The sequence below is a fragment of the Bradyrhizobium sp. USDA3516 genome, from assembly GCF_057651995.1.
The window spans coordinates 487,281-541,714 of the sequence record NZ_JBYGYN010000002.1 but is presented as its reverse complement, the minus strand read 5'-3'; the positions used below and the strand labels follow the sequence as shown (position 1 = coordinate 541,714).

Sequence of the window (54,434 nt, the reverse complement as noted above, 5' to 3'; positions counted from 1 at the left end):
TCTTCACCGGCGGCAAGACGTCGTCGGTGCTGTGCCTTGCGATCTACGCCCTCGCATCACTGGTCTATGTCACTCCAAGTTTGTGGCTGAAGCGGCTCATCTGCTTCGTGCCGCTAATTGCGATGAACCTGTTGACCGTCGGCAGTGTCGTCAGCCCGGCGCTGGCGACGATGACGCGGCTGCTTCCGCTCGATCCGACCTTCACCGGACGTTCCGCGATCTGGGACTTCGCGCTCGCGGCTCTCGCGGAGAAGCCGATCATCGGCCACGGCTATTCTGCGTTCTGGGACGACGCGAGCGCGCGGGCCACCGCCCAGGGGGCAGAATGGGCGACATCGGCGGCGCACAGCCACAATAGCTACCTCGATCTCGCGGTCACGATCGGTCTGCCCGGGCTGCTGCTGGTGATCGCAGTCTTCGTGCTCGCCCCGCTTGGCAATTTCCAGGCGGCGCAGGCTCACAGCCGCAGTGGCGCACTGGCCAAGCTGTTTCTGACCGTGTGGCTGTTCGGCCTGTACTACGGTGCCACCGAGACCTTCCTGCTCGAACGCCAGAATCCGATCTGGTTCATGTTCGCGCTGGCCGTCGCCGGCCTGCACTTCCTGGCAAGGTTCCAATGCATCGAGCAGACCGAGCCGAAACGCGGACAGCTTGTCGCAGGTGGCAATGATGGTGCGATCGGTTAACGGGCCGTCAGCTGTGCTCGGCAATAAGCATCGGCTATCTGGAGCCTTTCAGCAATCGTATGCCCCACCGATGACCTTCCTCAGCGTCGAGCAGCCCGATGACCTTGTGCCCAGCGCGTCGGCCATCGCGGTCGATTTCCTGCGTGACTGGCGGCACGCGGCCTCACGCCTGAACGCCGGGCACCGCACCGCTTTCCAGCATGCTGACTGGCTCGGCGCCTGGTACGAGGCGTTTCACGACGTCGCTCCGCTGATCGCCGTGATCTCCGATGCTGCCACCGGCAAGGACATCGCAATCGTGCCGATGATCAGCCATGTCAGGCGCGGCATCCGCATCGTCGAGTTCGCGGATCTCGGCGTTTCCGACAACAACGCACCGATCCTGGCGTTCGATGCCGCCTTGGACGCGGCGGCGAGGGACGCGATCAACACGGCGCTGATCGGCGCGTTGCGCGCGCTGCCGGACCGTCTCGATCTACTTCGCCTGAAGAAGATGCCGGCAGAGGTCGGCGGCAAGCCGAACCCGCTGGCATCGCTCGGCCGGTTCGGATCCTCTTCGCTCAACGGCAATCTCGTGTTGATGGGCGACGACTATGATGCCCATCAGTCCGCGATCAAGCGCCTGCAGATGCCGCGCTGCTGGCGGGTCTTCAGCCGTCATGCCGGTGCGCGGTTCGAGATCGCCGCGGATGTCGCGCGTGCGCACGAACTGCTCGACGTGATGGATGTCCAGCAGCAGGCACGCATGCAAAAGCTCGGCTCGCGGTTCGTTCTCAACGACGAGACCCATGCGCGGTTCTATCGCGAGGTCGTCCGAGAGGGCCTCGCCGAAGGTTATGCCATGGTCTCGGCGCTGGTGTGCGACGAAGGCGTTGTCGCCACCGCGCTCGGCGTCAAGCATGGCGCGACCTATGTCCTGCTGCGCATCAGCCATGCCGGTGATCAATGGTCGAGCTGCTCGCCGGGTCTGCTCGTCATCGAGCGCACCATGGCCGCGCTGCATGCACTGGGCGTGCGCCGTTTCGACCTCAGCGTCGGCAATCAGGAGTACAAGCGGCGCCTCGGCGCCGGGAGGGTGCCGCTGACCGACGTCAGCGTCGCGCTGTCATGGCGCGGCCTGCCCTTCGCCTGGCGCGATCACGCCGCGCAGGGTCTGCACCGTCACCCCAGGCTGGCTGCCTTGGCAGCGCGGGCGATGGGCAAGGGCGCGCGGTGACGGGCGCCGCCTGTTTCGCCATCACCTCGGAAGGCCGGCGCGGAAGGCGTCCAGCAACGCGCGTCCTTGCGGCCAGTCGCCGAGCCCGCTCGCGGCATTGATGTGGCCGAGCGCGCCCGGCACGATCAGGCCGGACTGCCAGTCCTGGGCCCGCCGCGCTGTCACCTCGAGCGCTCCGTAGGGATCATTCGTGCTCGCGATGACCAGCGCAGGAAAGCGCAACGCGCGGCCGGGGACCGGCTTGAACGCCACGGCTTCCGCGGGAAAATGGCCGCCATCCGGATCGGGCACGGCGACCAAAAAGGCGCCCGCAATCGCAGAAGGGAAGCGCGCGGCCCAGTGCGCCACCAATAGGCAGGCGAGGCTGTGTGCGACCAGGACGGGCGGCCTGACGCAGCGCGCGACCGCGTGCTCCAGGGCTTGCTCCCAGTCGTCGAGCTCCGGCTGGTCCCAGCTTGCCGGCTGGAATCGCGCAAAGCGCGCATCAGCGCGCTCCCAGAGCGTCTGCCAGTGGGTATCTCCGGAGCCGCCGAGCCCGGGCAATGTGATGATGTCGTGCATGAACGTCTCGTGATATCTGAGGTGACGCCGCAGTGTGACCGATCGCGGTCCTGCATCACATGGCAAGTCATCGGCGGAATCGACCATCTGCCGATGATCTCAAGGTGGAACGGAGGATTGAGTTGGATCGCTTCGGGAGCATCGATGCCACGGATTTGAAGATCCTCGAGGCGCTGCAGGCCAACGCGCGCGTGCCGCTGTCCGAGCTCGGCCGTTCCGTCGGGCTGTCCCAGCCGGCCGTGTCCGAACGCGTCAAGCGGCTCGAGGAAGCCGGCATCATCGAGGGCTACGGCGCCCGCATCAACCCGCGCGCCCTCGGGCTCGGCCTGATGGCGCTGGTGCGCCTGCGCACCTCGCACGAGCACATCAAGACCTGCCTCAAGCGGTTCAGCGAGATCCCTCACATCGTCGAAGTCCATCGCGTCACGGGCGATGACTGTTTCGTGCTCAAGGTGCTCGTTCCGGCGCCGGAGGATCTCGAGACCATCGTGGATCGCATTGCCGGTTTTGGCGCTGTGACGACCTCGCTGGTGCTGCGGAGCGAACCCGTGCGGCCGATCGGCAAGGACCTCGTCAGGAGGAAAACAGAACGCAGTTGAGGCGTGGCCACGTCGCCGCGCCATCGCAAAGGCCTACGATTGCGCACGCCTTCCGATAATCGTCCTCGTTGTGTTATCGTCGCTTCCGTTCCCCGGAGGCGACATGGAAGACCGTTCGGCAAAATATCGTGCATTCTATGCGCAGTTGATTTGCGCGGCGGCCAAGGCTGCGGACCCTCGCCTCGAGCAGGCCTTTCGGACCGTCAGGCGCGAACCGTTCGCCGGGCCCGGGCCGTGGTCGATCTGTTTCGGCGGTCATCCCTATGTGGTCACGCCTGACGATGACCCCGCCTTCCTCTATCAGAACGCGCTGTTGGCGCTGGACCCGGCGCGCGGTCTCAACATCGGCATGCCCGGTGCGCACGCTGTTTGGCTCAACGGGTGCGCCGTGAAGGAAGGCGAGACCGTGGTCCAGATCGGCGCCGGCAGCGGCTATTACACCGCGATTCTCGCGCATCTCGTCGGTCCGGGCGGTCGCGTTCACGCCTATGAGATTGACGAGCGCCTGGCGCGACTTGCGCGCGACAATCTGCAGGACATCGCGCATGTGGACGTGCGCGGACGCTCGGGCATCGCTTCCGATCTGCCGGCGGCCGACGTGATCTATGTCTGCGCGGGCGCGGCGCAGCCGGCGGCGGAATGGCTCGATGCGCTGCGGCCCGGCGGGCGGCTGGTGTTTCCGCTCGCGCCCGAAGGCATGCTCGGCGGCATGTTGATGATCACCCGGCCGGATGACGGTGCGATCTGGCCGGCGAAATTCCTCAGCCGCGCCCAGTTCATCGGCTGCGCGGGATTGCAGGATGCCGAGGCCGGCCGGCGATTGGGCGAGGCGTTCGCGAAAGGTTGGGAAGGGGTGCAGTCGCTGCGGAGAGAGGGCACCCCCGACGAGACATGCTGGTTTGCCGGTGAGGGCTGGTGGCTTTCGACGGCGCCCGCACCTGTGCCGACGGAGCCGGTTCGGCATTGAAGCGGCATTCCCGACTGAGAACGCCGCCCCTGACCGCATCAGCCATGCAGCTTTTTGGCGGTCTCCGCGATCTGGCGGCCCTGATAGCGCGCGCCGGCGAGCTCGTTGGCGCTGGGCTGGCGGCTGCCGTCGCCGCCGGTGATCGTGGTGGCCCCGTAGGGCGCACCGCCCGTGACCTCGTCGAGCTTCATCTGGCCGGCAAAGCCATAGTTCATGCCGACCACCACCATGCCGAAATGCAGCAAGTTGGTGATGATCGAGAACAGCGTGGTCTCCTGGCCGCCGTGCTGGGTCGCGGTGGCGGTGAAGGCGCCGCCGACCTTGCCGTGCAGCGCGCCCTTGGCCCAGAGGCCGCCGGCCTGGTCGAGGAAATTCGCCATCTGCGAGGCCATGCGGCCGAAGCGGGTGCCGGTGCCGACGATGATTGCGTCGTATTCGGCGAGGTCCTCGATTTTGGCGACCGGCGCGGCCTGGTCGAGCTTGTAATAGGAGGCTTTCGCGACCTCGGCCGGCACCAGTTCGGGCACGCGCTTGATGTCGACGGTCGCGCCGGCTTCGCGCGCGCCTTCGGCGACGGCATTGGCCATCGCCTCGATGTGGCCATAGGCGGAATAATAGAGGACGAGAACTTTGGTCATGATGGTCTCCGTTGGGGATGAAGCGAGTTCTTCTGTTCGGTGTCGTTGCCGGGCTTGACCCGGCAACCCATCGTTCTTTGAAGAGCTCCTTGCGAAGGCGATGGATGCCCGGCTCAAGGCCGGGCATGACGAGTTCACGTGGATGCAGCTTATGCCGCGTCGACGAGCACGAGCTCGGAATCTTCCAGCGCCGTGATCTTCAGCCTGGCCTCGTCGCGGATCGCGGCGCCGTCGCGGGCATTGACGCGGACGCCGTTGATTTCGACGGCGCCTGCCGCCGGCACCAGATAGAGATGCCGCGATGTCTGCGGCTCATACTCCGCGCTCTCGCCCGCCTTCAGTGTGGTGGCGAGCACCCGGGCATCGGCGCGGATCGGCAGTGCGTCCGTGTCGCCGGCAAAGCCGCTGGCGATGGTGACGAGCCTGCCGGAGCGGTCCGCCTTCGGAAACGGCTTCGAGCCCCAGGTCGGCTGTCCGCCGCGCATCGTCGGCTCGATCCAGATCTGGAAGATCCGCGTCCTGGTCGGCTCGAGATTGTACTCGGAATGGCGGATGCCGCTGCCGGCACTCATCACCTGCACGTCGCCCGCTTCGGTGCGGCCCTCGTTGCCGAGGCTGTCCTGATGGGTGATCGCGCCCTCGCGCACATAGGTGATGATTTCCATGTTGGCGTGGGGATGTGCGGGAAAGCCGGTGTTCGGCGCGATCTCGTCATCATTCCACACCCGCAAGGCGCCGTGGCCCATGTTGCTCGGGTCGTAATGGCTCGCGAAGGAGAAATGATGTTTTGCTTTGAGCCAGCCGTGGTCTGCGCCGCCGAGCTTATTGAAGGGTCTGAGTTCGATCATCTTCGTGATTCCTTGGTTGGACGAGCGGCGCCTTGATCAGGCGCCGAACCCGCCATCGACGTTGAGCACGGTGCCGGTGACGAAGGATGCTTGTGGGCTTGCGAGGAACACGATTCCGGCCGCGACTTCCTCGGGTCGGCCGAAGCGCTGCAGGGCGTGCTCTTTGCGCTGCGTCTCGGCGAACTCGCCGCCGTCCTTTGGATTCATGTCGGTGTCGATCGAGCCGGGCTGCACCACGTTCACGGTGATGCCGCGCGGCCCGAGGTCACGCGCTGCACCTTTGGTGTAGCCGACGACGGCCGCCTTGGTGGCGACGTAGTCGGCAAGGCCCGGGAACGAGGCGCGGTCAGCGAGCATCGACCCGACGGTGACGATGCGACCGCCGTCGCCCATTAATTGCGAGGCGGCGCGAATCGCCGCGATCACGCCATGCACGTTGATGGCGTCCTGGCGGGCAAACGCGTCCGCGTCGGCCTTGGGGTCGTCGATCGCGCCGCCGGCGGCGACGCCGGCATTGTTGACGAGGATGTCGAGACGGCCGAATTCCGCGGCGACGTCGTTGACGAGCTGTGTCACGTCCTTCGCGGACGCCTGGTCGGCCTTGAACGCACGCGCCTTGACGCCCTTCGCCTTCAATTCGGCGACGACGGCCTCCGCCTTGTCGGGCGAGGCGACGTAGCTGACGGCGACGTCCGCGCCTTCATCGGCGAGTGCGCGGGCAGCGGCCGCACCGATGCCGCGCGAACCGCCGGTGACGAGGGCAACCTTGCCGGAGAGCTTCTTGGTCATTGGATTTCTCCATGTCCTGAATGTCTGATGACCCTTGGATAAGCCTTCGCCTGTGGTATAGAAATAGAAACTGTTGAAACGCATTGTTTCCTTAAATGCCCCACCAGGACCGGCTGCCATGGCAAAACTCCCGGACTTCGAAGCGCTCGCGATCTTCGCCAAGGTCGTGGAGCTGCGATCATTTGCGGGGGCTGCGAGCGAGCTCGGGATGTCCAAGGCCACGGTGTCCAAGGCGGTCACGCGGCTCGAGGAGCGGCTCGGCGCCCGGCTGTTCAACCGCACCTCGCGCCGGCTCGCGCTGACCGATGCCGGCCACAAGCTGGCCGAACGCGCGACGCGCCTCTTGGCCGACGGCGAGGCCGCCGAGAACGAGGCGTTGGCGCAGTCGGTGGCGCCGCGCGGCCTGGTGCGGCTCGCCGTCCCCATGACGTTCGGCATCAAGGCCGTGGCGCCGCTGCTGCCGGAATTTTTCGAGACCTATCCGGAAGTCTCGGTCGACCTGCATTTGAGCGATGCGACCGTCGACCTGATCGGCGAAGGTTTCGACATGGCGGTGCGGATCGCGCGGCTGCCGGACTCGTCGCTGATCGCGCGGCGGCTCTTCACCATGCCGCGCTACACGGTCGCCGCGCCGTCCTACCTCAAGCGACATGGCCGGCCGACCCATCCGATGCATCTCGCCGCGCACAAATGCTTCGCTTACGCCTATCTCTCCACGCCCAACGCCTGGCACTACACCAATTCGGCCGGCGAGCAGGCCAGCGTGCGTCCGGGCGGCCAGCTTCGCGTCAACAACGGTGAAGCCGTGATGCCGGCGTTGATCGCGGGCCTCGGCATCGCCGAGCTGCCGGAGTTCATCGTCGGTGAGGCGATCGCGTCGGGCGAGGTCGAAGTCATCCTGAAGGACTGGAAGCAGGCCGAAGGCGCCGTGCACCTCGTGACCCCGCCCGGCGGCCCCCGCCCCGCGCGCGTCGAAGCACTCGCCGACTTCCTCGCAGCCAAGCTGCCGGGCACGTGCAAGCGGCGACCGCGCGGGAAAAGCAAAGCGTCGTAGGAGCGCGCGCGGCTTCAACGCTCTCCGTCATTGCGAGCGCAGCGAAGCAATCCAGAATGTCTCCCCGGAGGGATTCTGGATTGCTTCGTCGCAAGGGCTCCTCGCAATGACGGTGTTTGACTACGACACCTTCACGCCATGGATCGCGACAATGCGCAGGCTCGGCTTCAGCGCCCCATCCAATTGCGCCTTCAGCTCGTGAACGCGCGGGTCGCTCGACCGCGCCGCGCACACGCCATATTGATGGACGGATCGCGCCAGTGCGCGCCGCGCTTCCGGCGTTCGCGTCAATTCGGGCGTCGAAAGCCGCAACACGATCGCTGCCAGATTCACCAGCATCTCGTCCAGGGCGACGTCGATGGTTCCAAGATTGCGCATCACCTCACTCCCTGAAGGCCAACGGCGGCTCCGCGTCGGCGTTCCTCGCCACCCCAGACGTGGCTAACGCTTGGTAAACGACTTGTCCTTGCCCGTCGCCGCGTTAGGCTGGCCGCGAAACAAGAAAATCAAGGGAGGGACCTCCATGGATCGACGCGACCTGTTGCGCGCCGCTGCGGCATTGCCGCTGCTGCGGACTGCTTGGCCGGACCAGGCCTTCGCGCAAGCCTACCCCTCGCGCACCATCACCATGATCGTGCCGTTCCCGGCCGGCGGACAGGCCGATCTCGCGGCGCGACCGGTCGCGATGGCGTTGGAGCGAATTCTCGGCAAGCCCGTGATCGTCGACAACCGGGCGGGAGGCGGCGGCGGATCGGTCGGCAATGCCGCGGCCGCGCGTGCCGAGCCCGATGGTTACACGCTGCTGATGACGCTGTCCTCGCTCGCGGTGTTGCCCGAGGCCGACCGGCTGTTCGACCGACCCGTCGCCTATGAGGTCTCGCAGTTCATGCCGATCGCGCGCGTGCTCGCCGATCCGACGCTGCTCGCGGTGCCGGCCTCGGCGCCGTGGAAAACCGCGCAGGATTTTGTCGAGGATGCATCGAGGCGCCCGGGACAGATCGCCTATGGCTCGTCCGGGCCATACGGCACGCTGCATGTGGCCATGGAGATGTTCGCGAACAGCGCAGGCATCAAGCTGCTGCACGTGCCGTTCCGCGGGGCAGGCCCCGCGCTGACTGCGATCCTCGGCGGCACCGTGCAGGCGATCGCCGCCGCACCCGGCACGCTGAAGCCGCAGGTCGACGACGGCAGGCTGCGCGTGCTCGGCAATTGCGGTGCGCAGCGGATCGCCAGCTTCCCCGACCTGCCGACCTTCCAGGAGCTCGGCTACAAGGATGTCGAGTTTTACATCTGGGCCGGGCTGTTCGCGCGGAGCGCTCTTCCTGCGCCGATCGCGACCCGTCTGCGCGAGGCGATGGCGCAGGTGATGACGAGCCCTGATGTCCTCAAGGCGTTCGAGACCTCGGGCAGCCTCGTCGCCTATCAGGACGCGCCGGCCTTCTCTGAGTTCGTCGCGACCGACAGCAAGCGGCTGATCGCGGCGGTGAAGAAGATCGGCAAGGTGGAGTAGGGCGGTTCAGAATTCGCTGCGGACCAGGCCGCGCAGCGTGTGACGGTCGTATCCCGGCGCGAACGCTCCCTCGTACGAGGCCTTGAACGACGTCGCGGTCGTCAGGTCCCACCGGATTTCGGCGCCGGCGAGCGCCACCGTGCGCGCGCGTTCGACGCCGGTGATCGCGAACGGAATGCCGGGCGCGCCTTCCAGAGCCGCCGTCGTGGTTGCGGCGCTGCCGGTAAACTCATGCCGAACGGCGATGGTCGCGCCGAACTGTGCCGGATGGCCGTTCGGCATCATCATGCGCTGGCTGCCGCGCAGGCCGACCGTGCCATAGCCGAGGTCGAAACTGCCGCCTCGCACCAGCTGATTCACGCCCGGCGCACCGGCCTCTGACAGACTTCCCTGGCGCGTCGTGTACCAGTCGGCCTTGGCAAAGGGCTCGGCGACGAGGCCCCATCCTGTCTGGAAGGGCCGCGAGATGCCCAGCGAAGCGGCAAAGGTGTTTGCGCGCGAGGCGGCAGTTGCCGTCTCGCCGAGGAACGCGATCGTGCGTGAGGAGTCGAGCGCCGCAAAGGAATAGCTGATCGCCGATGCGAGATTGAAGCCGCCGGCTTCGCCGCGTGCGTAGACGCCGGCATGCCCGGCATTGGCTTCGATGCGGTCGGCGCGGCCCGCCATGCGCAGCTGGCCGGTCGATGCGCCGACCGCGAGGCCTGCTGCGAAGCCCGGCATGTGCCAGAGGTCGGCGCCGAGCGCGGCGCCGGCGACGGTTGTGCTGGTTCCGAAGGCAATGTCGCTCGCGGCCACCTTGTCCCAATTGCCATAGCCGCCAAACCAGACGCTCTGCATCGGTGCCGCGGGGCGACGATTCAGCGCCTTGCCAATCGGGTCCGTGGGCTCCGGCGCATAGGTGGACGCGGTCATCCGAACGGTCTCGCCGCGCGACTGCGTCCCGGCATTCCACATGAAGCTCTGGAACATATCGGCCTGATCCGCGACGAAGCGGCGTCCGTCGGCGTGGATTTGACCGGCGAGATCGTCGAGGCCGGCCTTGATGCCCGGCGTATTGAGCGCGGCGAGCGTGTTGATCGCAGCGGCCAGCGGTCCCGATGCGCCGCCGAGCTGTGCCTGGTCGAGTGCGCCGGCCACCGCGGCCTGATTCGGCGACAGCCCCGACAAGGTTCCGAAGCCGCCGATCTGCTGCAGCAGGAAGTAGACGTTGTTGGCATCGTAGCTGAGTTGCCCCGTGACCAGCGGGCTGCCGGAGCTCGTGAGCGCCGCGAACGTGCCGCTGACGCCGCCCGCCGCCGTGAGGATGGTGTACTGCGTGTTGGCGATGAAGCCTGCCCCGAGCGGCACGATCTGCACCGTGCCGCCGTTGAGCGTCGCGGTGCCCGTTGCCGCGATTCTGTCGGACTGGCCGGCGGGATTGATCTCGACCTGGAAGGTCGAGCCGGCGTTGAAGACGGCGTTGCCATTGACGTTGAGCGTCCCGATTGAGTTGCCGGGTGCTACCATGCCGCCATTGTTGACGGCGATGCCGCCGACGGTGCCGGTGCCGCCGAGATAGCCGCCATTGATCGAGACGACCGAGGGTAATGTGCCGTTCACGACCAGGCCGCCAGCATCGACGGTGGTCACGCCGTTGAAGGCGGTGGTGCCTGTCAGCGTCCACACCGAGGAGCCGGTCTTGGCCAGCTGCTCGAATTCGTCATATTGCAGGCCGGCGCCAACGGTCCCAAGGTCGAAGATCCCGTTCCCCGTGCCTGCGAAGCTCAGGGTATCGATACCGGTTCCGCCGCGGACATTCCCGGTGACCGTTGATCCGGGGCCGAGACCGAGCACGTCGTCGCCGCCGGACAGATCGATCGCTCCGCTGCCGCCTCCCGAGATGGTCCCGCCGTTGAAAACGGTGTCGGTGCCTGAAGATCCCTGGATGGCGATGAAGAAGCCGCCGGAGATCGTGCCGGCGTTGATGAGGGTGTTGCCGCCAGCAATGAATTGCACGCCGGTATGTCCGCCGTCGATCAATCCGCCCTGATGGACATTGATGACGTTCGCGGTCGACGTTCCCATGATTCGCAGCCCGGTCGTGGTGCCTCCGTTACCGACCACGGTCCCGCCCACGTTGACGGCATTGCCGTTCGAATTGTCGATGACGATGGCCGCCTCGGCGTTGCCGGTCCCTTCCGCAACGCCGCCGGCGGCGATGGTGACGGTGTTGTTATTCGATCCGTTGGAGAGGAGCACCGCGCCGCCGTAGGTGGATGTCGTGGATTGATTGTTGAAACTCACGCTGGAATTCGACGTGCCGTCGAACACGATTGCGGGAACGACGGCGCCCGGCAGCAGCGAGGTCATGGTGCCGTCACCGACATTCACCGTGACGTTGCTGCCACCGGTGGCGTTGATATGGTCGGTGTTGCCGAGGCCGGTGCAGGTCGCGACATCGCCCGAATTGAGCGCGCCTATCGTGCCGGTGCCGACCACGGTGCAGGCGGCGCGCGCCGGGCCGGACGTCAGGACCGGGAAGGCCAGCACGAGGGGCGCCAGCGCGGTGGTGACCAGCAGCTTGTGGCGAAAGATTGCGGCCGTGGCGGCGTTTTGCGCACGGACCGGTTTTGCAGTCGGCATCGACGTTCCCCTCATTGCAGCACATTGCTAGCGGGAGCGCCGTCATCCTTCTTGGCGTGAGGCGAAATGCCTTATGGCGAAAGGCGCAAGGCACCGGTTTGCCTCGGCCCTGTTGCTGGGGCGCCACGGACCAAAGCGTCAGCGGGAGCTGCCATGGTTCCTGGCCAATTTTCACATTTTGTTGTTGGTCCAGAACCGGCTCCCGCCTCATTGATTGATGAACATCGAGGAGAATCGGGAAGGATCGGACATGCGGACAGAGCGGATTGCGCTGGGTGTCGTGCTCGCGATCGGCGGCATCGTCGCGCCGGGCGCAGCATTCGCCCAAGAATATCGCGGGACCATGGAGCAGCAGATGGCCTGCACGCCGGATGTCTGGCGCCTGTGCAGCGATCAGGTTCCCGATGTGAACCGCATTGTGGCCTGTTTGCAGCAGAACACGCCGCAGCTTTCGAGCGGCTGCCGTGCGGTGTTCCAATCCAGCAACCAGGTGCCGCCGCAGCAGGTGCCGCGCAACCGCGCCGCGCCGCCACCGCGATACAACAATGCGCTGCCGCCACCTCCGCCGGCGCAACCGCGTCCCTATGACGATAACGACGATTAGGCTCTGCCGAGCGCGCGATCCGGAATAATGCGTGGCGGCCGGCACGAGGGTGCGGTCGCGCCGCCTCGTTCAGCGCTCCGTCCTGCTGTCTGATTCGGGGCGCTGTCCAAGCACCATCCGCAACACCACACTGAACAGAATGGCCGCGACCGGCCAATGAAACCAGATCCTGTCGCTGGTGAACAGATTGATCAGGATTAGGAAGGCCGAGACCGTGAGGGCCGCGGCAACCGGGCGGGGCAGCCTCGTGAGCCAATCCGAGACGACATTCGTCGCCGAAGACGGCGCGCGCCGGTCGTCCAATCGCGGAGCCCGCGCTCTCTCTGAGGGCGCTGCCCGTTCCTCGATCGGGACGCTCCCTGGCTCGGCGGCTTGACCGCCCAAGGTCAACCGATAGCTGGTCAGGGGAGCAATGTTCTTCAGCGGACGCTGGCCGAGGCAGTCGAAGCCAACGGATAATTTGTTGTGCACCTGATCGTAGACGGAGCTCGAGATCACGACGCCGCCGGGCTCGGCGAGTTCTTGCAGCCGCGAAGCGATATTGACGCCATCGCCGTAGATGTCGGTGCCGTCCACCATCACGTCGCCGAGGTTGATGCCGATGCGAAACTGCATCGGGCTCGCCGGGGGCGCGTTCGAGGCCTGACTGGAGATTTCCTGCTGGATCTCGACCGCGCATTGCACGGCCTCGACGACGCTGGCGAACTCGGCGATCACGGCATCGCCCCAGGTGTTCACGATGCGGCCGTCATGGCGCTCGACCAACCGAGCAATGGCCGTGCGGTAGCGGCGGAGCGTCTCCAACGTTCCGGTCTCGTCCGCTTCCATCAGGCGAGAATAGCCGTACACGTCAGCGCACAGCACGGTGGTCAGTCGTCGCTTTACCTTGTCGTCGGTCATCGCCGCCATGCTAGCCTGCCTGACCGGCAATGCAACCAGCCACCGTATCCGGTGCCGCCGTTACGGCCTGTGCTCGCAGACATCGACCCATTCCGCCGCGGTCAGCTCGGCCAGCCGCTCCGGCGTGATGCGCACCGCGCTGTGGGTCGAGCCGGCGGCCGGCACCACGACGTCGAACGCCCTCAGCGATACGTCGCAATAGATCGGCAGCGGCGACTTCAGGCCGAAAGGGCAGACGCCACCGACCTCGTGTCCGGTGATGTCGGCGACTTCCTCCAGACCCAGCATCTTCGGCTTGCCGCCGAACTGCGCCTTGACTTTCTTGTTGTCCATGCGCGAGGTGCCGGCCGCGACGATCAGGATCACGCGCTCGCCGATCCGCAAGGACAGCGTCTTGGCGATCCGGCCGGGCTCGACGCCATAGGCTTCGGCCGCCAGCGCCACGGTCGCGGAGCTGATCGGGGATTCGATGACGGAGATGTCGGGGGCATTCTCGGCGAAGAAGGCGCGAACGGATTCCAGGCTCATTCCGGGCAGCTCATTCCAATCTCATAGGCGGGCGACCTCTTAAGCGATTCCTGGCAGCTCGGAGAGCGCGCGGACGCGGTGGTCCGGCGCGAAGCCGAGCTCATCCATCTGGGTACGGATCGCCCTGAACATGGTGAGCGGTGCCACGAGTTCGGTCTCGACGCAAGCCAGCGCCATGGCTTCCGGCGTCACCCGCTCGATCCAGGCGACCTTCAGCCCGAACGATTTCGCCCCGGCGGCGTCCCAGGGATTGGAGGAGACGAACAGAACCTCACCAGGCGCGGTGCCGAGCACCTCGCCGATCAGCTCGTAGGCCTGCGGGCTCGGCTTGAAGATCTTCTTCGCGTCGACGCTGATGGTGGCATCGAGCAGGGCATCGAGGCCGGAATTGCGCACCAGCGCATTGAGCATGTCCGGGCTGCCGTTGGAGAGGATGGCGAGCTTGCGCGGTCTTAAGGCCACAAGCGTTTCCGCCACATCCGGATAGAGATCGAGATGCAGATACTTTTCGATCACGCGCTCGAACGTCTCGCTCTCGTAGGCCAGCCCGAGCACACGCAGCGTATAGGCGAGGGAATCGCGGGTGACCGCGTCAAAATCCTGGTAAGCTTGCATCAGCGAGCGCAGCCAGGTGTATTCGAGCTGCTTGATGCGCCAGACCTGCGTGATGATCTCGCCATAGCCCGGAAACGCATCCTCGGTGATTTCAGCAACCGACTGGATGTCGTAGAGGGTGCCGTAGGCGTCGAAGACGACGGCTTTGATGCTCATGGATCGGTTCCTCGGGATCGGTGCGGGAACAGAATTGCCGGGAGTGTATCTCATCCATGTCGGCTTGCCGACTCAAAGCGAGCTACTCCGATCGAGCCATAAACGGCCCTAGACCTTTCGCACATAGCGCCAAAGCACGTCGGCGATCTCGCTCCGCCGCTGGGCTTTCGCCGTGGGCGAGGACATGTCCCAGGCGAACTGCGCCTCAAAAGTGTGGCGGTTGGCGACCGAGAAGAAGCTCAATGCGTTCAGCGTCATGTGCAGCTCGATTGGATCGATGCCGGCACGAATCGCGCCGCTTGCGACGCCACGCGCGAGCAATTTTGCGATCTGGCTGATGCTCGGCTGTGTCATCTCCTTCAGCCTCTGGCTGACGCCGACATGCCGCCCGCGATGGATGTTCTCGATCGAGACGAGACGAACAAATTCCGGATTCGCTTGGTGGAAATCGAAGGTGAATTCAGCAAGCCTGCGGATCGCGGCCTCCGGCTCCAGCGCTTCGAGATGAAGGTCCTCCTCGGCGGCGCGCATCTTGGCGTAGGCCATTTCGAGCACCGCGGTGAACAAATCTTCCTTGGAGTTGAAGTAGTAGAAGATCAGCCGCTTGGTGACGTTGGCGCGCGCGGCGATGGCGTCGGTATTGCCGCCGGACAGGCCGTTCTCGGCAAATTCCGCGAAGGCGATATCGAGGATCTCCTGCCGCGTTCGTTCGCGGTCGCGCCGCTTGATCGGCGCGGGTCTTGCGGCCCGCGCGGGCTGCTTTTTCACGCTGGGCATCTGGCCGTTCGGTCCCTCATAGCGGCCGCAAGCCGCCTCCTCCCTTAATAGACCATTCGGAAGCTCTTGACATCAATTATCCCGTTGGGTAATTAGTAATTAACCCATAGATTAATTAGCGGCGACAATGATCCGGCTTGGCCTTGCCCATCTCACCGCATTGCAGCTCGCGCCGGCGGCGCTGGTCGTGGAAGCCGCGCGTGCCGGCTTTGCCGCAGTCGGATTGCGGTACATCCCCGCCACCCCCGATGGGCCCGCCTATCCGACAGCCGTCGGCACCGAGGCCCACCGTGCGCTCAAACATGTGCTGGCCGGCGAAGGCATGCGGGTCAGCGAGATCGAGATCATCCAGCTCACGCCCGACATCGACATCGCCGCGTTCGCCGGCCGTCTCGAGGCCGGTGCCGATCTCGGCGCCGCGTCCGTCATTGCCTCGGGCGACGACCCGGTTCAGCCGCGGCTCACCGCTCGTTTCGCAGAACTCTGTCAGCTCGCCGCATCCTTCGGACTGCGTGTCGATCTCGAATTCATGCGGTGGCGCACGGTCGGCAATTTGCAGCAGGCTGCAGCCATCGTTCGCGGCGCAAGCCAGACGAACGGCGCAATCCTGGTCGATGCATTGCACCTTGCGCGTTCGGGCGGCCAGGCCGCCGATCTGACGTCGCTTCCGGACCAATGGCTGCGCAATGCGCAACTCTGCGACGCCAGCGCAAAGCCGCCTGCGACGGAGCACGCGATCATCGCCGAGGCCCGAGAGGGACGGCTGCCGCCGGGCGAGGGCGCTCTGCCGCTCGGCGCGCTCGTCGACGCGCTTCCCGCCGACGCCGCGCTCAGTGTCGAAATGCCGACGCCGACGCCGGATGCGAGGGAGCGGATCACAACGGCCTTCAGCGCAACGAGGAACCTGCTCGAAGGACGACCTCGCGGCACAAGGCGTCGCGGCTGTCAGGGCTGGGCCTGACCTACGGGAACGCATGGCATGACGAAAATCAGGATTGGCGTGATCGGCGCCGGATTGATCGGGCGCAAGCATCTGCGCAAGCTCGCCGAGCACAACGACTACGAACTGGTCGGCATTGCCGACGTGAACGCCGAACAGGTCGCAGCCGAGCAGCCGGGCGCGCGCGTCTTCAAGAATTATCGCGAGCTGCTTGCCGACGCGCGACCCGAGGCCGTGATCATCGCCTCGCCCAATCAGCTCCATGCCGAGAACGGCATCGCCTGCGCCCGCGCCGGCATCCATATCCTGATCGAAAAACCGGTTACCGATACGCTGCAGACCGCCGCCAGCCTGATCGCGGAAATCCGCAAGACCGGCGTCAAATCGCTGGTCGGGCATCACCGCCGCCATCATATGCAGGTGAAGACGCTGAAGGCGTTGCTGGCCGAGGGCCGCATCGGCGACGTCGTCGGCGTCTCGGCCATCTGGGCCACGCACAAGCCGGCGGCCTATTTCGAGATCGCGCCCTGGCGGTCGCAGGCCGGCGGCGGGCCTATCCTGATCAACCTGATCCACGAGATCGATTTCCTGCGCTTCACGCTCGGCGAGATCATTGCCGTGGAAGCCATCGCGGCCAATCGCCAGCGCGGCTTCGCGGTGGAGGACACCGCCGTTGCGCTGATCGCGTTCGAAAGCGGTGCTCTCGGCACGTTCTTCCTCAGCGACTGCGCGGTGACGCCATGGACGACCGAGCAGGGTCTCGGCGAGGCGCCCGAGTTCCCCTTCAGCGGACAGAGCAGCTACCGCCTGATGGGTCGGCGCGGTGCGATAGAGTTTCCGAGCCTCGTTCAGTGGACGCAGGAGGGCGGCGCGCAGGACTGGAACGGGCCGATCCAGGCCCAGGCCAACCACGCCGCCTCGATCGACCCGTACGTCGCCCAGCTCGATCATTTTCGCGACGTCATTCGCGGGGTCGCGCCTTCGCTGCAGCCGGTCGAGGACGGTGCACGCAGCCTTCTTGCGACGCTCGCGATCGCCGAGGCCGCAACTGCCGGACGGCGCATCGATTTGCGCGAACGCTATGCGGCGCTCGCGACGGGACAAGCCGCAGGCCTCGCTCGGGGGGCGACATAGAGACGCTTTCACAAACGTCGACCAGACGTGATCGGGCCAAGCCACACCAAGAGGGCGCCCGGAGGGAGGAGCCAAATGAACTACCGGTTCGATTTCGGGCCCGTATTCGACGGTCTGCCGGAACTGCTCTGGGGCTGTGCCGGCACGCTCGCGCTGGCGCTGTCGGGTATGTCGCTGGCGCTCGTCATCGGCATCGGCGGCGTCCTGCTGCGCGATTCCCGGCTGTCCCCGCTGCGCTGGCTCGTCATCTCGTTCGTCGAGGCCATCCGGAACACGCCCTTCCTCGGCCAGATCTACTTCATCTTCTTTGCGTTGCCGATGGTGGGCATTCGCCTCGATCCGACCATGACCGCGATCATCGCGCTCGGCATCAACGGCGGGGCTTATGCGATCGAGATCATCCGCGGCGGCGTGCAGTCGATCAACAAGGGACAGATCGAGGCGGGACTGGCGCTCGGTCTCAGCCGGTCGCTGATCTTTCGCCTGATCGTCCTGAAGCCGGCCTTGCGCGCGATCTACCCGTCGCTGACCAGTCAATTCATCATGCTGACCCTGACGACGAGCATCGCCTCCGCGATCTCGGCCTATGAGCTGACCTCGGTCGGACAGGCCATCGAGACCAACACATTCCGCAGCTTCGAGGTCTACGGCGTCGTCACGCTGCTCTATCTCGCGATGTCCTGGATGCTGATGCAGATGTTCGCGCGGATCAATGCACGCTTCCTGCTCTATCCCGTGAAGTGAGCAGCAACCATGGACAACAATCAGCTCCTGTTCCTGCTCAGCGGCCTCAAATGGACGCTTGCGCTGTCTGCGATCGGCTTCGTGCTCGGATCGGTCGCAGGTCTTGCCGTCGCGCTGGCGCGCACCTCGCCATGGCGCTGGCTTGAACGGGCCGCCGCCGCCTATATCGCCCTGTTCCAGGGCACGCCGCTCTTGATGCAGCTCTTCGTCGTCTATTACGGTCTGGCGCTCGCCGGGCTTAAGCTCGATCCCTGGGCCTCCGTTTCGATCGGCTTCACCCTGCATGCCGGCGCCTTCCTCGGCGAAATCTGGCGCGGCTCGATCGAAGCCGTGCCGCGTGGCCAGATCGAGGCCGCGAAGGCGCTCAGCCTCAACTACATCGACCGGATGAGAGACGTCGTGCTGCCGCAGGCCATCCGCATCTCCCTGCCCGCGACGATCGGCTTCCTGGTGCAGTTGATCAAGGGCACCTCGCTTGCCGCAATTATCGGCTTCACCGAGCTGATGCGCGCGGGGACCATCGTCTCGAACCAGAACTTCAAGCCGCTGCTCGTGCTCGGTCTGGTCTGCGCCCTCTACTTCGCGCTGTGCTGGCCGCTTTCGCTGTACGGCACGTGGCTGGAGCGGCGGCTCGCGACCGCATCACGCTGAAAATATCAACACAGGAGAGGAGGAAGACATGACTAACAGCACGACAACGCTAGTTCACCGCCGCCGCTTGCTGGCACTCGGCGCAGGTGCGATCGCCGCGCCCCTGGTGCTGTCGCGGGCCGCCTATGCGGTGACACCGGTGGAGATCAAGGCGCGCGGCAAGGTGCTGATCGGCATTCAGGGCGACAATCCGCCCTGGGGTTTCGTCAATCCGGCCGGCAAGCAGGAAGGGCTCGATGCCGACCTCTCCGAACTGTTCGCGAGGGAGCTCGGCGTGCAGGCCGAGTTCACGCCATTGGCCGTTGCTAATCGTATTCCGGCGCTGACCTCCGGGCGCGTCGACATCCTGTTCGCGACCATGGCGATGCTGCCTGAGCGCGCCAAGGCGGTGCAATTCTCGAAGCCCTATGGCGCCAACATCATTACCTTCATTGCGCCGAAGGAGATGGAGATCAAATCACCCGCCGACATGGGCAAATACGTCATCGGGGTCGCGCGCGGCAGCGTGCAGGACACCGACGTCACCAAGGCCGCGCCTCCCGGCACCACCATCCGCCGCTTCGACGGTGACGCGCCGACGATGCAGGCCCTGCTGTCCGGTCAGGTGCAGGCGGTCGGCGGCAATATCTTCTATGTTCCGCGTCTCAACGAATCCAGGCCGGGCGCCTACGAGAACAAGCTGGAATTCACGAAACTCTACAACGGCGCCTGCACGCGGCTCGGCGAAAAGGACATCAACGCCTTCGTCAACGGCTTTATCGACAGGATCATCGCCAGCGGCGAATGGGGAAAGATCTATCCGAAGTGGATGAACAACCCGCTGCCGGACTTCCCCGACAGCATCCCCGGCATCCCCTTCACCGCCAGTTGATGGAGAGCGCCATGCCGGTCGCGGCCAATGCAGACCCGATGATTGCCATGCGCGGCGTCAACAAATGGTACGGCACCTACCAGGTGCTGACCGACATCCATCTGGAGGTTCGTGCCGGCGAGAAGATCGTGCTGTGCGGGCCGTCCGGATCGGGCAAATCCACCCTGATCCGCTGCATCAATGCGCTCGAGACCTGTCAGAAGGGCGAAATCGTCGTCGATGGCGTCCAGCTCGGCGCGCAAGGCGGGGCGATCGACGCGGTCCGCCGCGAGGTCGGCATGGTGTTCCAGCAATTCAACCTGTTTCCACACATGACGGTGCTTGAGAATTGCACGCTGGCACCGGTCCGGTCGCGCGGCGTACCGCGCGCGCAGGCCGAGGAGACCGCCCGGCGGCTGCTCGAGCGTGTGAAAATCTTCGATCAGGGGGACAAGTACCCGGCGCAACTGTCGGGCGGCCAGCAGCAGCGCGCGGCGATTGCGCGTGCGCTCTGCCTGGAGCCGAAAGTCATGCTGTTCGATGAGCCGACGTCGGCGCTCGACCCGGAAATGGTCAAGGAGGTGCTCGACACCATGATTGGGCTGGCAACCGACGGCATGACGATGATCTGCGTCACTCATGAAATGGGATTCGCCCGCCAGGTTGCCGACCGCGTGATCTTCATGGCCGAGGGCCGGATCATCGAAGAGGCGTACCCGGAGACCTTCTTCAGAGCCCCGCAGCACGAGCGCACGAGGAAGTTTCTGGGCGAGATACTGCCGCATCATTGATGAGCGGCGTCTCGTCCTCGTGCTCGGCCACCAGTCTTTGTCGAAGTCGATTGATGGCGGAAGGCTGCCACTGCAACCATGACCGTCGGTTCCCGGACCCCAGGCGGCATCGGAGTGCCACCTCCAAGTGCCAGCGCAGCCACCGCTATTTACGGCGAAACGCGTCCAGCAATCCCTCAATGATCTTGCGACCGAGGACGCGGGTTTTCTTGGGGTCGGGCGAGGTTGGAAGCTTGATCGACAGCTCGCAAATGACCGCATCAAGCATATGTCCGAGCAGATCGATATCGTCGAAGACCAGCTCACCTTCGCGCTTGAGCGCCCTCAGCGTCGCCTTCAGAAGCGCCATCGGGTACTGCTCTTCGATCTCTGCGAAGCGGGCATTGCCGAGGACGACCGGCGCTTCTTGAACGACAATTCGCGCGTAAGCAGGCTCGATCGAAACATCCAGATAGGCGTCGATGCCGGTGTAGAGCCGCTCCCAAATTTTCGACTTCCGTTTGGAAATCTCCTGCACGCGTGCAGCGGCGTTCGATTGAAGCGAAACGACGACCGCGTCGAACAGAGCCTTCTTGTCCTCGAAGTGATGATAGAAGGCGCCGCGCGTCACTCTCGCGGCTCTTGAAATCGCCTCGATGCCCGCGGCCTGGTAGCCCTCACGGGCGAATATTTCCCGCCCCGCAGCAAGCAGCGCTTGCCGCGTTGCTTCCGCATATTCCTCACGGCGCGTTCGTTGATCATGAGCAGCTTTGTTCATGCCACTTGCATACCGCTTGACATGAAACATGCAAATTGAATATGACATACTCGTAGTATGTTAAATGCTTTTGGTATGTCAGGCGGGAGGAGTTGCCGTGAATGGAGACCGGATGTTCGAGCTGGCCCAGGGTCTGGCTGCGGCCAAGAGCAGGCAGGACGTTGCCGCTGCACTTACCTTTCTCGACGAGGACATGGTGCTCGAAGGACCCGCGTTCGGCACCCGTGCAAGGGGACTTGCGGAAAGCGAGGCGGCGCTGGCGCGGTTCTTCAAGTCCTTCCCGGATTACAACGTCGTGCTGTCCGGCTGCGCCAACGACGCCGAGACGCTGGTCTGCTGGGGAGAGGTGCGCATGACCATGACGGGAGACCGTTTTGGCGTCACCCCAAGCGGAAAGCGCGCGAAGCTTCCGGTCTTTATCCGCTTCACCTTCCGCAATGACCTGATCGCAAGCGAGTACTTCTTCTTCGATCTCTCGGCCCTGTGCGCGCAGTCGGGGGTCTCGACCGATCAGGTCCGCCGGAAGCTCTTCGGCGAAGTTCTCTAGGTCTTATCAGTCGGCATCACACATTTACGCAATGGAGAATGGCACCATGGACCGGCGCATAAAACCTGTTGCCAATATCGAGACGGTGCCGCTGTTCGACATCGTCGTTGATCTCAATCCACGTCTTTCGTTTGGTGAGACGCCGGTTGGCCGGCGGGTGCTGTTCGGCGCCGCCGGCGGATCGTTCGCCGGAGAGCGCGTGCGCGGTGAGGTTCTTGATGGCGGTGGCGACTGGGCCCTGTTCCGCCCCAACGGAGGGATGGCGCTCGACGTGCGTCTGACCTTGCGCACTGACGACAACGAACTGATCTACATGACCTATGGCGGACGCTGGATCACGCCACCAGAACTGAAGGCCGACATGGCCGATCCGGCCAAGCGCTACGCGGTCGATCCCTCACGCTATTATTTCCGGACGCAACCGTTGTTCGAAACAGGTTCGTCCTCCTATGCCTGGATGAACGACATCGTGTGCGTCGGAACTGGATATCTCGTCGAGGGCGCGGTGGCCTACAAGATCTTTCAGGTTGTCTGACGTGACAGCATGCGAGAGCTCGAGATCCGCTTCTCCCGACTTCAATTTGTCGCAGAGGCTCGTGGCGGAGGGAATCGGGACCTGCTTTCTGCTGATGGCCGTGGTCGGCTCGGGCATTCTCGGGGTCCGGCTGGCAAGCGGCAACACGGCTGTCGCGCTCATTGCCAATGCACTCGCGACGGCTGCGGCCCTCTATGCGCTGATCGAATGGTTGGGCCCTGTGTCCGGGGCTCATTTCAATCCCCTGGTGACCGCTGCGCTCGTCATCAGAGGCGATTTGCCGCTTCGAACGGGGGCTTCATACGTTCCTGTTCAACTCGTCGGCGCCTTGGTGGGAGTGGGTGTGGCGAATGCAATGTTTGCAACGCCGGTCTTTTCCGTCTCGGTCAACGACCGAAGCGGCTTTTCCAATTTGTTGAGCGAGTTCGTCGCGACATTCGGACTGCTGGGAGCGGTATGGGTTTGCTCACGGCTTCGTCCGGCATCCATCGCTGGCGTCGTCGCCGCTTACATCGGCGGCGCCTTCTGGTTCACAGCCACCGACTTTGCCAATCCAGCGGTGACCATCGCACGCGCCTTTACCGACTCAATCGCAGGCATCAGGCCCCAGGATGTTCTCGGCTTCATCGCAGCGGAGGTCATTGGCGCGGGTGCCGCGATCGTCGTCTTTCGCTGGCTGCTGCCTGCACGCTGGGTTCATAGGGCGGCTTCGCACGTCTATTCGCCGGAATATTCAACGCCTGCTCATAGCCTGAGGCGGACTCAGGGCGAGTTACACGAACGCGCAGCAGTCCTGGCGGAGCAAACCTCACGCGAGTGCAGCGGAAGCTAACCAGTCGACTGACGTTCCCGCCGCGGCCAGGTCGCTCTTTCGGCAAACACCCGGCTGACCTCCGCCATGTGCTCGGTGCCCCACGTGCAGAGCGGCACGAGGGCCTGGGCGAGGCTGTGGCCCAAGGGTGTGAGACTGTAGTCCACCCGCGGCGGCACCTCCTTGTAGTCGGTCCGCTTCACCAGGCCATCGGCCTCCAGCTCCTTGAGCTGCTGGATCAGCACCTTGTCGCTGACGTCGCGGATGGCGCGCCGGAGCTCGCCGTAACGGGTCGGTCCGTCCTGGGCGACGAAGTACAGGATCAGCGGCTTCCACTTGCCCGAGACGACCCGCAGGGTCGCGTCGAGGCCGCAGGTGAAGCCGGGCAGATTTGGCGTGCAGCTCTGGACCGGTGTGGGCGCCTCTTCAGGCGGCAAAGTCGTGTCTGACATTTTTGGGCACTTACCAAAAGGTGCATACTTGTCGATAGGTGGGTACGCCGCCAGCTCAGTGCAACCTCAATGAAGGGAGCACATCATGAGCAGACTACAAGGAAAGACGGCAGTGGTGACCGGCGGCGGCACCGGCATCGGGTTTGGCGCGGCGAAACGGTTCGTCGACGAAGGCGCGTTCGTCTACATTTTCGGGCGGCGGCAGGAGCCGCTCGACGCCGCACTGGCGAAGCTCGGGTCATCGGCACGCGCGGTCAGGGGCTCGGTGACGGATCTGGCCGACCTCGATCGGCTCTATGAGACGGTCAGGAAAGAACGCGGCGGGCTCGACATTCTGTTCGCCAACGCCGGCACCGGGCTATTTGCACCGCTCGGCGAGATTACGGTCGAGCATTACGATCATATCTTCGACGTCAATGTGAAGGGTCTGGTCTTCACCGTGCAAAAGGCGCTGCCGCTGATGACGAAGGGAGCGTCGATCATTCTCACGGGCTCGAGCACGGGGGTGATGGGGACGCCGCAATTCAGCATCTACAGCGCGACCAAGGCCGCGATCCGCAATCTGGCGCGGAGCTGGGCGCTCGACCTGCGCGGCACCGGCATCCGCGTCAATGTGCTGTCACCCGGCCCGACCAAGACCGAGCTGGCACTGGAGATCGTCGGCGAGGAAGCGTTCGATGCGCTCGGCAGCACGACCCCCATCGGACGTGTCGGCGACCCCAGCGAGACCGGGGCAGTGGCCGCGTTCCTGGCCTCCTCGGACAGCAGCTACATGACCGGTGGCGAGGTCTTCGTCGACGGCGGCTTGGCGCAGGTCTGAGCCGCGCACGTGAGGCTGAGGGCTTCGACCGCTGATCGAAGCCCTCAATGCTCTGATTCAAATGGTTGGTGCGACAGGCGTCAGCGTCCTCTCTCGGCGTCTGTCGGAGCCTTGACCCAGATCAAAGGTCGGACGGTGCGAAAAAATAGCCTTCTGGGGCCTCGCATGCCTGACACAAACCCGTCCCGGACCGATGCCCGCTCCAGCGCGCCCGATGCTCTTGCGAATGCGAAATCGGGTCTCGGGGCCGCGCGTCGGCGCACTGCTCCGGCTCCTCGGATTTGTGCTGTTCTGGACCGCTTCCGGGCAAGCTCAAGCCCTCGAAAGAGTGTCTCTGCAGCTCAAATGGCTGCACCAGTTCCAGTTCGCCGGCTACTACGTTGCTCTGGAGAGGGGCTTCTATCGGGATGCCGGGCTTGACGTCGAGATCAGGCCGGGCGGCCCCGGCATCGATGCGACGATCGACGTCGGCTCGGGCAAGGCCGATTTCGGTGTGTGCATGACGGGCGTTCTGCTGCCCCAGCCGGGCCTTGCAAAACTCACCGTGCTGGGCGTGATCTTCCAGCACTCCGCCGCCAACATCCTCGTCCCCAGCCGCGCGCGCATCAACGCCCCTTCGGAACTCACCGGCCACCGCCTGATGGATGCATCGGGCAGCGAAGACCTTGCCGCCATGCTGAAGCAGCAAGGTGTGGACTATTGGGCGCTGCCGCGCGTCGATCACACCGGCAACCCGCTCGACCTGGTCACGGGCAAGGCGGACGCGATGGTGTCCTATGTCACGAACGAGCCGTTTGTGCTCGAGCAGAACGGCGTCCCATATCGGTCGTTCACGCCGAGGACTTTTGGCTTCGACTTCTACGGCGACAATCTTTGCACCACGGAAGAGCTGCTGCGTCGCAAGCCGGAGATGGTCCAAGCGTTTCTCGCCGCGAGCTTGAGGGGTTGGGAGCACGCTCTCGCCGACAAGCAGGAGGCGGTCGAGCTGATCCTGCGCAAGTATCCGGTGATCAAGTCACGCGAAGCCCTGATGTTCGAGGCCGTGCGGACCGAAGCCTTGATCCAGCCGGGATTGATCAAGCTCGGCAGCCAGACGGCCGAGCGGTGGCGGGCCATTGCAAAGATCTATCAAGATCTCGGCCTGCTTCCAAAAGGCAAATTGCCGCCTCCGCCTTTTCACGAGCCGTTCTCCGACAAGCTCGACCGCTGGCTGAAGCTGTTCGGGATCGCCATGATCCCGATACTGGCAGTCGCCGTGACGCTCGGCGCATATCGGCGCTTTTACCGGACAGATTCGAGACAGTTGCGATTGAGCCTGGTGATGGCCGGGCTGTTCGTTTGCCTCAGCATCCCCATCCTCATCTTCATTCTCGGCTTCAATCATCAGAAGAACAGCGAAGCGATCGTGTCGCTGCTGAAGGAGCAGATCGACAGATCGCGCTTCGCCACCATCGAGAGCATCGAAAACCTGATGCGTGGCGTCAATGGAATGCTCGGCCTGCTCGCCGAAGCAGCGGCGGCCCAGCCCTCGTTCTTCAGGACGGAGGACAGTCGCGATGCGCTCTATCGTGTTCTCACCTCGTCGAGCCAGATTGACGCCGCCTATGTCAGCTTCGAGGACGGCTATCATCGCGTCGTGACGCGAGTCGACGCCGATCGAAAGCGATCCGACAAGCAAATTCCCGTAAGCGCCAATTGGCATTCGAGCTTTGTCGACCCTTTCTCCCGGGGGGGCGATCGCAAACGCTACCGCACCTTCTATGACACCTGGCCGCACGCCATCGCCTCCTATGACACGCCATCCTCCCTCAACGTGCGAGCGCTTCCCGGCTACGGCGCTGCGCGCGAGTCCAGGGCGCTCTACGTCACCGCACCGTCGATCAATCCCGATACCGGCTATCCCATCATTTCGGCGCGCTATCCGATCTACCGCGGCGACGGCGAGTTTCTCGGCTGCGCATCCGTCAACATCACCTTCGACGTCCTGTCGCGCTATCTCGCCAAGCAGCGGCCGAGCGCGAACAGCATGACGATCATCGCGGATCCCAATGACGGCAAGGTGGTGGCTTCCTCGGAGCGCGAGAAGGTGATCAACCTTGCGACGGGCACACTGCAGATCGCGACGCTGGCGAATATCGACGATGCCGACGTCCGCGAAGCTTACCGTCTGCACATCGAAACCAACCGGGATGATTTCGTATTCACCTCGCGGCGGGACGGCCGCGAGATCAGCGCCTCGTTCGCCCGGTTTCCCGAGAGCTTCGGCAGCCCCTGGCAATCGGTCATCCTGACGCCGACGGATGATTTCGTTGGGCAGTTGCGCGAGACGAACCAGAAGATCGTCTTCACGATCGTCCTGTTGACGGCGGTCGAGTTGATGCTCATTTTTCTACTGGCGCGGCGGTTGACCCGTCCGCTGGAGAAGGTCACGCGCGAATTGGAGGCGATCGAGGATCTCTCCTTCGAGAAGCGGAATGCAACCTCCTCCAGGATCAAGGAGATCGCCCAGCTGCAGAGCGCGGCAACGCTGCTGCGCAGCTCACTGCAGTCCTTCTCGTCCTTCGTTCCGGTCGAGGTGGTTAAGGGATTGGTCAAGTCCGGTGTCCCCCTCGCGCTCGGCGTAGAACGACGCTGCCTGACGATATTCTTCTCCGACATCGAGAACTTCTCGACTCTCGCGGAGCAAAAGGACTCGGACGTGCTGCTGCAGCAGATGTCCGCCTATTTCGACGTCGTGTCCCGCGCGATCGGCGAAGAATCAGGCACCGTGGACAAGTTCATCGGCGACGGCGTGATGGCATTCTGGGGCGCCCCCGCCGTGATCGCCGAGCCGGCCTTGAGCGCTTGCCGTGGCGCGCTCCGCTCCTTGCGCCGGATCGAAGGCCTCAACGCAGGCTGGGTCGCGCAGGGGCTCTCGCCCTTCCGTGTCCGGATCGGCCTGAATACCGACGAGGTCTTGGTGGGAAATGTCGGATCGACCGAACGCTTCAGCTATACGGCGATGGGCGATGGCGTGAATGTCGCCTCACGGCTGGAAGGGCTCAACAAGCAGTTCGGCACCAACATCTGCGTGAGCGCGAGTGTCGTGCGTGCAGCCGGTGAAGCCGTCCTCGTGCGGCCGCTTCGTCAAGTGACCGTCAAGGGACGCGAGCGACGCTTCATGATCTACGAATTGCTCGGCATCGCGGGAGCCGACGATCCCGACCTGAGCGCACCGATGGACGCCGCCGAACGGATCCAGTTGACCTCGCAGGCATCCGCGTTGTTCGAGGCTGGCAAGCTCGGCGATGCCCTGACCGCCTATCAAGCGCTACTTAGCCGATTTCCTGACGATCCTGTTGCCAAGGCGATGCTTTCGGCGCCCGAACTGCTTGCCCAGCCCCGGAGCGCTCGGGGAATGCCGAAGACGCAGTATGGAATCAACAATGCGCGATAATCGTCGACGATCTGTCGGTCCATGTTTGCGCATGAGAGCTTCGTTGGTCCGAAGCTCTCGAGGCTGCGGCGATGATGGCTCGCTCAGATCCCGAGCAGCTTCCGCGCGTTCGCCTTCAGCACCTTCGGACGGATCTCGTCGCGGATCTCGATCTTGGCGAAGTCCGACAGCCAGCGGTCTGGCGTGATCACCGGCCAGTCCGAGCCGAACAGCATCTTGTCCTGCAGGATCGAGTTGATGTAGCGCACCAGGATCGGCGGGAAGTATTTCGGCGACCAGCCCGAGAGGTCGATGTAGACGTTCGGCTTGTGGGTCGCGACCGAGAGCGCCTCTTCCTGCCAGGGGAAGGAGGGGTGGGCGAGGATGATCTTGAGGTCGGGGAAATCGGCCGCGACGTCGTCCATGTACATCGGGTTGGAATATTTCAGCCGCATGCCCATGCCGCCGGGCATGCCGGAGCCGACGCCGGTCTGGCCGGTGTGGAACAGCGCGATCGCGCCGCCATTGTTGATCTCTTCATAGAGCGGATAGGCCATGCGGTCGTTGGCGTAGAAGCCCTGCATGGTCGGATGGAATTTGAAGCCGCGCACACCGTATTCCTCGATCAGCTTGCGCGCCTCGCGGGCCCCGAGCTTGCCCTTGTGCGGGTCGATCGAGACGAAGGGGATGAGCACGTCGAGATGCTCGGAGGCGATCTCCAGCATCTCCTCGTTCTTGTAGCGGCGGAAGCCGGTCTCGCGCTCGGCATCGACAGGGAAGATCACCGCGGCGATGTTCTTGGAACGGTAATAGGCCGCGGTCTCCGGCACGGTCGGCGGATGCTTGTGCGGCGACTTGAAATATTCCGCCATTTGCGCCTGGAAATCGTCATAGCCGTCGTCGGGATGGGTGCCGCAGGGCTCCTCGGCATGGGTGTGGATGTCGATCGCGACGACTTTGTCGATATCAGGCAGCTTCAGCTTCGGCATGGGTGTCCTCCCGACGGGTTGCCGAATTGATTATAGGATATAACGAATTTGGCAAGGCGCCTTGGAGACCCCTTGAAGTCATTGCGAGAAAATCGGGCCGATCCGGCCGCTTCTACTGTGCATGGGGTTGTTTTCACGGTTTTGCTTGGTGCCTCCGGGCAGTTAACATTGACATGACCTCCTGCCATGCCTTAAGAACCGCTCCGTCCCGGGCGGCCGGTCCGCCAGCGGGAAAAATCTCATTTTGCCACATTCGCGCGTGCCGAAACGGTAGTGCCGAACACGGCCTTTCGAACGTTCAGGATTCTGCCATGAAGGTCCGTAACTCGCTGAAATCGCTGCGCGGTCGTCATCGCGCCAACCGCCTGGTCCGCCGCAAGGGCCGGGTCTATGTGATCAACAAAGTGCAGCGCCGCTTCAAGGCGCGCCAGGGCTGATCTGAGCGGCCGATCCCGCCGGGCGCCCTTGCGCGCCCCGCAAGACCACGGTCTCACACGAGTTTGACGCCGCCTTTGCTTTGCAAGGGCGGCTTTGCGCGTTTAGACTTTCACCATGGCAGTGAGATTCCGTTTCGCGCGCACCCTGTGTCTGACCCTCGTGCTGGGAACCGCCGGCCTTGCGCCGGCCGCCCTGGCCCAGCAGGTCGAGCCGCCCGGCAAGCAGAAGAAGCTGCCTGAGGCCCCGTCGAAGCTGCCCAAGGTCGACCGCAGCAAGAATCTCGATTTCCTGTTCGGCGCGCTGAAGGCCGCCCCCGACGAGGCCAGCGCCAAGCATGTCGAGGCGCGGATCTGGGCGATCTGGCTGCAGACCCCGAGCGACACCGCCGCGCTCATGATGTCTCGCGCCAAGACCGCGGTCGATGCGAAGAAGATCGACGTCGCAATCAAGCTCCTGGATTCGGTCATCAAGCTCAGGCCCGATTACATCGAGGCCTGGAACCGGCGTGCGACGCTCTATTACATGCAGAATGATTATGGCCGCTCGCTCGCGGACATTCAGCAAGTGCTGATCCGCGAGCCGCGCCATTTCGGCGCGCTCGCCGGCCTCGGCATGATCATGCAGGAGGTCGGGGACGAGAAGCGCGCGCTCGATGCCTACCGCAAGGCGCTCGCCCTCAATCCGCACCTCGAAAAGATTCCCGACCAGGTCAAGACGCTGACCGAGAAGGTCGAAGGCCGCGATATTTAGCCTCAAACTCGATCATGTCTTGAGTGAACGCGGCGGCTTCGGATTAACCACGCTCGCAAGGCGCGGCATCGTGAGCACTATTGCCGGCGCGGCCGCAGGCCTACCTGCATGGCAGGAGCGAAAGCCATGAAGCGTTTGATCTTTGCGGGGTGCCTGCTGCTGGCGTCGGGGACGGTGAGCCTCGCCGACGGCCTGTTCTGGGTGGTTGGCAACCGCGCCACCGGTAAGTGCGCCATCGTGACCAGCAATCCGGTCATCATTGGCGACATCTGGTTCGGCGACGGTCCCTACAAGTCCAGGGCCGATGCCAAGCTTGCCCGCTCGACGATTCGCGTCTGTCCCCCGGTCACGCCCGAGGAAGAAAAGCAGGAGGACGGGACGAACTAGCCGGCCTTCAATGCAGGACGCTGCTGCCGCGCTCGACCAAGCCGCGGTCGGCGGCTGCGGCGTAGGCCTTTGCCAGCTCGGTCTCGAGATGCTCGTTGATCAGGAGCAGCGCCCGCACGGCACCGCGCAGGTCGCCGTTGCAGCTCGCGACGATTTCGTCGATTGCAGTATCGTTCGATCTGAAGCTCATCGAAATTCTCCGGTTCAAACCAGGACAATTCTGCCGGTCTTTCCCGCATCCCCTGACGTTGCGAGGACGATCGGCGCCCACCCGCGCCTAGATGGCGGAACCGACCATGGCGATTATATGGAGGCCGCGATGACGCCCGCATGAAGCTGGTCCGAAGCTTGCGCGCGGCTTATAATGGCCCTGATTTCATTGGGTTTTTTCGATCGGCAATTATGCACATATCCACAGCCCCTGCATTTTCGGTGGAAGCGCGGATCGACGGCGGCGAAACTGCCGGCCGAGCAGACCCGTAACTGCCCCGTGCCCAGGATCACCCGGATTCTCTCCATGTTCGTGATGACAGTCGTGACGGCGCTGGTCCTGCTGGCGCTGCTCACGCAGGCCGGGGTCGTCGCCGTGCAGCGGGCCTTTCCGCCGCAGGGGCGCATGATCGAGGTCGATGGCGCCACGCTTCACGTCGTCGAGATCGGCCCGCGCGAGGCTGGCCCGCCGATCGTGATGCTGCACGGCGCGAGCTCAAACCTCGAAGCGATGCGGCGGCCGCTCGGCGATCTCCTCGCCCGGGATCATCGCGTGATTCTGATCGATCGGCCCGGCCATGGCTGGAGCACGCGCGCCAGCCGCCGGGATTCGACGCCGCAGGTTCAGGCGCGCATGATCGACGAGGCGCTCGGCAAGCTCGGAATCGATCGTGCGGTCTTCGTGGTGCATTCCTGGAGCGGCGCCCTCGGCGCGCGGATCGCGCTCTATCACCCGCGCCGCGTGGCGGGTCTGGTGATGCTCGCGCCCGTCACGCATCCCTGGAGCGGCGGTGTCGGGCGCTACAACGAGATCATCGCAACGCCCGTGATCGGGCCGCTGCTCGCCTATACTATCACGCTGCCGCTCGGCTATTTCATCACCGAAGCCGGGGCCCGCAACGTGTTCCTGCCGCAGACGATGCCGGATGGTTTCGTGCAGGACTCCGCGACGCCGCTCCTGCTGCGCCCGCGCGAGTTCATCGCCAATGCCTATGATCTGGTGACGCTGAAGGAGTCGGTCGCCGCGCAAGTCGCGCGCTATGGCGAGATCACGGCGCCGGTCACGATCATCGCCGGCGAGCCCGACAAGACGGTGAGGACCGCCATCCACGCGCGTCCGTTCGCCGCGGCGGTGTCGAATGCAAAGCTGATCGTGCTGCCCGATCTCGGCCACATGGTGCAGAACGCCGTGCCGGATCTCGTCAAGGCGGAGATCGAGATGATGATTGGAAACATCGCCCCGGCGCAGGCGGTCGCCGACTAAGGCGTTTTCAAGCGACGTAGAGACCGGCTCGCGTGAAGAAAACGCGGCAAAGTAAGAATGCCAGAGCTTCGATTCTGGTCCAATCAAAACCGAAGCTCTCGCGGCCGCCTCGTATGTGCTTACTGCTTGATCTTCCCGTCCTTGTCGTATTGGGCAAGGAAGGCCCAGAGATTGTTGATCTCGGTCTCGTTCTTGATGCCGGCAAACGCCATCTTGGTGCCGGGGATCTTGGCCTTGGGGTCCTTGATGTATTCCTTGAACGTGGCCTCGTCCCAGGTGATGCCCGAATTCTTATTGGCGTCCGTGTAGCTATAGCCTTCAGCCGTGCCCGACTTGCGGCCGTTGAGGCCGTTGAGCTCGGGGCCGACCTTGTTCTTGGCGCCTTCTCCGATCGCGTGGCAGGCCAAGCACTTGTTGAACGATGTCTTGCCGGCCGCGACGTCCTGCGCCATCGCGGCGGGTGCGGTGGCAATGACGGTGAGGATCGTCAGCGCGCCGAAAGTCAGTTTTGTCATAAGTGTGCTCTTCGTCTCTTCCCGGGTCAGATGGAGGGTCGTGGTTTTGGCAGGTCCGATGCAAGGGGACAAGCCGCGAAACTTTGACAGGTTTCCTGCTAGCAGACTTGCCCCAGAGAGAACTTGCGCTGCAACAAAGCAATGCGACCTTCGGAGGACCTACCCAAGGGCGACGAGACATGCTTGATTGCCGAGATAATTCCATCCATCGGACGAAGGCTTCTCAAAATGGCCATCATGATGCCCGCAAGCGACCAGGCCGTGCTGGCGCGTCGCAGCGAAATCGTCGCCGCCTTGCGCGCAATCGTGCCTGGCGAGGGCGTGATCGACAGCCTCGCCGAGATGCGGGCCTATGAATCCGACGGGCTGACCGCCTATCGGCAGCCGCCGATGGTCGTGGTGCTGCCCGACACGACCGAGCAGGTCTCGCTCGTCCTGAAATATTGTGCCGCGCAGAACATCAAGGTGGTGCCGCGCGGCTCCGGCACCTCGCTGTCCGGCGGCGCGCTGCCGCTCGAGGACGGCGTGCTGCTCGGCCTCGGCAAGTTCAAGCGCATCCGCGAGATCGACTTCGACAACCGCGTCGTGGTCACCGAGCCCGGCGTCACCAACCTCGCAATCAGCCAGGCGGTCGCCCATGCGGGCTTCTATTACGCGCCCGATCCGTCCTCGCAGATCGCCTGCTCGATCGGCGGCAACGTGGCGGAGAATTCCGGTGGCGTGCACTGCCTGAAATACGGCATGACCACCAACAACGTGCTCGGCTGCGAGATCGTGCTGATGAGCGGCGAGATCCTGCGCATCGGCGGCAAGGGGTGCGAGAATCCCGGCTACGACCTGATGGGCGTCATCACCGGTTCCGAGGGCCTGCTCGGCGTCATCACGGAGATCACGGTGCGCATTCTGCAGAAGCCGGAGACGGCGCGCGCGCTGATGGTGGGTTTTGCCGAGGTCGAAGCGGCCGGCGAATGCGTGGCCCGCATCATCGGCGCCGGCATCATTCCCGGCGGCATGGAGATGATGGACAAGCCCGCGATCCACGCCGCGGAGGCCTTCGTCCATGCCGGCTATCCGCTCGATGTCGAAGCGCTGCTCATCATCGAGCTCGACGGGCCCAAGATCGAGGTCGACGAGCTGATCACGCGCGTCGAGAGCATCGCGAGAGGCTGCGGCTCGGTGACGCTGCAGATCTCCAATTCCGAGGCCGAGCGCAACCTGTTCTGGGCCGGCCGCAAGGCCGCGTTCCCGGCCGTCGGCCGCATCTCGCCCGATTATCTCTGCATGGACGGCACCATCCCGCGCGGCGCGCTGCCGAAGGCGCTGGCGCGCATCCGCGATCTCTCGGAAAAGTACCAGCTCGGCTGCGCCAACGTGTTCCACGCCGGCGACGGCAATCTGCACCCCCTGATCCTCTACGATGCCAACAAGCCCGGCGAGATCGAGCGCGCCGAAGCCTTCGGCGCCGATATCCTGCGCGCCTGCGTCGAGTTCGGCGGCGTGCTCACCGGCGAGCACGGCGTCGGCATCGAGAAACGCGACCTCATGCCCGACATGTTCAGCGAGATCGACCTCAACCAGCAGCAGCGCCTGAAATGCGCCTTCGATGCCCAGGGACTGCTCAATCCCGGTAAAGTCTTTCCGACCCTGCACCGCTGCGCCGAACTCGGCCGCATGCACGTCCACGCGGGCAAGCTGGCGTTCCCGGATTTGCCGCGGTTCTAGGCTCCGCGGCGACGGGTGCGGGTCGCCTACTGCGCCAGCGCCAGGATGCCGCCGGCAAATACGTGCCAGGCCGCCGTTTCGCTGACCGGCCAGTTGAGCACCTTGACCGCCAGAAGCGCGAGCGTGCCGGTGATATACACCGGATGCACGCGCCCTTCGGTGCGCCAGTCGCGCACCATGGCGACGACGAGCAGAAGGGAGGCGACCACGGCCGGCGCGATCGTCACGGGCACCGGCGGCGGGCCGGGCGGTCCTGATGGTGCAAGGAAGGTCAGGAACCAGCGCGCGATCGCGGCGTCGAGGATCGAGACCGCCGCAAGCAGCATCAGGCGCTTGTGAACCTCGAGCCTGCGCGTGTTCATGATGGCGAGCACGAACACCACGGCAAAGAATGCGATGCCGCTCAGCGGCACGATCGAGAAGGCGATTCCTGCATCGGCCTGTCCGAGCGCCGCGGCGTTCCTCATCGAGGTCACGGACGCGAAGAAGCCAAAAATGACCATCGCGGTCGCAAGCGAGACGCCGACGATGCCGAACGAGCGGTGATTGACCACACGGCCGGAGGCTGCCAGCCAGGTCTGGAGCACGAAATACAGCGACCAGGTGAAGAACAAGAGTCCGTGAAAATGGATCACCGGGCTTGCGGACAATGTCCGGTGAGCGAGCGGCACCCAATAGGTCGGTGCGAAGCCGAGAAAGGCAGTGGCAGCGCAGGCGAGCGCCATATGGAGATAAAAATATCGTGCAGGCGACGCATCACGCGCGCGTACACGACGGTCGTCGATCAGGGTCGTCATCAGGAGTGAGTCCGGGGAGGCGGGGTTTGGTTCAAGCTGCGGGACGCTGTGTGTGACTCGGCGCACATTGCAGAGCGCCCAAACTCTCGTCCGGGACGACAGCGGAGAGGCATCATCCGCCCGCGCTCAATTCTGCGCGATCGAGCTCCTCCTCGAGCCGATGAAACGCATCGTCGCCGATCACCTCGGTGGTGCGCAGATCGAAGATCGCCTTGCGCGCGGCCTCGATGGCGCGACGGCGCAGGGGATCGGCGGGCAGTTCGCCGTTGCTGATGCCGCCGTTCGGATCGGTCTCGGCCTGCATCAGGATGGCGCGATATTCGAGCCGCAGGATTTCCGCCTCCTCCGACGGATCGCTCTCGATCGCATCGAGCGCGGCGCGATAGGCCACGGCGCGGCCGCGGGCGACCTCGATGCCGACGGGATCGTCGTCCTCGAGGTTGAAGGCGAGGATCAGCGGCCGCAGCGTCAGGCCCTGGATCACCAGCGTCCCCAGCACCACCGCGAAGGCGATGAAGACGATGAAGTCGCGATAGGGGAAGTTCTCCGGCAGGGCAAAGGCGGTGGCGAGCGTGACGAGGCCGCGCATGCCGCACCAGGAGATGATGAGCCCGCCCTTGGGCGAGGCCACCTGCTTCGGATCCTTGGGATGATAGAGCCCGCGCGCGATCAGAGCCCGCAGCGTCGTGCGATAGAACGTCACCCAGAACAGGCGCACCAGAATCACCGTGAGCAGGATCCAGGCGGCGGCCACGCAATATTCCCAGCGGACCTCCGCATCCAGCCGCGTCCAGATCGGACGCATCTGCATGCCGATCAGCATGAAGGCGAGCACGTTGAGCACGAACACCATCGTCTCCCACACCGCATAGGACGGCACCCGCAGCCGTGCCGGCATGCGCGCGGGCGCGGTGCGCGCCAGGGTGATGGCGTAGACGACGATGATGAGGATGCCGGAGAGGCCGAGATGCTCGGCGGCGATCCAGACCATGAAGGTGGTGGCGAATTGCACGATGATCGCGCTCGGCGCCTCCGTTATGCGCTCCATGATGGGCGAGATCAGGCGGGCTGCGAGGAGGCCAGCGACGACGCTGCCGACCAGCGCCAGCGCCATGGTCGGCGCGACCTGGCTCCAGGTCAGATGCTCGGTCGCGACCGCGCCGACCGCGATGCGATAGATCAGCAGCGCGCTCGCATCGTTGAGCAGGCTTTCGCCCTCCAACACCTTGACCATGCGGTGTGGCAGCTTGACCTGGCTCAGGATCGCAACCGCAGCGGCCGCATCCGGCGGCGCCACGATGGCGCCGAGCGCGATCGCGGCGGCCCAGGGCATGTCGGGCATCAGCCGGTGCGCGACATAGGCGACGGCCGCCGTGGTCAGGCCGACCGCGGCGACGACCAGGGTCGAGACCGGAACCCAGTTCTTGCGAAGGTCGCGCAGCGACGTGTCGAAGGCGGCATCGAGCAGGACCGGTGCGACAAAAAGGGCAAGGGCGAGGTCCGGCTCCAGCGTCCAGGACGGGCTCGACGGCACGAAGGCGATCAGCGCGCCGCCGATGGCGAGAAAGGTCGGGTAGGGGACCTTGATCCGCCGCGCCAGCGCCGATAAGCCGACGGCGCCGAGCAGCAGCACAATGATCCATTCGAATGTCGACACGATGATCCCCGAAGCCGATTTCAGCGGCGCCACAAGCTAGCACCAATCCGGCCGTATGGTGGATAGTGCGGCTTCAAGGCAAGAGCTTAACCAAGAGCTTAACATCGACGACAAGGCTTCGACTGCAACGCATGCGTTTTCTCATTCAGCTGATCGGCGCCGGACTGCTCTACGCGCTCTCGCTCGCTCCGGCCGATGCCGCGACTGGCGGCGAGCCGGTGGCCGTGACGCAGGCCGATGTCGCGCCTTGCCTCGCGGCGGCCGCAGCCGATGACATGGACAAGGCGGCCACGGCCTGCGCCGAAGTGATCGACAACGAGAAAACGGCGAAGGGCGATCTGATCAAGGCTCTGATCGCGCGCGGTGCGCTCTATGCGCGGCACGACCAAGTCGACCGCGCCATCGCCGATGACAGCCGTGCTCTTCTGCTCGATCCCGGCCTCGCGGACATCTTCAATGCGCGCGGTGAGCTCTGGCTGAAGAAGGGTGACAAGCCGAAGGCGGTGCAGGATTTCGGCGCAGCGCTCAGGATCGATCCGAACCACGAGAAGGCCAAGGCCAATCACAAGGCAATGGCGCGCGAGATCGAGCGGATCGGCGCGCAGATGGCGCTCGCCGGCAAGCCCAGCTTCAATTGCGCGCGAGCGCGTCGGGCAGTGAAAAGGGCGATCTGCGGCAATCGCGAACTCGCCGATCTCGATCGCGAGGTCTTCGCCTCCAATGCCCGTGCGATCCGCGAGGCGCGCAATGCGGCCGAGGCCAAAGCGCTCCAGCGCGAGCAGGATGCGTTCATCGCCCGCCGCAATGCGGAATTCGGGCGGCCGGGCTACGACCTGAAGAAGGCGCTGCAGGAACGCCTGCAGCGGCTCAACGGCGTGGACGGGTATTGAGCTCTGCGCCCCCCAAACAGCCCCCTATTGAACCCATCCCCTGCGAGCCGCGACAATGGTGAGAACCCGACGTCACGGAGCCCTATGTCATGTGCGGCACTCGAGCCTCCGCGCAAGCGCTTTCGCCTGCCAAGATCTCTCTTCGCGCCCTCTTCCTCGGCGCGGCGATGAGCATAGCCTTCATCGCTCCGGCCGTTGCCGGAGCTGATTGCGTTCCGGGCAGCAAGGCTGCTCCCGCAGACCTGGTCTCCGCGTGCAGCGCTATCATCGACCAGACGGCAAACCCGGTATCGGAGCGCTCCTTGGCGCTGGTCGCTCGCGCCGAAGCCAATGCGCGAACCTCCGGGGGCCTGTCGCAAGCGCTGCGCGATCTCGACCGCGCCATCGCGCTCGACGGCAAGAACGCTCATGCCTGGCGCGTGCGCGGCGACCTCTTGCGCACGGCCGGCGGCGACCTCAATCGCGCCGCGGCGGACCTGACCAGGGCGATCGAGCTCGATCCGCAGGATGCGGAAGCATACCAGCTGCGCGGCGTCGTCTACACCAACCAGCATCGCTTCGACCGCGCCATTGCAGATTACGACCAGGCCATCAAGCTGAAGGCGGATTTCGCCCAGGCCTGGTCCGACCGCGGCGCAACCTTCTATCTGCGTGGCGACTACGCCAAGGCCGTGGCCGACCTCAGCGAGGCGCTACGCCTCGATCCGAACCGGCCGCGCAGTTACACCACCCGCGGCGCCGCCTACAAGAAGCTCGGCGAGTTCGACAAGGCGATCGCGGACGACAGCGAGGCGATCCGGCTCGATCCGAAGGTGCCGGAGTATTTCGACAACCGCGGTCTCACCTACGCCGCCATGAAGGAGTACGACAAGGCGATCGCCGATTACGATCAGGCGATCCGCCTCGAGCAGCGGGTCAACTTCCTGACCAACCGCGGCGATTCGTACCAGCTCAAGGGCGAACTCGGTGCTGCGCTGTCGGACTACAACGACGCACTGAAACTCGATCCGAATTTCGCCAAGACCTACAACAACCGCGCCGTGCTCTACAAGAAGATGGGCGAGCGCAAGAAGGCGCTGGCCGACTACGAGGCGACGTTGCGGCTCGATCCCGCCAATGAAAACGCGTTCAACGGCCGCCGCGCGATGATCGCCGAAATCGCGAAATTCGGCGGCGAGCCTGCCCGCGTGCTGAACGCCGCTCCGAGCGACCCGTCGTTCGATTGCGCCACCGCAACGCGCGAAGTCGAAAAAGTGATCTGCGCCGATCCGCAGCTCGGCGTGCTCGATCGGCAGATCGCCGAGGCCTACGAGCGTGTGTTGAAATCCGCGAGCAAGCGCTCCGCGAACAGTCTGCGCAAGTCCCAGCGCGAATTCCTGGCCACGCGCGATGCGAGTTTCCGTCGTCCCGGCTATGACCTGAAGAAGGTCATGCAGGATCGCTTGCAGAGGCTGAATGCGATGGACAGCTGAGAGGCGAAGGAACTGAAGCCTTGCGGCTGGCTCCGTAACCTCTCCCGCATGCGGGAGAGGTCGACGCGCTCGGAGAGCGCGGCGGGTGAGGGCTCTCTCCTCTTGGGGACCTCATGAATCTTGCACAATCCCAATGCGGAGACACCCCCACCCCAACCCTTCCCCGCAAGCAAGCGGGAGAGGGAGCCGACTGCCGATGCCGCGCATGCTTCACACCTCTCCGCCAAAACCCATCCTTTTCAGCTTGAACCGCGGCCCGTTCCCGGGAAAATAGCTCCAAACAAGGCCGGCAATTGATCCTGGTCATGGCGGGGCGCCTGTCCTGCCACAAGGGTCGGAGCCAGGCGAATAAAGGGAACGGGAGCGCGGGAATGAATATCCAGGGCAAAAGCCGTTATCACGAGGTCCATGCGCGCTCGCTGGCCGATCCCGAGGGCTTCTGGGCCGAGGCGGCGAAGGAGATCGACTGGATCGAGCCTGCGACGAAGATCTTCGATCCCTCGCAAGGAACCTACGGCCGCTGGTTCGCCGGCGGCGTCGTCAACACCTGTTACAACGCCCTCGACCGCCACGTCGAACGCGGCCGCGCCGACCAGGTCGCGCTGATCCATGATTCGCCGCTGACGGGTTCGGTCACCAGGCTCACTTATGCCGAACTGCTGAACGAGGTCCAGGCGCTCGCCGCAATCATGCAGGATTTCGGCGTCGGCAAAGGCGACCGTGTCATCCTCTATATGCCGATGGTGCCGGAGGCGGTGGTCGCGATGCTCGCCTGCGCGCGGCTCGGTGCGGTGCACTCGGTGGTGTTCGGCGGCTTTGCCGCGAAGGAGCTCGCCACCCGTATCGACGATGCGCAGCCCAAGCTGATCCTGTCCGCCAGTTGCGGCATCGAGCCCGGCCGTATCGTGCAGTACAAGCCGCTGCTCGACGAGGCGATCAGGCTCGCCGGCAGCAAGCCGAAGGCCTGCATCGTGCTGCAGCGTCCGCAGCTCACCTGCGAGATGACGCCGAGCCGCGATTACGACTGGGGCAGCCTGCGCCGCAAGGCGCTGAACGACGGCAAGAGGGCTCCTTGCGTGCCTGTCGCCGCCACCGATCCGCTCTACATCCTCTATACCTCGGGCACCACAGGCGTGCCGAAGGGCGTCGTGCGCGACAATGGCGGGCATCTCGTCGCCGTGAAATGGTCGATGTTCAACCTCTACGGCGTCAAGCCGGGCGAGGTCTGGTGGTGCGGCTCCGACATCGGCTGGGTGGTCGGCCACAGCTACATCGTCTATGGCCCGCTGCTGCACGGCGCGACCACGATCATGTACGAGGGCAAGCCGGTCGGCACGCCCGACGCCGGCGCGTTCTGGCGCGTGATCTCCGAGCACAAGGCGGTCGCCTTCTTCACCGCACCGACGGCCTTCCGCGCCATCCGGAAGGACGACCCGGAGGGGAAATTCATCCGGCATTACGACCTCTCGAAATTCCGCACCCTGTTCCTCGCCGGCGAGCGTGCCGATCCGCCCACCGTGGAATGGGCCGAGCAGCAGCTGAAGGTGCCGGTGATCGACCATTGGTGGCAGACCGAGACCGGCTGGTGCATCGCCGGCAATCCGGTCGGCCTCGGCATGCTGCCGGTCAAGCATGGCTCGCCGACGGTGCCGATGCCGGGCTACCAGGTCGATGTCGTCGATGAAGCGGCAAAGCCGGTCGGCCCCAACACCATGGGCTCGATCGTCATCAAGCTGCCGATGCCGCCGGGCTGCCTGCCGACGCTGTGGAATCAGGACGCGCGCTTCAAGGAAGCGTATTTGAGCGAATTCCCCGGCTATTACAAAACCTCCGACGCCGGCTACAAGGACGAGGACGGCTATGTCTTCGTGATGGGCCGCACCGACGACATCATCAACGTCGCCGGCCATCGCCTCTCCACCGGCGGCATGGAGGAGATCCTGGCTTCGCATCCCGATGTCGCCGAATGCGCCGTGCTCGGCGTCAAGGACGCGATCAAGGGCGAGGTGCCCTGCGGCTTCCTGGTGCTGAAGGCGGGCGTGAAGCGCCCGCCCGCCGAGATCGAGAAGGAGATCATCGCGCTGGTGCGCGACAAGCTCGGCCCGGTCGCCGCGTTCAAGCTTGCCATCACCGTCGGCCGCCTCCCCAAGACGCGCTCCGGAAAGATCCTGCGCGGCACCATCAAGAAGATCGCCGACGGCGAATCCTGGACCATGCCGGCCACGATCGAGGATCCCAAGGCGCTCGACGAGATCGGCGAGGCGCTGAGGGGACGGGTGTGAATTTGCCCTGCTGTTATGGCCGGGCTTGACCCGGGCATCCATCAATGAGCAAGCACTTGCCATGATTTCGATGGATTGCCGGGTCAAGCCCGGCAATGACGAATGAGACAGGACGATCAAATGTCAGCCAAACTCGCGTATGGGGCAATCTCTCTGCTCGCCATCGCTCTCGCGGCCTGCTCGGCGCGCTACCAGAATCCGGTGGCGGTGGGCGGTGACGACGATGACGCGGTCTGCCAGAGCCGGGGCTATGCGCAGGGCTCGCCGGAATACGTAGCCTGCCGCAAGGACCGCGACGTCCAGCGCAACGCGGCCACCGCGCGCGCCGACCGCCGCCAGCGTGATCTCGGCGAGTACATGCTGAACAACCCCGTGCGGCCGTGATGTGAGCGGCGGCACCATGTTGCCGCGTCGCCCGCTTCGCATTCGCGCTTTCCGTGACACATCTGCAACGCTGAGGCCAAATCGCGTCGCGATAGTCCTGGTTTGATCGGCATCAAATCCTTCACCATCCTCTTTCTGCTCTGACGCTGATGTCGCGCAACGACGCGTGGACATGGTTGAAGGGGATTGAAAATGGATGGAACGATAAGAAACCTGGCGCGGGTCGCGACGCTCGGCGCGATGCTCGTGGGCACTCTTGCATCAGTGCAGGCGGCGGATCTGCCGGTCTACAAGAAGGCGCCGCCGCTGGTGGAGGCGTTCAATCCGTGGATGGTTCGCCTGCGGGTGCTCGGCGTATTGCCGGATGCGGGCGGGAGTACCGTCAATGTGGCGGGCGTGCCGTCGCTGTCGTCGCCGAATTCGGGCCTGTCGATCAGCGACCAGGTCGTGCCCGAGCTCGACATCAGCTATTTTTTCACCAAGAACATCGCGGCCGAATTGATCCTGGGCGTGACCAGGCATTCGATCAGCGGCACCGGCTCGCTCGCGAATCTGCCGATCGGCAAGACCACGCTGCTGCCGCCGACGCTGACGCTGCAATATCACTTCGACCAGTTCGGCGCGTTCAAGCCGTATGTCGGCGCGGGCGTGAACTACACCGTGTTCTTCAACAATTCCGCCGCCAACGTGCCGGCCGCCATCGTCGGACCGCCCGCGATCGTCGCCACCACGACGAACCTGCACGTCAGCAATGCCTGGGGCGGCGCCGTCCAGTTCGGCTTCGACTACATGATCGACCGGCACTGGGGTCTCAACGTCGACGTCAAGAAGCTCTGGCTGCGCCCGGACTACAGCGCGACCGTCTCCGGCCTGCCGGTCACCGGCACCGCGCATATCGATCCATGGCTGGTCGGCGCGGGCGTGACCTACAAGTTCTGAGGCGCCCGCGGCGTCCGTCTCGACGCCCACGATCTCACACGAAAAACGCGGCAGGTTTCCCTGCCGCGATTTTTCGTGCGGTCGATCGTCGAAGGAGGAATTACTCCTCCTCGTGCTCCTGCTTCTTGCCGCCGAGCGTCTTCAGCTTGGCGAACACGGCGTCGACGTTGAGGTCGTCGCTGGACTTCTCCGCGGGTTCGTACTCGTCCTTGCGGGTGGTCTCGGAGGCCGGCAGCAGGGTGGCGCCGCCATAGGCTGCGTCGATCGGCTTCTCCTTCGCCGCGCGCTGCACCTCGAAATCGAGCTCGATCTGCGAGCACAGGCCGAGCGTGACCGGGTCGATCGGGGTCAGCGCCGACGTGTTCCAATGGGTACGGTCGCGGACGCTCGCGATCGTGCTCTTGGTGGTGCCGACCAGGCGCATGATCTGGGCGTCCTTGAGCTCCGCATGGTTGCGCAGCAGCCAGAGGATGGCGCTCGGGCGCTCATGGCGGCGCGAGACCGGGGTATAACGCGGGCCCTTGCGCTTGGGCTGGGGCGGCAGCACCACCTTGCTCTCCTGGAGGCGGAGCCGGTAGTCCGGATTCTTCTCGCCCTTCTCGATCTCCTCGCGGGTCAGCTGGCCATTGGAGAGAGGATCCATGCCCTTGATGCCCTGGGCCGCGTCGCCGTCGGCGATTGCGCGCACCTCGAGGGGGTGCATCTTGGTGAAATCGGCGACCTGATCGAAGGTCAGCGCGGTGTTGTCGAGCAGCCAAACGGCGGTCGCCTTGGGCATCAGAGGTGCGTTGCTCATGGCAAATCTCCTTTGTGCTTCGCCCACCCCTCTGGAGGCGAAACCGGTGGTCATCAGCGATGACAGGGAATTCGCGCTATATAAGCCCGTCAGGGGTAGCCATGCAATGGTTCTGCTATAGATAGTGCCTTGACAGCGCCCGAAAGGGGGCCCAATTCCCTTTGAACCGCTGTAAGGTTCAAGCCGACAGTTTTAAGCCCAATTCCCATCATCGACCGCCCCGGCAGAATGCGATCGGGTGATTCGGTCCCGAGATCGCTCAATGTCAGCCAAACCAGACCTCAAGATCGTGCTTTGTTCTCCCCGCGGCTTCTGCGCCGGGGTGGTCCGGGCGATCGACACCGTGGAACGGGCGCTCGATAAGTATGGCGCCCCCGTCTATGTTCGCCACGAGATTGTGCACAACAAGTACGTCGTCGATGGGTTGAAGAAGAAGGGCGCCATCTTCGTCGAGGAGCTCGCCGAAATCCCGGAAAATACCACCGCCCCGGTGGTATTCTCGGCCCATGGCGTGCCGAAGTCGGTTCCGGCCGACGCCCAGTCCCGCAACCTGTTCTCGCTGGATGCGACCTGCCCGCTGGTGACCAAGGTGCATCGCGAGGCCGCGATCCACTTCAAGCGCGGCCGCGAGATCTTCCTGATCGGCCACTCCCACCATCCCGAGGTGGTCGGCACGCTCGGCCAGCTGCCGCCCGGCGCCGTGACCCTGATCGAGACCGCCGAGGACGCCAAGACCATCACGCCGAAGGACCCCAACAACCTCGCCTTCGTGACCCAGACCACGCTGTCGATCGACGACACCGCGGAGATCGTCGCGCTGCTCAAGGAGCGCTTCCCGAACATCAACGGGCCGCACAAGGAAGACATCTGCTACGCCACCACCAACCGGCAGCTCGCGGTGAAGAAGGTGGCGCCGGTGGTGGATGCGCTCATCGTCGTCGGTGCCCCCAATTCGTCGAACTCGCAGCGCCTGCGCGAGGTCGCCGAGCGCGAGGGCTGCAGGATCGCGGTGCTGGCGCAGCGCGCCACCGACATCGACTGGGGCAAGTTCGGCAACATCGAGAGCCTCGGCATCACCGCGGGCGCGTCCGCGCCGGAGGTGATCGTCGAGGAGATCATGGACGCCTTCGCCGAGCGCTACACGCTGCACGTGGAGACGGTCTCGGCCGCGGAAGAGAACGAGTTCTTCCCGTTGCCGCGTCAGGTGCGCCCCGAAGCCGCCGCCGAGTAGACCTTTATGGCGGTCTACACCGACGTCGCCGCCGACGAGCTTGCGGATTTCCTGAAGCAATACGATCTCGGCGAATTGCTCTCCTACAAGGGCATCGCCGAGGGCGTCGAAAATTCCAACTTCCTGCTGCACACGAGCAAAGGCTCGTTCATCCTCACGCTGTACGAAAAACGCGTGGCGAAGAACGATCTGCCGTTCTTCCTCGGACTGATGACGCACCTCGCCGGGCACGGCGTCAATTGTCCGCTGCCCGTGCGGGGACGCGACGGCGAGGCGTTGCGCGAGCTCGCAGGCCGGCCCGCCGCGATCATCACCTTTCTCGAAGGCATCTGGCCGCGCAAGCCGAACGCGACGCATTGCGCCGGGGTCGGCGAGGGGCTGGCCCGGATGCATCTGGCCGGTGCCAATTTCGCGCTCCGGCGCGCCAATGCACTCTCGGTCGCCGGTTGGCGGCCGCTGTTCGATGCGGCTTCGAATCGTGCGGACGAGGTGCAGCCGGGGCTGCGCGCTTTCCTGGCCGTCGAGCTCGATTATCTCTCGAGCGGGGTCTGGCCGAGCAACCTGCCCGAAGGCGTGATCCATGCCGACCTCTTCAACGACAACGTTTTTTTCCTCGGCGACAAGCTCTCGGGGATCATCGACTTCACCTTCGCCTGCAACGACATGCTGGCCTATGACGTCGCGATCTGCCTCAACGCCTGGTGCTTCGAGCCGGATCATTCCTTCAACGTCACCAAGGCGCGTGGCTTCCTCAACGCCTATGGCCGCGTACGCAAGCTGAGCGAGGCCGAAGAGGCCGCGCTGCCGCTCTTGGCGCGCGGCGCCGCGATCCGCTTCCTGCTGACGCGGCTGGTCGACTGGCTCAACGTGCCGCCGGGCGCGCTGGTCAAGCCGAAGGATCCGCTGGAATATGTCCGCAAGCTGCGCTTCCACCAAAGCGTGACGAGTGTGCGCGATTACGGCTTGACGCCGTCGGGGTTGATGGCGTGAGCGAGCGCCCCGTTGTCACGATCTATACCGACGGCGCCTGCTCGGGAAATCCCGGGCCGGGCGGCTGGGGCGCGATCCTGAGGTTCGGCGACAAGGAGAAAGAGCTCAACGGCGGCCAGCCGCACACCACCAACAACCAGATGGAATTGATGGCGGCGATCTCGGCGCTCGAAGCGCTGAAGCGGCCGTGCACGGTCGATCTCTACACCGACAGCCAATATGTCCGGCAAGGCATCACCGGCTGGATCTTCGGCTGGAAGCGCAACGGCTGGCGTACCGCCGACAAGAAGCCGGTGAAGAATGTCGAGCTATGGCAGCGCCTCGACGCCGCGTTGAAGCAGCACGAGGTCCGCTGGCACTGGGTCAAGGGCCACGCCGGCCACCCCGAGAACGAACGTGCGGATCAGCTGGCACGGGACGGGATCGTGAAGGCACGGCTGCAGCAGCGGGTGGCGGAGTAGCCGACGCGCTGTCCGCGTTGCTCGGTCTCGTAGGGTGGGCAAAGCGAAGCGTGCCCACGTCTTCTTCTCATCATGGAGAGGTGGTGGGCACGGCGCTTGCGCGCCTTTGCCCACCCTACGGCACTTTCGCCGCGGTGAAGGCTTACAGCTGCCCCAGCAGCGTATCGCCGCCGGAGACCTCGACCTTGCCGGGCATCGCCTCGAGGTTCAGCTTCTTGACCACGCCGTCCTCGACCAGCATCGAATAGCGCTTGGAGCGGATGCCGAGGCCGTTGGCGGAGGCGTCCAGCTCCATGCCGATCGCCTTGGTGAAGTCGGCATTGCCGTCGGCGAGGAAGACGGCCTCGTCGCGCTGGTCGGTGTCGCGCTTCCAGGCGTTCATGACGAATGCGTCGTTGACGGAGACGATGGCGATGGTGTCGACGCCCTTGTCCTTCATGGCATAGGCGTTGAGGAAGATGCTCGGCAGATGCATCTTGTGGCAGGTGCCGGTATAGGCGCCGGGCACCGCGAACAGCGCCACCTTCTTGCCCTTGAAGATATCGTCGGTGGTCTTCACCTGCGGGCCTTCCGCCGTCATCACGCGGAATTTCGCCTCGGGCAGCTTGTCGCCAGTCTGGATCGCCATCGTCAGTCTCCCTGAATATCGATCCCGCTTTCTAGACCGGTGCGCCGGCTTGCACAATATTGCGTGCGGGGAAAGCGGCGAAGGCAGCGGCCATTCACCTCGATGTCATCAGCCGGAAAAGCCGCCACTGTCGAGAAAGGCCTGCTCTTCCTCCGTGGTCGAACGCCCGAGCACGCGGTTGCGGTGAGGGAAACGGCCGAACCGGCGGATGATGTCGGCGTGCTCCCGGGCGTATTTCAGGTTCTCGGCATTGTCAGCCTTGTTGGCGTTGCCGGCATTTTGAAACAGCGCGACGCAATGCTCCTGGTCGGGCAAGTGCTCGGAATGCATGAACGGCAGATAGAGGAATTCGACCAGCACGGGATCGATCCTGCGATCGACGCCGCGATCGATGGCCCGGCGGGCGACGTCGCGTGCCAGCGCATCGCTTGAAAACGTCCGGGGATCGCCGCGAAACATGTTGCGGGGGAACTGATCGAGCACGATGACGAGCGCGAGCGCGCCGTCGTCGCTGGTCTCCCATGATGCAAGCTCGCCGGAGGCCGCCTTCTGCCACAGGGCGAGAAAGCGGCGTCGGACCTCCGCGTCGAAAGCGGCGTCGCGCTTGTACCAGCGCTCGCGGCCGGCCTCGCGCCAGAAGGCGAGAATGCCTGACGGCGTCATGTCCCCGGCGTCTGCCATGAGCCAGAAGCGGCCTTACGCCGCCTCCGCCTTCTTCTCGTCGCGGAGCTGCCGGCGCAGGATCTTGCCGACATTGGTCTTGGGCAGGTCGGCGCGGAATTCGATGTGCTTGGGCACCTTGTAGCCGGTGAGCTGCTCGTGACAGAACTTTATCACCGCCTCTGCGGTGAGGTTGGGGTCCTTCTTCACCACGAAAGCCTTCACCGCTTCACCCGACTTGGAATCGGGAATGCCGATCACGGCACATTCGAGCACGCCCGGATGGCTCGCGATCACTTCCTCGACCTCATTCGGATAAACGTTGAAGCCGGAGACCAGGATCATGTCCTTCTTGCGGTCGACGATCTTGGTGTAGCCCCTCTCGTCCATGATGCCGATGTCGCCCGTGCGGAAAAAGCCGTCCGCAGTCATCACCTTCGCGGTCTCTTCCGGCCTGTTCCAGTAGCCCGACATCACCTGCGGGCCCTTGGCGCAGATCTCGCCGGCCTGGCCGAGCGGCACCTCGTTGCCGTCGTCGTCGCGGATCGAGATGTAAGTCGACGGCACCGGGATGCCGATTGTGCCGGTGAACTCGGTGGCGGTCGCGGGATTGCAAGTGAGCGTCGGCGAGGTCTCCGACAGGCCATAGCCCTCGGCGATGAAGCAGCCGGTGATCGCCTGCCATTGGTCGGCGACGGGCCGCTGCACCGCCATGCCGCCGCCGTTGGAGATCTTCAGCTTGGAGAAGTCGAGCTTCTTGAAATCGGGATGGTGCATCAGCCCGTTGTAGAGCGTGTTGACGGCCGGGAAGCTGTTGACCTGGTATTTCGCCAGCTCCTTGATGAAGCCGGGAATGTCGCGCGGATTGGGGATCAGGAGATTGCAGCCGCCGGCGCGTACCGCGAGCAGGTAGCAGGCCGTCAGCGCGAAGATGTGATAGAGCGGCAGTGCGCAGACGATCATGAGCTGATCGACATGAGGCGGTGCGGCCATCGCCGGCTGGAGCCAGGCGTCGTTCTGCAGGACGTTGGCAACGATGTTGCGGTGGAGCAGCGTGGCGCCCTTCGAGACGCCGGTAGTGCCGCCGGTATATTGCAGGAAGGCGACGTCACCGGGCGACAGCTTCGGCTTGTTGAACGCCATGCCGCGTCCGGCGGACAGCGCATCGTTGAAGGAGACCGAGCCCGGCAACGACCAGGCCGGTACCATCTTCTTGACGCGGCGGACGACGAGGTTGACGATCACGCCCTTGAAGCCGAGCAGGTCGCCCATGCTGGCGACGATGACATGCTTCACCGCGGTCTTCCCGATCACCTGCTCGACGGTGTGGGCAAAGTTCTCCAGCACGATGATGGCTTCGGCGCCGGAATCCTTGAGTTGGTGCTCGAGCTCACGCGGGGTGTAGAGCGGGTTGACGTTGACGACCGCAAAGCCGGCCCGCAGCACCGCGGCGGTCGCGACAGGATATTGCAATACGTTCGGCATCATGAGGGCGACGCGGGCGCCGCGCTGCAGGCCGCGGCTCTGCAAATAAGCCGCGAGCGCGACCGACATCTGGTCGAGGTCGCGATAGCTGATCGACTTGTCCATGCAGATGAACGCCTTGCGGTCGGCGAACTTGGTGAAGCTCTCCTCCAGCAGGTCGACCAGCGATGCGTATTGCGTCGGCTCGATATCGGCAGGCACGCCGGGCGGATATTGCTTGAGCCAGATGCGCTCCATGGAAGACTCCCCTCATTGACCAAGGCCCGTTGTTCTCGGGCTTGCCTCGTTGCCGCCAGTATCCAGCTTGCCGGAACGGGTGGCAAGCCGTCGTGGCTTAGGGCAAAGGTCGGGGCGTCGCTACTGGAATCGTCGCAATATGGCGCTGCCGCAGGTGCGAAGCGCGGGTGCGATCAGCTCCGAAGGGACGTCAGCTGTTGTTGGCCGGCTTGGCAGGGGGCTTGGCGGCCGCGGGCTTGGTCGCAGCGGGGGTGGTCGCCGCGGGGTTGGTCGCTGCCTTGGGCTTGGCAGGTTTGAGGGCCTGGTCGCCCGCTGCCGCCGGCCTTTCGGCAGGTTTCGCCGCGTCGGGCTTGGCTGCGGCATGCTTGGGTCCGGCCGGCTTAGCTGCGGCCGGTTTGGCTGCGGTCTTGCCGTCGCTCTTGCCATCAGCCTGCTTGGTGTCGGGCTTCGTGGCCGCTGTCTTAGCCTCCTTGGGCTTATCGGCTGGCTTGTCGGCAGCGTCCGGCTTGTTGGCGACGCGCGACTTCTTGCCACGCGGTTTGGACGCTGCCGTCTGCTGGTCGGCATCGGCCGCGACAGCTGCAATCAGCGCGGTGCCGGTGCGGGTCGGGCCGGTATAGACCAGCACAGGCTCCGCGGCCGCCGGCGCCGAGGCCATCAGCTCGGAGGCCTTCATCATGGGTGGCTGGAGGCCGGCGGTGAAGAAGGTGAACTGGGCTTCGCCGCCGGTGGCCGAGGCCGACCCGGACGTGGCGCCATTGGCCGCGATCAGGGCACCGTCGTCGTCGCTGGCCGGACGCTTGCGGTGAGGCCCGCACATCTCGTCGCGCAGGTTCGGCGGCGTGGCGTCGACCGGCACGAGATTGTCGACGGTGCCGAGCGAGGGGCGCAGCCAAGTGAGATTGTCCTGAGCGAAGCCGCGCTCCAGCAGCTGCGCTGCCTTGACCGCGCGCGCGGTGCCGGAGTTCGCACCGAGCACCACCGCGATCAGCCGGCGCCCGTTGCGCGTGGCCGAGGCGACGAGGTTGTAGCCGGAGGCGCAGATGAAGCCGGTCTTGAACCCGTCGGCGCCGGGATAGCGGCCGATCAGCTTGTTGAAATTGCCGGTGACGCGCTTGCCGAAGCGGATCGCCGGGATGTGCACGAAGTACTCGTATTCCGGCAGGTCGCGCAGGAACGAGCGCGCCAAGATGCCGAGGTCGCGCGCCGAGGTGATCTGGCCTTCGGCGGGCAGGCCGTTCGGATTGACATAGCTCGTCTGCGTCATGCCGAGCTTCCTCGCGGTGTCGTTCATCACGGCGGAGAAGCCGTCGACCGAGCCGCCGACGCCTTCGGCGAGCACCACGGCCATGTCGTTCGCCGACTTGACCATCATCATCTTCAGCGCGTTGTCGACGGTGACCTGGGTTCCCGGGCGGAACCCCATCTTCGAGGGCGATTGAGAGGCAGCGGTCGGCGACACCGTGAGCAGCGTGTCGAGCGTCAGCCTGCCGTCCTTGACCGCCTTCAGTGTCACATAGGCGGTCATGATCTTGGTGACGGAAGCCGGGTACCAGGGAATGGTCGCGTTTTCGGCCTGCAACACCTTGCCGCTGTCGGCCTCGATCAGCAGGAGCGCTTCGGCACGCGCCGTGCTCGGCGCAAGCAACGCGGCACAGGCGAGCATCGCAGCGAACAGGTTGAACAGGGATTTGCGAAGCAGCGGGCGAAGGGCGTGCACTATCCGATTCCGGTCCTTGGAGATCCGGCGATACGGCCGGTTCTCGTGATCTGATTGTCGGTTCTGAAATCCAGCGCCGCCGCTTGCGGCGTCGCAAACCTATACCGGCTGGTGCGTCGAGAATAGGGGATCGGCGCGGTATTCCGCAACGAAGTAGGCCGAATTTCGACGGTCCTCTCGGGACTTGCCAGAGCATGATCCGGAAAAGTGTGCAGCGGTTTTCCGAAAAGATCATGCTCAAACAATAACCTAAAGCGCGATGACGATTCATTCCAATCGCATCGCGCTTTAGGGGGATTTGGCAGCTGTCGCGGCAGCCTCGGCGGCCGTCACGCTGGCCCGTGCGTTCTCCTGCACCATGAACTGGGCCTTGGCCATCTCGGCAAAATGGCCGCCTTTGGCCACGAGTTCATCGAAAGTTCCGGTTTCGATCACCCGTCCATTCTCGAACACCAGGATCCGCGTGGCGTTGCGGATGGTGGAGAGGCGATGGGCGATCACGAAGGTGGTGCGGCCCTTCATCACTTCATCGAGAGCGGCGTTCACCTTGACCTCGGTGACGGCGTCCAGCGCGGAGGTCGCCTCGTCCAGAATCAGGATCGGCGGGTCCTTCAGCAGGGCGCGGGCGATCGAGAGCCGCTGCCGTTCGCCGCCGGAGAGCATGCGGCCGCGCTCGCCGGCATTGGTCTCGAAGCCGCCGCTGCGCTCGATGAATTCGAGCGCCTGCGCGCGCTCCGCCGCCTTGCGCATCTCGGCCTCAGTCGCATCCGGCTTGCCGACGCGCAAGTTCTCCGCGATCGAGCGGTTGAACAGCAGCGCTTCCTGGAACACGACGCCGATGTTCCGCCGCAGTGAGGTCAGCGTGACGCCGCGCACGTCCATGCCGTCGATCTTGATGACGCCGGATTGCGGATCGAAGGCGCGGTGCAGGAGTGCAATCGCGGTGGACTTGCCGGCCCCGGTCGGGCCGACCAGCGCAATGGTCTGGCCCGGCAGCGCGGTGAAGGTGAGGTCCTCGATCGCCGGACGCTTGCCGTCATAGGAGAACGTGACGTCGTTGAACTCGACGAGGCCCGACAGCCTGCCGGCATCGATAGCGTCGGGCCGGTCGTGCACCGCTGGCACGGCGTCGAGCACATTGAAGAACTCGCGCAGCCGCGGAGCTTCCATGAACACGTTGTTGATGAAGCTGACAACCTGCTCGAGCTTCTGGATCAGCAGCGTCGCGAAGCTCACGAACATCACGATCTCGCCGACCGAGGTCAGGCCCTGGTCGTGCAGCGCGATGCCGAGGGTGAAGATCGCGAGCACCGTGATGGTGGTGGAGGCGCGCGTGATCACCGTGACCAACGCCCACCACGACAGCACCGGCATCTGCGCGGCCAGCAACTCGTCGGCGACCGAGCGCAGCCCTTTCACCTCGGATTCGACGCGCACGAAGCTCTGCACCAGCGCGACGTTGCCGAGCGCGTCCGAAGCTCGCGCGGAGAGCTCGCTGTAGTGCTCCTCGACCGCCATCTGCATGCCGAAGGTCCTGCGCACCACGAAGGTGGTCAGGCCTGTGAAGACGATGCAGAGCACGAACAAGAGGATCGCCAGCCGCCAGTTCAGGTAGAGCGACAACGGCAGCAGTACCAGGACCGAAAGGATCGCGGCAAAATGCTCGCGGAAAAAGCCGAGCCACAGCCGCCACAGCGCGTCCGTGCCGTTGAGCATGACCTTCATCAGCCGGCCGGAATGGGTGCCGGAGTGGAAGGTCAAGGGCAGCTGCAGGATGTGCTCGAAATAGTCGGTCAGCACCGCCTGGCGCTGGCGATGCGAGAGCCGGTCGGCCTGCAAGGCCACCAGCGCGCTGCAGACGATGGTGAACAGTCCGAACGCGACCCAGGCGACAAGGAACGGCCAGGCCGAGTTCGAGCCGGCCACGGTCTTGCCCGAGAGCACGTCGACGATCCGGCCGAACAGCACGGGCTCGGCGAACTGCGATCCCGCCAGCAGGAGGTTGGCGACCGCGAGCAGCCAGCCCAGCCGCGCCTCCTTGCCGAGCAGCTCGAGAACGCGGGTGTAGAGACGGAGGATGGACATGCGGGCGGGGGACTCGGTGACGACGGAGCCGACATTCTAAGCAGGGACCGCCGCGAGATACAGCGCAAGCTTTCAGTTTTGCTCAGTTGATCAGCCGCTCCGCCAGCGGCGGCAGGAACTGGTCGTCGAAGACGTCGCGTGCCGTCGGCCGTTTGCGGAATTTGAAGTCCCGCGCGATCTGATCGATCGAACGTTCCAGGCGCGCCGGCTCGACGCCGCCGAGGCCGTTGCGCTTGACCTCGTCGGTCAGGATATTGTCGGCAAGGACCGCGTGCAGGCGCTTCAGCTCCAAATTGCGGTCGCCGTCCTCGATGCGGCTCGCGGCCTCCTCCGCCGCACGCGTCGGCTCCCTGGCCGCCGCGGTGATGCCCGCGATCAAGGCGCGGACGAAGCCTTTCAGGGCATCCGGCTTCGCTGTGGCGAAGGCGGTGTTGGCGACCACGGCAAAGCCGTAGGACTCACAGCCGTAGTCCGCATAGCGCAGCACGACGAGATCGGCTTCGGGCACGCCGCGATCGCGCAGATTCACCGCCGAGAGATAGCTGAAGCCGGCGACGGCATCGACCTGTCCTGCGGACAGGATCGGCTCGCGCACCGCGGCACTGATCTTGTGGAATTTCACGTGCGATGCGTTGATGCCGTTCTGCTGCGCCAGCGCGGGCCACAGCCGCATCGACAGATCGCCGTCGGCAACGCCGACGGTCTTGCCGTCGAGGTCGGGCAGGAGACGGATGCCGCGGCTTTTGCGCGCGATGATCGCGTAAGGCGCGCGGTCGAACAGCACGAACACCGCCTTGACTGGCGCCGCGTCGTCCTTGTCACGAAAGCGTATCAGCTCGTTGATGTCGACGAGCGCGAGCTCGCTGTCGCCTTTGGCGAGCCGTGCGAGCGCCGCCTGCGATCCGCTCGCGCTGTTGAAGGACACGTTGAGATGCTCGGCGCCGAACCTGCCGTCCTTCGCCGCAAGGAAGAACGGCGCCATGCTTGCATCGATGGGACGATCGAAGGTGAAGTGGATGGCGGTCGAGGGCGTGCCGCTCCCGGCCGCAATGGCCTCGCGCACGGTCGGTACGGCGAACGAGATTGCAAGGGCCAACAGGCACTGAAGGGCGATCGTCCTGAATCCCGACATCGGTCGCGCCGGCCTCGCATTGTTATGGTTTCGTGACGCTTGCAGCGCCGGCCCGCGATGAGCGTGCGCGCGCCAACATGAACGGCGGATGAGCGGGCTTGCGGCATCGTTACGCAACCCCGTTCAGCTTGTGTTGGGGTTGGGGAACCTACTTACGTGGCGAGTGTTTGACAGACATCAGCCTGTCGTCAGGCACAATCCGAGGTCCCAAGGAGGGTCCAGATCATGTTTGACAGCTTCTCGAAGTTCGTCGGCCGCAAGGCCGTTCTGGCCACGGCCGCCGTGGTGGCCCTGACTGCCGCTGCACCCAGCGCCTCTTACGCGGGCGGGCGTCATTGGCATGGCGGTGGCGGTGGCGGTGCCGCCGCTGCAGCGATGTTCGGCCTGGCCGCGACGGGCCTTGCGATCGCAGCCAGCCGCAATGCCTACGCCTATGATCCGGGTCCGGTTTACTATTACGAGGGCGGCCCGGCCTATTACAGCGGCCCCGGCTATGGTTCCTATTATTACGACTCGGGCAACCGCTACACCTATGGCGGCTACAAGAACCCCTGCGCCCACGGCTATTCCGGTTACAGCTGCTATTGACCGATTGGCCATACGTCATCGGCGAACAGGCCGTCGCGCTTGCCGCGGCGGCTTGTTTTTTGCTTATATTGCCGCGTGTTAACACGCCGGCCATTTGTTTCGAGTAGTTTTGAGTACCATGAGTGATTCGCTTGAGCGGCTATATCTGGCTGTGCTCGCGGCCAAAGACCTTGATCCGGCAACATCGCGCACGGCCCGGCTGTTTCAG

57 protein-coding genes (2 of these 57 cut by a window edge) are annotated in these 54,434 nt (G+C 64.6%); 33 read left to right on the top strand and 24 right to left on the bottom strand.

Annotated elements, in window-relative coordinates:
• Both AC24YW_RS08440 and AC24YW_RS08435 read left to right on the top strand, forming a co-directional pair.
• Positions 1 to 686, top strand: partial view of an O-antigen ligase family protein gene (locus AC24YW_RS08440; RefSeq protein ID WP_487482285.1) — the 3' end only. Its footprint begins 706 nt before the window's first position; only the last 686 of its 1,392 coding nucleotides appear in the window; the start codon falls outside the window, past its left edge; it ends in the stop codon at positions 684 to 686.
• Positions 687 to 756: 70 nt separating this feature from the next.
• On the top strand, positions 757 to 1,902 hold the full coding sequence (locus AC24YW_RS08435; protein WP_487482284.1) for a GNAT family N-acetyltransferase: 1,146 nt from the start codon (positions 757 to 759) through the stop codon (positions 1,900 to 1,902).
• Positions 1,903 to 1,923: 21 nt separating this feature from the next.
• On the opposite strand, the gene AC24YW_RS08430 is transcribed toward AC24YW_RS08435, so the two are convergent.
• Positions 1,924 to 2,463 carry an RBBP9/YdeN family alpha/beta hydrolase gene (locus tag AC24YW_RS08430; RefSeq protein ID WP_487482283.1) on the bottom strand — a complete coding sequence of 180 codons (540 nt, stop codon included), beginning with the start codon at positions 2,461 to 2,463 and terminating at the stop codon, positions 1,924 to 1,926.
• Positions 2,464 to 2,585: 122 nt separating this feature from the next.
• Between AC24YW_RS08430 and AC24YW_RS08425 the strand changes: the two genes are divergently transcribed.
• Together AC24YW_RS08425 and AC24YW_RS08420 are read left to right on the top strand one after the other, a co-directional pair.
• Entirely contained in the window at positions 2,586 to 3,062 is a 477-nt protein-coding gene (locus AC24YW_RS08425) for an Lrp/AsnC family transcriptional regulator (protein ID WP_487482282.1), read from the top strand.
• 103 nt (positions 3,063 to 3,165) lie between these two features.
• Positions 3,166 to 4,029 carry a protein-L-isoaspartate O-methyltransferase family protein gene (locus AC24YW_RS08420; RefSeq protein WP_487482281.1) on the top strand — a complete coding sequence of 288 codons (864 nt, stop codon included), beginning with the start codon at positions 3,166 to 3,168 and terminating at the stop codon, positions 4,027 to 4,029.
• A 38-nt stretch (positions 4,030 to 4,067) separates the two neighbouring features.
• Here AC24YW_RS08420 and wrbA read toward each other — a convergent pair whose 3' ends face one another.
• From wrbA to AC24YW_RS08405, 3 genes are all read right to left on the bottom strand, one after another.
• Entirely contained in the window at positions 4,068 to 4,667 is a 600-nt protein-coding gene (gene wrbA / locus AC24YW_RS08415) for an NAD(P)H:quinone oxidoreductase (RefSeq protein ID WP_487482280.1), read from the bottom strand.
• Positions 4,668 to 4,816: 149 nt separating this feature from the next.
• Positions 4,817 to 5,515, bottom strand: a complete 699-nt coding sequence (locus AC24YW_RS08410) for a pirin family protein (protein ID WP_487482279.1) — start codon at positions 5,513 to 5,515, stop codon at positions 4,817 to 4,819.
• 36 nt (positions 5,516 to 5,551) lie between these two features.
• The gene (locus tag AC24YW_RS08405) at positions 5,552 to 6,304 is read right to left on the bottom strand and encodes an SDR family NAD(P)-dependent oxidoreductase (protein ID WP_487482278.1); all 753 of its coding nucleotides are present in this window, start codon (positions 6,302 to 6,304) and stop codon (positions 5,552 to 5,554) included.
• Positions 6,305 to 6,422: 118 nt separating this feature from the next.
• Between AC24YW_RS08405 and AC24YW_RS08400 the strand changes: the two genes are divergently transcribed.
• Positions 6,423 to 7,358: a LysR family transcriptional regulator gene (locus AC24YW_RS08400; RefSeq protein WP_487482277.1), complete on the top strand. Its 936-nt coding sequence runs from the start codon at positions 6,423 to 6,425 to the stop codon at positions 7,356 to 7,358.
• A 120-nt stretch (positions 7,359 to 7,478) separates the two neighbouring features.
• Here AC24YW_RS08400 and AC24YW_RS08395 read toward each other — a convergent pair whose 3' ends face one another.
• Complete coding sequence (locus AC24YW_RS08395) at positions 7,479 to 7,736, bottom strand: hypothetical protein (protein WP_487482276.1); 258 nt, start codon at positions 7,734 to 7,736, stop codon at positions 7,479 to 7,481.
• 145 nt (positions 7,737 to 7,881) lie between these two features.
• On the opposite strand from AC24YW_RS08395, the gene AC24YW_RS08390 reads away from it, so the two are divergent.
• A complete protein-coding gene (locus AC24YW_RS08390) occupies positions 7,882 to 8,868 on the top strand; it encodes a tripartite tricarboxylate transporter substrate binding protein (protein WP_487482275.1) in 987 nt (328 codons plus the stop codon).
• A gap of 6 nt (positions 8,869 to 8,874) precedes the next feature.
• Here the strand turns inward: AC24YW_RS08390 and AC24YW_RS08385 are convergent, their stop codons facing one another.
• Positions 8,875 to 11,490, bottom strand: coding sequence for an autotransporter outer membrane beta-barrel domain-containing protein (locus AC24YW_RS08385; protein ID WP_487482274.1), 2,616 nt, complete (start codon positions 11,488 to 11,490; stop codon positions 8,875 to 8,877).
• Positions 11,491 to 11,740: 250 nt separating this feature from the next.
• On the opposite strand from AC24YW_RS08385, the gene AC24YW_RS08380 reads away from it, so the two are divergent.
• The gene (locus tag AC24YW_RS08380; protein ID WP_487482273.1) at positions 11,741 to 12,094 is read left to right on the top strand and encodes a hypothetical protein; all 354 of its coding nucleotides are present in this window, start codon (positions 11,741 to 11,743) and stop codon (positions 12,092 to 12,094) included.
• A 69-nt stretch (positions 12,095 to 12,163) separates the two neighbouring features.
• Here the strand turns inward: AC24YW_RS08380 and AC24YW_RS08375 are convergent, their stop codons facing one another.
• The 4 genes from AC24YW_RS08375 to AC24YW_RS08360 all read right to left on the bottom strand — a co-directional run bounded on the left by AC24YW_RS08375 (position 12,164) and on the right by AC24YW_RS08360 (position 15,070).
• Positions 12,164 to 12,994 (bottom strand): adenylate/guanylate cyclase domain-containing protein, encoded by an 831-nt coding sequence (locus AC24YW_RS08375; protein WP_487482594.1) that lies wholly within the window; start codon positions 12,992 to 12,994, stop codon positions 12,164 to 12,166.
• A 60-nt stretch (positions 12,995 to 13,054) separates the two neighbouring features.
• Positions 13,055 to 13,522, bottom strand: coding sequence for a YbaK/EbsC family protein (locus tag AC24YW_RS08370; protein WP_487482272.1), 468 nt, complete (start codon positions 13,520 to 13,522; stop codon positions 13,055 to 13,057).
• Between the two features lie 39 nt (positions 13,523 to 13,561).
• The gene (locus AC24YW_RS08365) at positions 13,562 to 14,293 is read right to left on the bottom strand and encodes a haloacid dehalogenase type II (RefSeq protein ID WP_487482271.1); all 732 of its coding nucleotides are present in this window, start codon (positions 14,291 to 14,293) and stop codon (positions 13,562 to 13,564) included.
• A gap of 108 nt (positions 14,294 to 14,401) precedes the next feature.
• Positions 14,402 to 15,070, bottom strand: a complete 669-nt coding sequence (locus AC24YW_RS08360; RefSeq protein ID WP_487482270.1) for a TetR/AcrR family transcriptional regulator — start codon at positions 15,068 to 15,070, stop codon at positions 14,402 to 14,404.
• A gap of 160 nt (positions 15,071 to 15,230) precedes the next feature.
• Between AC24YW_RS08360 and AC24YW_RS08355 the strand changes: the two genes are divergently transcribed.
• The 6 genes from AC24YW_RS08355 to AC24YW_RS08330 all read left to right on the top strand — a co-directional run bounded on the left by AC24YW_RS08355 (position 15,231) and on the right by AC24YW_RS08330 (position 20,180).
• Positions 15,231 to 16,031, top strand: a complete 801-nt coding sequence (locus tag AC24YW_RS08355; protein ID WP_487482269.1) for a sugar phosphate isomerase/epimerase family protein — start codon at positions 15,231 to 15,233, stop codon at positions 16,029 to 16,031.
• 18 nt (positions 16,032 to 16,049) lie between these two features.
• Complete coding sequence (locus AC24YW_RS08350; protein ID WP_487482268.1) at positions 16,050 to 17,144, top strand: Gfo/Idh/MocA family protein; 1,095 nt, start codon at positions 16,050 to 16,052, stop codon at positions 17,142 to 17,144.
• A 75-nt stretch (positions 17,145 to 17,219) separates the two neighbouring features.
• Positions 17,220 to 17,888, top strand: coding sequence for an amino acid ABC transporter permease (locus AC24YW_RS08345; RefSeq protein ID WP_487482267.1), 669 nt, complete (start codon positions 17,220 to 17,222; stop codon positions 17,886 to 17,888).
• Between the two features lie 9 nt (positions 17,889 to 17,897).
• Positions 17,898 to 18,539 carry an amino acid ABC transporter permease gene (locus AC24YW_RS08340; protein WP_487482266.1) on the top strand — a complete coding sequence of 214 codons (642 nt, stop codon included), beginning with the start codon at positions 17,898 to 17,900 and terminating at the stop codon, positions 18,537 to 18,539.
• Positions 18,540 to 18,567: 28 nt separating this feature from the next.
• A complete protein-coding gene (locus AC24YW_RS08335; RefSeq protein WP_487482265.1) occupies positions 18,568 to 19,410 on the top strand; it encodes a transporter substrate-binding domain-containing protein in 843 nt (280 codons plus the stop codon).
• Positions 19,411 to 19,421: 11 nt separating this feature from the next.
• On the top strand, positions 19,422 to 20,180 hold the full coding sequence (locus AC24YW_RS08330) for an amino acid ABC transporter ATP-binding protein (protein WP_487482264.1): 759 nt from the start codon (positions 19,422 to 19,424) through the stop codon (positions 20,178 to 20,180).
• A gap of 145 nt (positions 20,181 to 20,325) precedes the next feature.
• Here AC24YW_RS08330 and AC24YW_RS08325 read toward each other — a convergent pair whose 3' ends face one another.
• Complete coding sequence (locus AC24YW_RS08325) at positions 20,326 to 20,937, bottom strand: TetR/AcrR family transcriptional regulator (RefSeq protein WP_487482263.1); 612 nt, start codon at positions 20,935 to 20,937, stop codon at positions 20,326 to 20,328.
• A gap of 112 nt (positions 20,938 to 21,049) precedes the next feature.
• On the opposite strand from AC24YW_RS08325, the gene AC24YW_RS08320 reads away from it, so the two are divergent.
• The 3 genes from AC24YW_RS08320 to AC24YW_RS08310 are packed head-to-tail and all read left to right on the top strand — an operon-like array spanning position 21,050 to position 22,851.
• Positions 21,050 to 21,484, top strand: coding sequence for an ester cyclase (locus AC24YW_RS08320; protein WP_487482262.1), 435 nt, complete (start codon positions 21,050 to 21,052; stop codon positions 21,482 to 21,484).
• A gap of 46 nt (positions 21,485 to 21,530) precedes the next feature.
• Positions 21,531 to 22,019, top strand: a complete 489-nt coding sequence (locus AC24YW_RS08315; protein ID WP_487482261.1) for a DUF3237 domain-containing protein — start codon at positions 21,531 to 21,533, stop codon at positions 22,017 to 22,019.
• 1 nt (position 22,020) lies between these two features.
• The gene (locus AC24YW_RS08310) at positions 22,021 to 22,851 is read left to right on the top strand and encodes an aquaporin (protein ID WP_487482593.1); all 831 of its coding nucleotides are present in this window, start codon (positions 22,021 to 22,023) and stop codon (positions 22,849 to 22,851) included.
• Here the strand turns inward: AC24YW_RS08310 and AC24YW_RS08305 are convergent.
• Positions 22,848 to 23,219 (bottom strand): winged helix-turn-helix transcriptional regulator, encoded by a 372-nt coding sequence (locus AC24YW_RS08305; RefSeq protein WP_487482592.1) that lies wholly within the window; start codon positions 23,217 to 23,219, stop codon positions 22,848 to 22,850. The genes AC24YW_RS08310 and AC24YW_RS08305 overlap by 4 nt on opposite strands.
• 148 nt (positions 23,220 to 23,367) lie before the next feature.
• Between AC24YW_RS08305 and AC24YW_RS08300 the strand changes: the two genes are divergently transcribed.
• Both AC24YW_RS08300 and AC24YW_RS08295 read left to right on the top strand, forming a co-directional pair.
• Positions 23,368 to 24,102, top strand: coding sequence for an SDR family NAD(P)-dependent oxidoreductase (locus AC24YW_RS08300; protein WP_487482260.1), 735 nt, complete (start codon positions 23,368 to 23,370; stop codon positions 24,100 to 24,102).
• Positions 24,103 to 24,430: 328 nt separating this feature from the next.
• Entirely contained in the window at positions 24,431 to 27,538 is a 3,108-nt protein-coding gene (locus tag AC24YW_RS08295; RefSeq protein ID WP_487482259.1) for an ABC transporter substrate-binding protein, read from the top strand.
• A gap of 83 nt (positions 27,539 to 27,621) precedes the next feature.
• Here AC24YW_RS08295 and AC24YW_RS08290 read toward each other — a convergent pair whose 3' ends face one another.
• Positions 27,622 to 28,506: an amidohydrolase family protein gene (locus AC24YW_RS08290; RefSeq protein WP_036021159.1), complete on the bottom strand. Its 885-nt coding sequence runs from the start codon at positions 28,504 to 28,506 to the stop codon at positions 27,622 to 27,624.
• 311 nt (positions 28,507 to 28,817) lie between these two features.
• On the opposite strand from AC24YW_RS08290, the gene ykgO reads away from it, so the two are divergent.
• The 3 genes from ykgO to AC24YW_RS08275 all read left to right on the top strand — a co-directional run bounded on the left by ykgO (position 28,818) and on the right by AC24YW_RS08275 (position 30,081).
• Entirely contained in the window at positions 28,818 to 28,943 is a 126-nt protein-coding gene (gene ykgO, locus AC24YW_RS08285) for a type B 50S ribosomal protein L36 (RefSeq protein WP_006611362.1), read from the top strand.
• Positions 28,944 to 29,058: 115 nt separating this feature from the next.
• Positions 29,059 to 29,694, top strand: a complete 636-nt coding sequence (locus tag AC24YW_RS08280; RefSeq protein ID WP_487482258.1) for a tetratricopeptide repeat protein — start codon at positions 29,059 to 29,061, stop codon at positions 29,692 to 29,694.
• A gap of 126 nt (positions 29,695 to 29,820) precedes the next feature.
• Positions 29,821 to 30,081, top strand: coding sequence for a hypothetical protein (locus tag AC24YW_RS08275; protein ID WP_487482257.1), 261 nt, complete (start codon positions 29,821 to 29,823; stop codon positions 30,079 to 30,081).
• 7 nt (positions 30,082 to 30,088) lie between these two features.
• Here the strand turns inward: AC24YW_RS08275 and AC24YW_RS08270 are convergent, their stop codons facing one another.
• Positions 30,089 to 30,271, bottom strand: coding sequence for a hypothetical protein (locus AC24YW_RS08270; protein WP_028180446.1), 183 nt, complete (start codon positions 30,269 to 30,271; stop codon positions 30,089 to 30,091).
• Between the two features lie 327 nt (positions 30,272 to 30,598).
• Here AC24YW_RS08270 and AC24YW_RS08265 point away from each other — a divergent pair, with 327 nt between their 5' ends.
• Positions 30,599 to 31,555 (top strand): alpha/beta fold hydrolase, encoded by a 957-nt coding sequence (locus AC24YW_RS08265; RefSeq protein WP_487482256.1) that lies wholly within the window; start codon positions 30,599 to 30,601, stop codon positions 31,553 to 31,555.
• Between the two features lie 119 nt (positions 31,556 to 31,674).
• Here the strand turns inward: AC24YW_RS08265 and cycA are convergent, their stop codons facing one another.
• On the bottom strand, positions 31,675 to 32,070 hold the full coding sequence (cycA, locus tag AC24YW_RS08260) for a cytochrome c-550 CycA (RefSeq protein ID WP_487482255.1): 396 nt from the start codon (positions 32,068 to 32,070) through the stop codon (positions 31,675 to 31,677).
• Between the two features lie 228 nt (positions 32,071 to 32,298).
• Between cycA and AC24YW_RS08255 the strand changes: the two genes are divergently transcribed.
• Positions 32,299 to 33,792, top strand: coding sequence for an FAD-linked oxidase C-terminal domain-containing protein (locus AC24YW_RS08255; protein ID WP_487482254.1), 1,494 nt, complete (start codon positions 32,299 to 32,301; stop codon positions 33,790 to 33,792).
• A gap of 26 nt (positions 33,793 to 33,818) precedes the next feature.
• On the opposite strand, the gene AC24YW_RS08250 is transcribed toward AC24YW_RS08255, so the two are convergent.
• Entirely contained in the window at positions 33,819 to 34,589 is a 771-nt protein-coding gene (locus AC24YW_RS08250) for a hypothetical protein (protein WP_487482253.1), read from the bottom strand.
• Between the two features lie 112 nt (positions 34,590 to 34,701).
• Positions 34,702 to 36,279 (bottom strand): cation:proton antiporter, encoded by a 1,578-nt coding sequence (locus AC24YW_RS08245; protein WP_487482252.1) that lies wholly within the window; start codon positions 36,277 to 36,279, stop codon positions 34,702 to 34,704.
• 98 nt (positions 36,280 to 36,377) lie between these two features.
• On the opposite strand from AC24YW_RS08245, the gene AC24YW_RS08240 reads away from it, so the two are divergent.
• From AC24YW_RS08240 to AC24YW_RS08220, 5 genes are all read left to right on the top strand, one after another.
• Entirely contained in the window at positions 36,378 to 37,136 is a 759-nt protein-coding gene (locus AC24YW_RS08240) for a tetratricopeptide repeat protein (RefSeq protein ID WP_487482251.1), read from the top strand.
• An 89-nt stretch (positions 37,137 to 37,225) separates the two neighbouring features.
• Complete coding sequence (locus tag AC24YW_RS08235) at positions 37,226 to 38,608, top strand: tetratricopeptide repeat protein (RefSeq protein WP_487482250.1); 1,383 nt, start codon at positions 37,226 to 37,228, stop codon at positions 38,606 to 38,608.
• Between the two features lie 371 nt (positions 38,609 to 38,979).
• Positions 38,980 to 40,890, top strand: coding sequence for a propionyl-CoA synthetase (locus AC24YW_RS08230; protein WP_487482249.1), 1,911 nt, complete (start codon positions 38,980 to 38,982; stop codon positions 40,888 to 40,890).
• 120 nt (positions 40,891 to 41,010) lie between these two features.
• Entirely contained in the window at positions 41,011 to 41,274 is a 264-nt protein-coding gene (locus tag AC24YW_RS08225) for a hypothetical protein (protein ID WP_487482248.1), read from the top strand.
• Between the two features lie 192 nt (positions 41,275 to 41,466).
• Positions 41,467 to 42,213, top strand: coding sequence for an OmpW/AlkL family protein (locus AC24YW_RS08220; RefSeq protein ID WP_487482247.1), 747 nt, complete (start codon positions 41,467 to 41,469; stop codon positions 42,211 to 42,213).
• Between the two features lie 100 nt (positions 42,214 to 42,313).
• Here AC24YW_RS08220 and AC24YW_RS08215 read toward each other — a convergent pair whose 3' ends face one another.
• Positions 42,314 to 43,009, bottom strand: a complete 696-nt coding sequence (locus AC24YW_RS08215) for a DUF1013 domain-containing protein (RefSeq protein ID WP_487482246.1) — start codon at positions 43,007 to 43,009, stop codon at positions 42,314 to 42,316.
• A 262-nt stretch (positions 43,010 to 43,271) separates the two neighbouring features.
• On the opposite strand from AC24YW_RS08215, the gene ispH reads away from it, so the two are divergent.
• Genes ispH through rnhA form a run of 3 tightly spaced genes read left to right on the top strand, consistent with a single transcriptional unit; the run spans position 43,272 to position 45,691 of the window.
• Positions 43,272 to 44,240 (top strand): 4-hydroxy-3-methylbut-2-enyl diphosphate reductase, encoded by a 969-nt coding sequence (gene ispH, locus AC24YW_RS08210; RefSeq protein ID WP_487482245.1) that lies wholly within the window; start codon positions 43,272 to 43,274, stop codon positions 44,238 to 44,240.
• Between the two features lie 6 nt (positions 44,241 to 44,246).
• Entirely contained in the window at positions 44,247 to 45,230 is a 984-nt protein-coding gene (locus AC24YW_RS08205; RefSeq protein WP_487482244.1) for a homoserine kinase, read from the top strand.
• Positions 45,227 to 45,691: a ribonuclease HI gene (rnhA, locus tag AC24YW_RS08200; protein WP_487482243.1), complete on the top strand. Its 465-nt coding sequence runs from the start codon at positions 45,227 to 45,229 to the stop codon at positions 45,689 to 45,691. Before AC24YW_RS08205 ends, rnhA begins: the two co-directional genes overlap by 4 nt.
• 142 nt (positions 45,692 to 45,833) lie before the next feature.
• Here the strand turns inward: rnhA and AC24YW_RS08195 are convergent, their stop codons facing one another.
• The 6 genes from AC24YW_RS08195 to AC24YW_RS08170 form a co-directional block, all read right to left on the bottom strand.
• A complete protein-coding gene (locus tag AC24YW_RS08195; RefSeq protein ID WP_456842291.1) occupies positions 45,834 to 46,319 on the bottom strand; it encodes a peroxiredoxin in 486 nt (161 codons plus the stop codon).
• Between the two features lie 108 nt (positions 46,320 to 46,427).
• On the bottom strand, positions 46,428 to 47,000 hold the full coding sequence (locus tag AC24YW_RS08190) for a DUF924 family protein (protein ID WP_487482242.1): 573 nt from the start codon (positions 46,998 to 47,000) through the stop codon (positions 46,428 to 46,430).
• 15 nt (positions 47,001 to 47,015) lie between these two features.
• A complete protein-coding gene (locus tag AC24YW_RS08185; RefSeq protein ID WP_487482241.1) occupies positions 47,016 to 48,701 on the bottom strand; it encodes a long-chain-fatty-acid--CoA ligase in 1,686 nt (561 codons plus the stop codon).
• A 190-nt stretch (positions 48,702 to 48,891) separates the two neighbouring features.
• Positions 48,892 to 50,421, bottom strand: a complete 1,530-nt coding sequence (locus AC24YW_RS08180) for a D-alanyl-D-alanine carboxypeptidase family protein (RefSeq protein WP_487482240.1) — start codon at positions 50,419 to 50,421, stop codon at positions 48,892 to 48,894.
• A 288-nt stretch (positions 50,422 to 50,709) separates the two neighbouring features.
• Positions 50,710 to 52,506, bottom strand: a complete 1,797-nt coding sequence (locus tag AC24YW_RS08175) for a glucan ABC transporter ATP-binding protein/ permease (protein WP_487482239.1) — start codon at positions 52,504 to 52,506, stop codon at positions 50,710 to 50,712.
• 82 nt (positions 52,507 to 52,588) lie between these two features.
• Positions 52,589 to 53,638 carry an ABC transporter substrate-binding protein gene (locus AC24YW_RS08170; protein ID WP_487482238.1) on the bottom strand — a complete coding sequence of 350 codons (1,050 nt, stop codon included), beginning with the start codon at positions 53,636 to 53,638 and terminating at the stop codon, positions 52,589 to 52,591.
• Positions 53,639 to 53,863: 225 nt separating this feature from the next.
• On the opposite strand from AC24YW_RS08170, the gene AC24YW_RS08165 reads away from it, so the two are divergent.
• Together AC24YW_RS08165 and hisE are read left to right on the top strand one after the other, a co-directional pair.
• On the top strand, positions 53,864 to 54,226 hold the full coding sequence (locus tag AC24YW_RS08165; protein WP_487482237.1) for a hypothetical protein: 363 nt from the start codon (positions 53,864 to 53,866) through the stop codon (positions 54,224 to 54,226).
• Between the two features lie 118 nt (positions 54,227 to 54,344).
• Positions 54,345 to 54,434, top strand: the start of a protein-coding gene (gene hisE, locus AC24YW_RS08160; RefSeq protein ID WP_487482236.1) for a phosphoribosyl-ATP diphosphatase. The gene runs 315 nt beyond the window's last position; the window shows 90 of its 405 coding nt (coding positions 1-90); its start codon is at positions 54,345 to 54,347; its stop codon lies beyond the right edge, outside the window.

What these genes read in the sequence shown, in the direction of transcription:
- AC24YW_RS08435 (WP_487482284.1), top strand. Translation starts at nt 757, where the DNA reads ATGACCTTCCTCAGCGTCGAGCAGCCCGATGACCTTGTGCCCAGCGCG.
- AC24YW_RS08430 (WP_487482283.1), bottom strand. Translation starts at nt 2,463, where the DNA reads ATGCACGACATCATCACATTGCCCGGGCTCGGCGGCTCCGGAGATACC.
- AC24YW_RS08420 (WP_487482281.1), top strand. Translation starts at nt 3,166, where the DNA reads ATGGAAGACCGTTCGGCAAAATATCGTGCATTCTATGCGCAGTTGATT.
- wrbA (WP_487482280.1), bottom strand. Translation starts at nt 4,667, where the DNA reads ATGACCAAAGTTCTCGTCCTCTATTATTCCGCCTATGGCCACATCGAG.
- AC24YW_RS08410 (WP_487482279.1), bottom strand. Translation starts at nt 5,515, where the DNA reads ATGATCGAACTCAGACCCTTCAATAAGCTCGGCGGCGCAGACCACGGC.
- AC24YW_RS08405 (WP_487482278.1), bottom strand. Translation starts at nt 6,304, where the DNA reads ATGACCAAGAAGCTCTCCGGCAAGGTTGCCCTCGTCACCGGCGGTTCG.
- AC24YW_RS08400 (WP_487482277.1), top strand. Translation starts at nt 6,423, where the DNA reads ATGGCAAAACTCCCGGACTTCGAAGCGCTCGCGATCTTCGCCAAGGTC.
- AC24YW_RS08395 (WP_487482276.1), bottom strand. Translation starts at nt 7,736, where the DNA reads ATGCGCAATCTTGGAACCATCGACGTCGCCCTGGACGAGATGCTGGTG.
- AC24YW_RS08390 (WP_487482275.1), top strand. Translation starts at nt 7,882, where the DNA reads ATGGATCGACGCGACCTGTTGCGCGCCGCTGCGGCATTGCCGCTGCTG.
- AC24YW_RS08385 (WP_487482274.1), bottom strand. Translation starts at nt 11,490, where the DNA reads ATGCCGACTGCAAAACCGGTCCGTGCGCAAAACGCCGCCACGGCCGCA.
- AC24YW_RS08380 (WP_487482273.1), top strand. Translation starts at nt 11,741, where the DNA reads ATGCGGACAGAGCGGATTGCGCTGGGTGTCGTGCTCGCGATCGGCGGC.
- AC24YW_RS08375 (WP_487482594.1), bottom strand. Translation starts at nt 12,994, where the DNA reads ATGACCGACGACAAGGTAAAGCGACGACTGACCACCGTGCTGTGCGCT.
- AC24YW_RS08370 (WP_487482272.1), bottom strand. Translation starts at nt 13,522, where the DNA reads ATGAGCCTGGAATCCGTTCGCGCCTTCTTCGCCGAGAATGCCCCCGAC.
- AC24YW_RS08365 (WP_487482271.1), bottom strand. Translation starts at nt 14,293, where the DNA reads ATGAGCATCAAAGCCGTCGTCTTCGACGCCTACGGCACCCTCTACGAC.
- AC24YW_RS08360 (WP_487482270.1), bottom strand. Translation starts at nt 15,070, where the DNA reads ATGCCCAGCGTGAAAAAGCAGCCCGCGCGGGCCGCAAGACCCGCGCCG.
- AC24YW_RS08350 (WP_487482268.1), top strand. Translation starts at nt 16,050, where the DNA reads ATGACGAAAATCAGGATTGGCGTGATCGGCGCCGGATTGATCGGGCGC.
- AC24YW_RS08345 (WP_487482267.1), top strand. Translation starts at nt 17,220, where the DNA reads ATGAACTACCGGTTCGATTTCGGGCCCGTATTCGACGGTCTGCCGGAA.
- AC24YW_RS08340 (WP_487482266.1), top strand. Translation starts at nt 17,898, where the DNA reads ATGGACAACAATCAGCTCCTGTTCCTGCTCAGCGGCCTCAAATGGACG.
- AC24YW_RS08335 (WP_487482265.1), top strand. Translation starts at nt 18,568, where the DNA reads ATGACTAACAGCACGACAACGCTAGTTCACCGCCGCCGCTTGCTGGCA.
- AC24YW_RS08330 (WP_487482264.1), top strand. Translation starts at nt 19,422, where the DNA reads ATGCCGGTCGCGGCCAATGCAGACCCGATGATTGCCATGCGCGGCGTC.
- AC24YW_RS08325 (WP_487482263.1), bottom strand. Translation starts at nt 20,937, where the DNA reads ATGAACAAAGCTGCTCATGATCAACGAACGCGCCGTGAGGAATATGCG.
- AC24YW_RS08320 (WP_487482262.1), top strand. Translation starts at nt 21,050, where the DNA reads ATGTTCGAGCTGGCCCAGGGTCTGGCTGCGGCCAAGAGCAGGCAGGAC.
- AC24YW_RS08315 (WP_487482261.1), top strand. Translation starts at nt 21,531, where the DNA reads ATGGACCGGCGCATAAAACCTGTTGCCAATATCGAGACGGTGCCGCTG.
- AC24YW_RS08300 (WP_487482260.1), top strand. Translation starts at nt 23,368, where the DNA reads ATGAGCAGACTACAAGGAAAGACGGCAGTGGTGACCGGCGGCGGCACC.
- AC24YW_RS08290 (WP_036021159.1), bottom strand. Translation starts at nt 28,506, where the DNA reads ATGCCGAAGCTGAAGCTGCCTGATATCGACAAAGTCGTCGCGATCGAC.
- ykgO (WP_006611362.1), top strand. Translation starts at nt 28,818, where the DNA reads ATGAAGGTCCGTAACTCGCTGAAATCGCTGCGCGGTCGTCATCGCGCC.
- AC24YW_RS08280 (WP_487482258.1), top strand. Translation starts at nt 29,059, where the DNA reads ATGGCAGTGAGATTCCGTTTCGCGCGCACCCTGTGTCTGACCCTCGTG.
- AC24YW_RS08275 (WP_487482257.1), top strand. Translation starts at nt 29,821, where the DNA reads ATGAAGCGTTTGATCTTTGCGGGGTGCCTGCTGCTGGCGTCGGGGACG.
- AC24YW_RS08270 (WP_028180446.1), bottom strand. Translation starts at nt 30,271, where the DNA reads ATGAGCTTCAGATCGAACGATACTGCAATCGACGAAATCGTCGCGAGC.
- AC24YW_RS08265 (WP_487482256.1), top strand. Translation starts at nt 30,599, where the DNA reads ATGTTCGTGATGACAGTCGTGACGGCGCTGGTCCTGCTGGCGCTGCTC.
- cycA (WP_487482255.1), bottom strand. Translation starts at nt 32,070, where the DNA reads ATGACAAAACTGACTTTCGGCGCGCTGACGATCCTCACCGTCATTGCC.
- AC24YW_RS08255 (WP_487482254.1), top strand. Translation starts at nt 32,299, where the DNA reads ATGGCCATCATGATGCCCGCAAGCGACCAGGCCGTGCTGGCGCGTCGC.
- AC24YW_RS08250 (WP_487482253.1), bottom strand. Translation starts at nt 34,589, where the DNA reads ATGACGACCCTGATCGACGACCGTCGTGTACGCGCGCGTGATGCGTCG.
- AC24YW_RS08240 (WP_487482251.1), top strand. Translation starts at nt 36,378, where the DNA reads ATGCGTTTTCTCATTCAGCTGATCGGCGCCGGACTGCTCTACGCGCTC.
- AC24YW_RS08235 (WP_487482250.1), top strand. Translation starts at nt 37,226, where the DNA reads ATGTGCGGCACTCGAGCCTCCGCGCAAGCGCTTTCGCCTGCCAAGATC.
- AC24YW_RS08230 (WP_487482249.1), top strand. Translation starts at nt 38,980, where the DNA reads ATGAATATCCAGGGCAAAAGCCGTTATCACGAGGTCCATGCGCGCTCG.
- AC24YW_RS08225 (WP_487482248.1), top strand. Translation starts at nt 41,011, where the DNA reads ATGTCAGCCAAACTCGCGTATGGGGCAATCTCTCTGCTCGCCATCGCT.
- AC24YW_RS08220 (WP_487482247.1), top strand. Translation starts at nt 41,467, where the DNA reads ATGGATGGAACGATAAGAAACCTGGCGCGGGTCGCGACGCTCGGCGCG.
- AC24YW_RS08215 (WP_487482246.1), bottom strand. Translation starts at nt 43,009, where the DNA reads ATGAGCAACGCACCTCTGATGCCCAAGGCGACCGCCGTTTGGCTGCTC.
- ispH (WP_487482245.1), top strand. Translation starts at nt 43,272, where the DNA reads ATGTCAGCCAAACCAGACCTCAAGATCGTGCTTTGTTCTCCCCGCGGC.
- AC24YW_RS08205 (WP_487482244.1), top strand. Translation starts at nt 44,247, where the DNA reads ATGGCGGTCTACACCGACGTCGCCGCCGACGAGCTTGCGGATTTCCTG.
- AC24YW_RS08195 (WP_456842291.1), bottom strand. Translation starts at nt 46,319, where the DNA reads ATGGCGATCCAGACTGGCGACAAGCTGCCCGAGGCGAAATTCCGCGTG.
- AC24YW_RS08190 (WP_487482242.1), bottom strand. Translation starts at nt 47,000, where the DNA reads ATGGCAGACGCCGGGGACATGACGCCGTCAGGCATTCTCGCCTTCTGG.
- AC24YW_RS08185 (WP_487482241.1), bottom strand. Translation starts at nt 48,701, where the DNA reads ATGGAGCGCATCTGGCTCAAGCAATATCCGCCCGGCGTGCCTGCCGAT.
- AC24YW_RS08175 (WP_487482239.1), bottom strand. Translation starts at nt 52,506, where the DNA reads ATGTCCATCCTCCGTCTCTACACCCGCGTTCTCGAGCTGCTCGGCAAG.
- AC24YW_RS08170 (WP_487482238.1), bottom strand. Translation starts at nt 53,638, where the DNA reads ATGTCGGGATTCAGGACGATCGCCCTTCAGTGCCTGTTGGCCCTTGCA.
- AC24YW_RS08165 (WP_487482237.1), top strand. Translation starts at nt 53,864, where the DNA reads ATGTTTGACAGCTTCTCGAAGTTCGTCGGCCGCAAGGCCGTTCTGGCC.